The sequence below is a fragment of the Methylobacterium adhaesivum genome, assembly GCF_022179065.1.
In the GTDB taxonomy this organism is placed as follows: Bacteria; Pseudomonadota; Alphaproteobacteria; order Rhizobiales; family Beijerinckiaceae; genus Methylobacterium; species Methylobacterium adhaesivum.
The window spans coordinates 1-54,437 of record NZ_BPQD01000039.1; the positions used below are offsets into that span (position 1 = coordinate 1).

58 protein-coding genes (1 of these 58 running past the window's edge) are annotated in these 54,437 nt (G+C 69.7%); 20 read left to right on the forward strand and 38 right to left on the reverse strand.

The features are described from left to right. Positions 1-558, reverse strand: a 558-nt coding sequence (locus tag MFF01_RS19495; protein WP_238227891.1) for a polysaccharide biosynthesis/export family protein, incomplete at its 3' end; no start/stop codon positions are given. 238 nt (positions 559-796) lie between these two features. On the opposite strand from MFF01_RS19495, the gene MFF01_RS19500 reads away from it, so the two are divergent. From MFF01_RS19500 to MFF01_RS19535, 8 genes are all read left to right on the forward strand, one after another. Then, positions 797-2,089, forward strand: a complete 1,293-nt coding sequence (locus MFF01_RS19500) for an alpha/beta fold hydrolase (RefSeq protein WP_238227892.1) — start codon at positions 797-799, stop codon at positions 2,087-2,089. 140 nt (positions 2,090-2,229) lie between these two features. Continuing rightward, the gene (locus MFF01_RS19505; RefSeq protein WP_238227893.1) at positions 2,230-2,754 is read left to right on the forward strand and encodes a gluconokinase; all 525 of its coding nucleotides are present in this window, start codon (positions 2,230-2,232) and stop codon (positions 2,752-2,754) included. Between the two features lie 13 nt (positions 2,755-2,767). Beyond that, positions 2,768-3,592: a Cof-type HAD-IIB family hydrolase gene (locus MFF01_RS19510; RefSeq protein ID WP_238227894.1), complete on the forward strand. Its 825-nt coding sequence runs from the start codon at positions 2,768-2,770 to the stop codon at positions 3,590-3,592. Between the two features lie 213 nt (positions 3,593-3,805). Further along, positions 3,806-4,699, forward strand: a complete 894-nt coding sequence (locus MFF01_RS19515; protein WP_238227895.1) for a lytic transglycosylase domain-containing protein — start codon at positions 3,806-3,808, stop codon at positions 4,697-4,699. Positions 4,700-5,119: 420 nt separating this feature from the next. Continuing rightward, positions 5,120-6,010 carry a helix-turn-helix transcriptional regulator gene (locus MFF01_RS19520; protein WP_238227897.1) on the forward strand — a complete coding sequence of 297 codons (891 nt, stop codon included), beginning with the start codon at positions 5,120-5,122 and terminating at the stop codon, positions 6,008-6,010. Between the two features lie 196 nt (positions 6,011-6,206). After that, a complete protein-coding gene (gene cysE, locus MFF01_RS19525; RefSeq protein WP_238227899.1) occupies positions 6,207-7,064 on the forward strand; it encodes a serine O-acetyltransferase in 858 nt (285 codons plus the stop codon). A gap of 119 nt (positions 7,065-7,183) precedes the next feature. After that, the gene (locus tag MFF01_RS19530; RefSeq protein WP_091973479.1) at positions 7,184-7,396 is read left to right on the forward strand and encodes a DUF3126 family protein; all 213 of its coding nucleotides are present in this window, start codon (positions 7,184-7,186) and stop codon (positions 7,394-7,396) included. A 220-nt stretch (positions 7,397-7,616) separates the two neighbouring features. Then, positions 7,617-7,946 carry a DUF6949 family protein gene (locus MFF01_RS19535; protein ID WP_238228098.1) on the forward strand — a complete coding sequence of 110 codons (330 nt, stop codon included), beginning with the start codon at positions 7,617-7,619 and terminating at the stop codon, positions 7,944-7,946. A gap of 29 nt (positions 7,947-7,975) precedes the next feature. Here the strand turns inward: MFF01_RS19535 and MFF01_RS19540 are convergent, their stop codons facing one another. The 4 genes from MFF01_RS19540 to MFF01_RS19555 all read right to left on the reverse strand — a co-directional run bounded on the left by MFF01_RS19540 (position 7,976) and on the right by MFF01_RS19555 (position 11,161). Continuing rightward, complete coding sequence (locus tag MFF01_RS19540) at positions 7,976-8,662, reverse strand: transglutaminase-like cysteine peptidase (RefSeq protein ID WP_238227901.1); 687 nt, start codon at positions 8,660-8,662, stop codon at positions 7,976-7,978. A gap of 151 nt (positions 8,663-8,813) precedes the next feature. Further along, complete coding sequence (locus tag MFF01_RS19545; protein ID WP_238227903.1) at positions 8,814-9,443, reverse strand: transglutaminase-like cysteine peptidase; 630 nt, start codon at positions 9,441-9,443, stop codon at positions 8,814-8,816. 342 nt (positions 9,444-9,785) lie between these two features. Next, positions 9,786-10,412, reverse strand: coding sequence for a PilZ domain-containing protein (locus tag MFF01_RS19550; protein WP_238227904.1), 627 nt, complete (start codon positions 10,410-10,412; stop codon positions 9,786-9,788). Positions 10,413-10,555: 143 nt separating this feature from the next. Further along, positions 10,556-11,161 carry a PAS domain-containing protein gene (locus tag MFF01_RS19555; protein ID WP_238227906.1) on the reverse strand — a complete coding sequence of 202 codons (606 nt, stop codon included), beginning with the start codon at positions 11,159-11,161 and terminating at the stop codon, positions 10,556-10,558. A 248-nt stretch (positions 11,162-11,409) separates the two neighbouring features. Between MFF01_RS19555 and MFF01_RS19560 the strand changes: the two genes are divergently transcribed. Continuing rightward, complete coding sequence (locus tag MFF01_RS19560) at positions 11,410-12,222, forward strand: rhomboid family intramembrane serine protease (protein ID WP_238227908.1); 813 nt, start codon at positions 11,410-11,412, stop codon at positions 12,220-12,222. A gap of 182 nt (positions 12,223-12,404) precedes the next feature. Next, entirely contained in the window at positions 12,405-12,836 is a 432-nt protein-coding gene (locus MFF01_RS19565) for a CBS domain-containing protein (protein WP_238227910.1), read from the forward strand. Positions 12,837-12,866: 30 nt separating this feature from the next. On the opposite strand, the gene MFF01_RS19570 is transcribed toward MFF01_RS19565, so the two are convergent. The 3 genes from MFF01_RS19570 to folE are packed head-to-tail and all read right to left on the reverse strand — an operon-like array spanning position 12,867 to position 15,069. Then, positions 12,867-13,862 (reverse strand): patatin-like phospholipase family protein, encoded by a 996-nt coding sequence (locus MFF01_RS19570; RefSeq protein WP_238227912.1) that lies wholly within the window; start codon positions 13,860-13,862, stop codon positions 12,867-12,869. Continuing rightward, positions 13,859-14,293, reverse strand: a complete 435-nt coding sequence (hisI, locus tag MFF01_RS19575) for a phosphoribosyl-AMP cyclohydrolase (protein WP_238227915.1) — start codon at positions 14,291-14,293, stop codon at positions 13,859-13,861. Before hisI ends, MFF01_RS19570 begins: the two co-directional genes overlap by 4 nt. Before the next feature lie 5 nt (positions 14,294-14,298). Then, complete coding sequence (gene folE / locus MFF01_RS19580) at positions 14,299-15,069, reverse strand: GTP cyclohydrolase I FolE (protein ID WP_494337864.1); 771 nt, start codon at positions 15,067-15,069, stop codon at positions 14,299-14,301. Between the two features lie 289 nt (positions 15,070-15,358). On the opposite strand from folE, the gene MFF01_RS19585 reads away from it, so the two are divergent. The 3 genes from MFF01_RS19585 to MFF01_RS19595 all read left to right on the forward strand — a co-directional run bounded on the left by MFF01_RS19585 (position 15,359) and on the right by MFF01_RS19595 (position 18,583). Next, complete coding sequence (locus MFF01_RS19585; protein ID WP_238227919.1) at positions 15,359-15,802, forward strand: iron-sulfur cluster assembly scaffold protein; 444 nt, start codon at positions 15,359-15,361, stop codon at positions 15,800-15,802. Between the two features lie 4 nt (positions 15,803-15,806). After that, positions 15,807-16,145, forward strand: coding sequence for a membrane protein insertion efficiency factor YidD (gene yidD, locus MFF01_RS19590; protein ID WP_238227921.1), 339 nt, complete (start codon positions 15,807-15,809; stop codon positions 16,143-16,145). A 236-nt stretch (positions 16,146-16,381) separates the two neighbouring features. Beyond that, positions 16,382-18,583 (forward strand): TonB-dependent siderophore receptor, encoded by a 2,202-nt coding sequence (locus tag MFF01_RS19595; RefSeq protein ID WP_238227923.1) that lies wholly within the window; start codon positions 16,382-16,384, stop codon positions 18,581-18,583. Positions 18,584-18,657: 74 nt separating this feature from the next. Here MFF01_RS19595 and MFF01_RS19600 read toward each other — a convergent pair whose 3' ends face one another. After that, a complete protein-coding gene (locus MFF01_RS19600; RefSeq protein WP_494337862.1) occupies positions 18,658-20,046 on the reverse strand; it encodes a 2-hydroxycarboxylate transporter family protein in 1,389 nt (462 codons plus the stop codon). A gap of 385 nt (positions 20,047-20,431) precedes the next feature. On the opposite strand from MFF01_RS19600, the gene thrS reads away from it, so the two are divergent. Continuing rightward, positions 20,432-22,459, forward strand: a complete 2,028-nt coding sequence (gene thrS / locus MFF01_RS19605; RefSeq protein ID WP_238227925.1) for a threonine--tRNA ligase — start codon at positions 20,432-20,434, stop codon at positions 22,457-22,459. Positions 22,460-22,507: 48 nt separating this feature from the next. Here thrS and cysC read toward each other — a convergent pair whose 3' ends face one another. Genes cysC through MFF01_RS19620 form a run of 3 tightly spaced genes read right to left on the reverse strand, consistent with a single transcriptional unit; the run spans position 22,508 to position 24,412 of the window. After that, the gene (cysC, locus tag MFF01_RS19610) at positions 22,508-23,056 is read right to left on the reverse strand and encodes an adenylyl-sulfate kinase (RefSeq protein ID WP_238227927.1); all 549 of its coding nucleotides are present in this window, start codon (positions 23,054-23,056) and stop codon (positions 22,508-22,510) included. A 25-nt stretch (positions 23,057-23,081) separates the two neighbouring features. Then, positions 23,082-23,489 (reverse strand): hypothetical protein, encoded by a 408-nt coding sequence (locus MFF01_RS19615; RefSeq protein ID WP_238227928.1) that lies wholly within the window; start codon positions 23,487-23,489, stop codon positions 23,082-23,084. Between the two features lie 11 nt (positions 23,490-23,500). Next, positions 23,501-24,412, reverse strand: a complete 912-nt coding sequence (locus MFF01_RS19620; protein ID WP_373319818.1) for an RgsD C-terminal domain-containing protein — start codon at positions 24,410-24,412, stop codon at positions 23,501-23,503. Positions 24,413-24,564: 152 nt separating this feature from the next. Between MFF01_RS19620 and MFF01_RS19625 the strand changes: the two genes are divergently transcribed. Further along, entirely contained in the window at positions 24,565-25,128 is a 564-nt protein-coding gene (locus MFF01_RS19625) for a nitroreductase family protein (protein ID WP_238227930.1), read from the forward strand. Between the two features lie 5 nt (positions 25,129-25,133). Then, positions 25,134-25,745 carry a flavin reductase family protein gene (locus MFF01_RS19630; RefSeq protein ID WP_238227932.1) on the forward strand — a complete coding sequence of 204 codons (612 nt, stop codon included), beginning with the start codon at positions 25,134-25,136 and terminating at the stop codon, positions 25,743-25,745. 12 nt (positions 25,746-25,757) lie between these two features. Here the strand turns inward: MFF01_RS19630 and MFF01_RS19635 are convergent, their stop codons facing one another. The 14 genes from MFF01_RS19635 to MFF01_RS19700 all read right to left on the reverse strand — a co-directional run bounded on the left by MFF01_RS19635 (position 25,758) and on the right by MFF01_RS19700 (position 38,361). Next, positions 25,758-26,399 (reverse strand): response regulator, encoded by a 642-nt coding sequence (locus MFF01_RS19635; RefSeq protein ID WP_238227933.1) that lies wholly within the window; start codon positions 26,397-26,399, stop codon positions 25,758-25,760. Next, positions 26,396-26,980 carry a hypothetical protein gene (locus tag MFF01_RS19640; RefSeq protein WP_238227934.1) on the reverse strand — a complete coding sequence of 195 codons (585 nt, stop codon included), beginning with the start codon at positions 26,978-26,980 and terminating at the stop codon, positions 26,396-26,398. Before MFF01_RS19640 ends, MFF01_RS19635 begins: the two co-directional genes overlap by 4 nt. Continuing rightward, positions 26,977-27,918 (reverse strand): YncE family protein, encoded by a 942-nt coding sequence (locus MFF01_RS19645; protein WP_238227935.1) that lies wholly within the window; start codon positions 27,916-27,918, stop codon positions 26,977-26,979. Before MFF01_RS19645 ends, MFF01_RS19640 begins: the two co-directional genes overlap by 4 nt. Next, on the reverse strand, positions 27,915-28,463 hold the full coding sequence (locus tag MFF01_RS19650; RefSeq protein ID WP_373319819.1) for an SRPBCC family protein: 549 nt from the start codon (positions 28,461-28,463) through the stop codon (positions 27,915-27,917). The genes MFF01_RS19645 and MFF01_RS19650 overlap by 4 nt, the downstream gene beginning before the upstream one ends. A 5-nt stretch (positions 28,464-28,468) precedes the next feature. Then, the gene (locus tag MFF01_RS19655) at positions 28,469-29,461 is read right to left on the reverse strand and encodes a VWA domain-containing protein (protein WP_238227936.1); all 993 of its coding nucleotides are present in this window, start codon (positions 29,459-29,461) and stop codon (positions 28,469-28,471) included. Continuing rightward, a complete protein-coding gene (locus MFF01_RS19660; RefSeq protein ID WP_238227937.1) occupies positions 29,458-30,078 on the reverse strand; it encodes an MxaK protein in 621 nt (206 codons plus the stop codon). The genes MFF01_RS19655 and MFF01_RS19660 overlap by 4 nt, the downstream gene beginning before the upstream one ends. Positions 30,079-30,112: 34 nt before the next feature. Beyond that, the gene (locus MFF01_RS19665) at positions 30,113-31,162 is read right to left on the reverse strand and encodes a vWA domain-containing protein (RefSeq protein ID WP_373319826.1); all 1,050 of its coding nucleotides are present in this window, start codon (positions 31,160-31,162) and stop codon (positions 30,113-30,115) included. Between the two features lie 14 nt (positions 31,163-31,176). Next, positions 31,177-32,118: a nonribosomal peptide synthetase MxaA gene (locus MFF01_RS19670; protein ID WP_238227939.1), complete on the reverse strand. Its 942-nt coding sequence runs from the start codon at positions 32,116-32,118 to the stop codon at positions 31,177-31,179. Continuing rightward, positions 32,118-33,011: a DUF58 domain-containing protein gene (locus MFF01_RS19675; protein WP_238228107.1), complete on the reverse strand. Its 894-nt coding sequence runs from the start codon at positions 33,009-33,011 to the stop codon at positions 32,118-32,120. Before MFF01_RS19675 ends, MFF01_RS19670 begins: the two co-directional genes overlap by 1 nt. Beyond that, positions 33,011-34,042 (reverse strand): AAA family ATPase, encoded by a 1,032-nt coding sequence (locus tag MFF01_RS19680; RefSeq protein WP_238227940.1) that lies wholly within the window; start codon positions 34,040-34,042, stop codon positions 33,011-33,013. Before MFF01_RS19680 ends, MFF01_RS19675 begins: the two co-directional genes overlap by 1 nt. A 361-nt stretch (positions 34,043-34,403) precedes the next feature. Further along, on the reverse strand, positions 34,404-34,694 hold the full coding sequence (locus tag MFF01_RS19685; protein ID WP_238227942.1) for a methanol dehydrogenase [cytochrome c] subunit: 291 nt from the start codon (positions 34,692-34,694) through the stop codon (positions 34,404-34,406). An 87-nt stretch (positions 34,695-34,781) separates the two neighbouring features. After that, a complete protein-coding gene (gene moxG, locus MFF01_RS19690) occupies positions 34,782-35,375 on the reverse strand; it encodes a cytochrome c(L), periplasmic (RefSeq protein ID WP_238227944.1) in 594 nt (197 codons plus the stop codon). An 85-nt stretch (positions 35,376-35,460) separates the two neighbouring features. Further along, positions 35,461-36,336 carry a methanol oxidation system protein MoxJ gene (moxJ, locus tag MFF01_RS19695; protein ID WP_238227945.1) on the reverse strand — a complete coding sequence of 292 codons (876 nt, stop codon included), beginning with the start codon at positions 36,334-36,336 and terminating at the stop codon, positions 35,461-35,463. A gap of 141 nt (positions 36,337-36,477) precedes the next feature. Beyond that, entirely contained in the window at positions 36,478-38,361 is a 1,884-nt protein-coding gene (locus MFF01_RS19700) for a methanol/ethanol family PQQ-dependent dehydrogenase (RefSeq protein WP_238227946.1), read from the reverse strand. A gap of 477 nt (positions 38,362-38,838) precedes the next feature. Here MFF01_RS19700 and MFF01_RS19705 point away from each other — a divergent pair, with 477 nt between their 5' ends. Then, entirely contained in the window at positions 38,839-39,627 is a 789-nt protein-coding gene (locus tag MFF01_RS19705; protein ID WP_238228109.1) for a trypsin-like peptidase domain-containing protein, read from the forward strand. 19 nt (positions 39,628-39,646) lie between these two features. Here MFF01_RS19705 and MFF01_RS19710 read toward each other — a convergent pair whose 3' ends face one another. Together MFF01_RS19710 and ada are read right to left on the reverse strand one after the other, a co-directional pair. Next, entirely contained in the window at positions 39,647-40,495 is an 849-nt protein-coding gene (locus MFF01_RS19710) for a DMT family transporter (protein WP_238228110.1), read from the reverse strand. 181 nt (positions 40,496-40,676) lie between these two features. Then, positions 40,677-41,768: a bifunctional DNA-binding transcriptional regulator/O6-methylguanine-DNA methyltransferase Ada gene (gene ada, locus MFF01_RS19715; RefSeq protein ID WP_238227947.1), complete on the reverse strand. Its 1,092-nt coding sequence runs from the start codon at positions 41,766-41,768 to the stop codon at positions 40,677-40,679. 233 nt (positions 41,769-42,001) lie between these two features. Here ada and MFF01_RS19720 point away from each other — a divergent pair, with 233 nt between their 5' ends. Then, complete coding sequence (locus MFF01_RS19720) at positions 42,002-42,241, forward strand: hypothetical protein (RefSeq protein ID WP_238227948.1); 240 nt, start codon at positions 42,002-42,004, stop codon at positions 42,239-42,241. A 396-nt stretch (positions 42,242-42,637) separates the two neighbouring features. Next, complete coding sequence (locus tag MFF01_RS19725) at positions 42,638-43,462, forward strand: SGNH/GDSL hydrolase family protein (RefSeq protein ID WP_238227949.1); 825 nt, start codon at positions 42,638-42,640, stop codon at positions 43,460-43,462. A 34-nt stretch (positions 43,463-43,496) separates the two neighbouring features. Here MFF01_RS19725 and MFF01_RS19730 read toward each other — a convergent pair whose 3' ends face one another. From MFF01_RS19730 to MFF01_RS19770, 9 genes are all read right to left on the reverse strand, one after another. Then, on the reverse strand, positions 43,497-44,300 hold the full coding sequence (locus MFF01_RS19730) for an MBL fold metallo-hydrolase (protein ID WP_238227950.1): 804 nt from the start codon (positions 44,298-44,300) through the stop codon (positions 43,497-43,499). A gap of 88 nt (positions 44,301-44,388) precedes the next feature. Further along, the gene (locus tag MFF01_RS19735; RefSeq protein WP_238227951.1) at positions 44,389-45,168 is read right to left on the reverse strand and encodes a TatD family hydrolase; all 780 of its coding nucleotides are present in this window, start codon (positions 45,166-45,168) and stop codon (positions 44,389-44,391) included. A gap of 45 nt (positions 45,169-45,213) precedes the next feature. After that, on the reverse strand, positions 45,214-46,782 hold the full coding sequence (gene metG, locus MFF01_RS19740; protein ID WP_238227952.1) for a methionine--tRNA ligase: 1,569 nt from the start codon (positions 46,780-46,782) through the stop codon (positions 45,214-45,216). A gap of 68 nt (positions 46,783-46,850) precedes the next feature. Then, positions 46,851-47,912, reverse strand: coding sequence for a DNA polymerase III subunit delta' (locus MFF01_RS19745; protein WP_238227954.1), 1,062 nt, complete (start codon positions 47,910-47,912; stop codon positions 46,851-46,853). Further along, positions 47,902-48,576, reverse strand: coding sequence for a dTMP kinase (tmk, locus tag MFF01_RS19750; RefSeq protein WP_238227956.1), 675 nt, complete (start codon positions 48,574-48,576; stop codon positions 47,902-47,904). The genes MFF01_RS19745 and tmk overlap by 11 nt, the downstream gene beginning before the upstream one ends. Beyond that, positions 48,573-49,772 carry a D-alanyl-D-alanine carboxypeptidase family protein gene (locus MFF01_RS19755; RefSeq protein ID WP_238227957.1) on the reverse strand — a complete coding sequence of 400 codons (1,200 nt, stop codon included), beginning with the start codon at positions 49,770-49,772 and terminating at the stop codon, positions 48,573-48,575. The genes tmk and MFF01_RS19755 overlap by 4 nt, the downstream gene beginning before the upstream one ends. A 140-nt stretch (positions 49,773-49,912) precedes the next feature. Continuing rightward, positions 49,913-51,337, reverse strand: coding sequence for a septal ring lytic transglycosylase RlpA family protein (locus MFF01_RS19760; RefSeq protein WP_238227959.1), 1,425 nt, complete (start codon positions 51,335-51,337; stop codon positions 49,913-49,915). A gap of 256 nt (positions 51,338-51,593) precedes the next feature. Further along, positions 51,594-51,920: a ribbon-helix-helix domain-containing protein gene (locus tag MFF01_RS19765; RefSeq protein WP_238227960.1), complete on the reverse strand. Its 327-nt coding sequence runs from the start codon at positions 51,918-51,920 to the stop codon at positions 51,594-51,596. Beyond that, a complete protein-coding gene (locus MFF01_RS19770; protein WP_091973379.1) occupies positions 51,904-52,542 on the reverse strand; it encodes a division plane positioning ATPase MipZ in 639 nt (212 codons plus the stop codon). Before MFF01_RS19770 ends, MFF01_RS19765 begins: the two co-directional genes overlap by 17 nt. A 340-nt stretch (positions 52,543-52,882) precedes the next feature. On the opposite strand from MFF01_RS19770, the gene MFF01_RS19775 reads away from it, so the two are divergent. Further along, the gene (locus MFF01_RS19775) at positions 52,883-53,449 is read left to right on the forward strand and encodes a hypothetical protein (RefSeq protein WP_238227961.1); all 567 of its coding nucleotides are present in this window, start codon (positions 52,883-52,885) and stop codon (positions 53,447-53,449) included. Between the two features lie 9 nt (positions 53,450-53,458). Here the strand turns inward: MFF01_RS19775 and MFF01_RS19780 are convergent, their stop codons facing one another. After that, on the reverse strand, positions 53,459-54,437 hold the 3' portion of the coding sequence (locus MFF01_RS19780) for a hypothetical protein (RefSeq protein WP_238227962.1). The gene runs 293 nt beyond the window's last position; only the last 979 of its 1,272 coding nucleotides appear in the window; the start codon falls outside the window, past its right edge; its stop codon occupies positions 53,459-53,461.

The window sequence follows — 54,437 nt, forward strand, 5'->3', positions numbered from 1 at the left end:
GGTGACGGCCTCGCCCGAGACCGTGACGCTCTGCGAAATCGGCTTCGTCACGGAGACGAGGACCTGGGGCTGGATCGCCTTGCCGGCGAGCTCGGTCTCGATAAGGGCCTGCACGTCCTGGGGCCGGCGGCCGGCGACCTGGATGCGCCCGGCATACGGCACCGAGATGGCGCCGTCGCGCGCGACGACCTGCTCGGGGATGGTGGCGGACTTGGAGCCGGCGGAGAAGCGGTCGGCGGAGAGCGGCCCGGAGAACAGGCCGCCCGAACCCGCCTCCCACACGGAGACGGCGACGTAGTCGCCGACCCCGATGACGGGCTCCACGGAGGGGCGGTGATCGCCGAAGGAGGCCAGCAGGCTGTCGAGCGCCCGTCCGCGCAGGGCCTCGACGGTGGCCGCGCTCAGGTCGACGATCTCGTAGCGCGCGAAGGTGCCCTCGCTCGTCGACACGTCAGCCCCATCGACGATGGCACCCGTCGTCGGACCCGAACCCGGAAGGATCGAGGAGCAGCCCGACACCGCCAGGGCGGTGCAGAGGGCCAGGGGTAGAACGCGCATGCAGGATCGCCTGTCGGTTTCTCTCACCCCGCTGCCTAGACCATCGCCATCGCCCTGTCCGTGGCGAGGGGGTCACAGTCCCGTCGGGACGGGACGGGCCACGCAGTCGTCCCCGCTGTGCACCGGCGGCGCGGCGCGCCGCCCGGACATCGACGACTCTTGTAGTGGCGTGCGCGATATGCCCTCCTATGCCCGGCCCTACAGACCTCGATCCCCCGAGGCCACGGACCCGTGCGCCATGCCCCCTCTTGATTACACCCCTCCCGGCCTCGCCGACGCGACGCCGGGCGCGGTCCACCGGCGCCAAGTCTTCTACATACCGGGGTACGATCCGGAAGGGCGATCCCGCTACCGGATGCTGTTCGTGCGCGAGCTCTCACGCTGCGCCAAGCGCTTCGGCCTGCCCAAGCCCCGGATCGGCCCCGCCACGCTCCGTCCGGATGGCCTGGTGCAGAGCTGGAGCGTCGCAGCGGAGCCCGCCTGGGGGCGTGCGCACACCGAATACGATGTTCTCCTGTGGGACGACATCGTGGCCCGCGACTTCGGCCGCTCGCGTTTTCTCAGTGCCGGGCTCCTCGTGCTCGGCACCCTGCACGTGATCCTGGCCGGCCTCATCGTACGGTTCTACCGGCTCAACTGGAAATACGGCAACGTCATCCTCTATCCGTTCGTCCTCCTGCTGGCCCTCGGCCTCGGCACGACGATCATCGCGGGCGTCGTGCACGCGCATCTCGGCGACGGGTTCGGGCACAGCCTGGGCTGGCCGCTCTGGGCAACGGTGCCGCTGGGCCTCCTCGTGGGCCTCGGCTGGATCAAGGCCATCGAAGCCCTGCTCAACCGCGCCTTCTTCTGGCAGCTCCTCAACGACTGGGTGTTCAACTGGCAGTACGGCCAGGGCTGGCGGCCGGACTATGCGATACGCCTCGATGCCTTCGCCGACCATGTGCTCGCCCGCCTCGCCGCCCGCACGGCCGAGGAGCCCCCCATAGACGAGGTGATGCTCGTAGGGCATTCCTCGGGCGCCATGACGGCCGTCGAGGTCGCCGCGCGGGTGCTGGCGCGCGATCCGAACCTGGGCACGGGAGCGACGAACTTCGCCCTCGTCACCCTCGGTTCGGGCATGCCCCTCGTCGCGCTCCAGCCGCGTGCGACCCGCCTGCGCGGCGAGATCGCCGGGCTCTGCTCCAGCCGGCGTCTCGTCTGGGTCGATTACCAGGCCCCGCAGGACTGGATGAATTTTCCGGGCTTCAATCCCGTGCGCGACCTGAACCTCGACCTCGGGGACCGGCCCGTCGCCAATCCCTTGGTGCGTTCGGCACGGTTTCGGGACATCATCAGCCCGGAAACCTACCGCCGGGTCCGCTGGCGGCCGTTCAGGATGCATTTCCAGTTCCTGATGGCGAACGACCGGCACGGTGCCTACGATTTTTTCGCCATGACCCTCGGGCCCCAGCGCCTGCGCGAACGTGTGCTGCACCCCGACCTCGCGCCCGGTGCGCCGGCCTTGTCGGCCCCAGAGGCCACCGCGTGAACGGCCCCCTCGGGGAGGGGCCGAGATGGGTCGCCACGACCGAACCGGAGACGACCATGCAGGCAGGCCCACTTTCCTCGCCCCGTGGAGCCGGCACGTGCGAATCCGAATGGCTTGAACCCGATCTGAGCGCCGCTCGCATGGGCAGGCCCACGGTGATCGTGGTGATGGGCGTGTCGGGCTCCGGCAAGAGCACCGTGGCGGCCTGTCTCGCCGAACGCCTCGGCTGGGCCTTCGTCGACGGGGATAGTTTCCACAGCGCCGCGCACGTCGCGAAGATGCATGCGGGGCATCCCCTGGACGACGACGACCGCGCCCCCTGGCTCGCCGCCATCGGGGCCTGGATCGACACCCGACTGCAGGAGCGCGAGCCGGGAATCGTCGTCTGCTCGGCCCTGCGGCGAGCCTATCGCGACGTGCTCGTGCGCGGGCGCCCCGAGGTTCGGATCGCCTATCTCGCCGGCGACCGCGACCTGATCGAGGGGCGGCTCGCCGCGCGCCGGGGACACTTCATGCCCGCCTCCCTCCTCGACACCCAGTTCGCCATCCTCGAGCCACCCGCCCCGGAGGAGCGGGCCGTCACCGTGTCCGTCGACGCCCCCGCCGAGGCGGTGGCCGCAACGATCGCGGCCCGTTTCGGATTGAAGCAGGGCAACCGAGAATAAAGTCAGATCGATTATGGATGCATCCGCCCCGTCCATCGCCCTCGTCATCTCCGACGTGGACGGTACCCTGGTCACCACGGACAAGCACCTGACGGCGGCGACCCGCGCGGCGGTGCGGCGTTTGAGCGAGGCCGGCATCGGCTTCTCCATCGCCTCGAGCCGCCCGCCCATGGGACTCGGCGCCCTCGTGGCGGCGCTCGACCTGCGCCTGCCCCTGGGCGCCTTCAACGGCAGCACCCTCGTGGCCCCCGATCTCACGATTCTGTCGGAGACCCTGATCCCGGCCGCCGTCGCACGGGACGCGGCGGCCCGCCTGACGCGGGCCGGCCTCGACATCTGGGTGTTCGCCGACGGTGCCTGGAACCTGCGCGACCCGCGCGCGCCCTACACCGACCTCGAACGGCGGACCCTCGGGGCCGACCCCAACGTCGTGTCCAGCCTCGATCCGCTCCTCGACCGGGCGGCCAAGATCGTCGGAGTCAGCGCCGATGCCGACCATCTCGCCGCCTGCGAGACAAGCCTCTCGGCCGCCCTGGGGGAGGGGGCCGACGTCCATCGGTCGCAGGCCTATTACCTCGACGTGACTCCGGCCGGCGCCGGCAAGGGCCGTTTCGTCGAGACCATGAGCCGCCGCCTCGGGATCGACCGGAGCCGGATCGCCACCCTGGGGGACGGGGGCAACGACGTCCCCATGTTCTCGGGGGTCGGCTTGTCCATCGCCATGGGCAACGCGAGCCCAGCCGTGAAGGCGGCGGCCCAAGTCACGACGGCGGGCAACGACGCGGACGGCTTCGCCCGGGCCATCGACGAATTTGTTTTGCACCGCGCTGCGACCTGACGGTTCATCCACGGCCGCGCCGACCCAGAGCCTTGCACCGGCTTACGAATCCCTCACGGGCGCGGCATCTGTGTTTCCAGATTGTGTATCCTGTGCGCCACAGCACATGGGGAAAGCGAAGCCGTATCGCCTCAATCGAGGCGGCGGGTCGCTTTCCAGCCTCATTTGACCCCGACCTTGACCGCTCAGAACAAGAACGATCCGGGTCACTGCATGCACCAGCGCCTCTTGCTCCTCGCCGTCGCCGCGTTGGCCATCCCGGCTCAGATCCTGCCCACCCCGGCCTCCGCCCAGGGCAAGACCGCACGGGACAACATCGATGCGCTGATCGAGGATCAGGCTCGTGCCGCCGGCGTGCCCGCAAGCTTCGTCCATGCGGTGGTGAAGCGCGAAAGCAACTACAACCCCAACGCCAAGGGTGGCAGCGCCCTCGGGCTCATGCAGATCAAGCCCGCCACGGCCCGCGGCCTCGGCTATCAGGGCGACGCGGCAGGCCTGTTCGATCCGGCGGTGAACCTGCGCTACGGCATCGCCTACCTCGCAGGGGCCTACAAGACCGCCAAGGGCGACCTCGCCCGCGCCTACGGCTACTACAATCGCGGCTATTATTATGCCGCCAAGCGCCTGGGTATCGAGACCGAGGTGCCCGAAGGCGTGACCACCGTCGCGTCGGGGGCGAAGTCCGGCGCCGCCTTCGCCAGTGCCTTCGACCGCTCCGCGCCCGTCGATCCCAACATCGCCGCCGCCAACACCGCCCTGGCCTATGCTCCGAGCCCGGCGGCCAACGCGGTCCCGACGGAACGCGTCGAGGTTCCGCTGCCGCCGCGCCGTCCGGCCTCGCTCTCGGGCGCAGGCGTGCCGACGGCGATGGCCAGCCTCGATCCGGCCCCCGTCGCCATGGCGCCCCTCGCGCCAGCCCCGTCCACCCCCGTCTCCCTGACGACCCCCGGATCCATCGACCCCGCCCCGAGCGAGAGCGTGGCCGTGCCGCTGCCGCCACGTCGGCCCTCGGCCGTCCTGCTCGCTTCTGTGGGTCGACCGATCATCGCGAAGAAGGCCGGCGGCGCGCCGATCCTCGAAGCCTCGGCGCTTCCGGCCGGCCAGTAGCGCCCTCGACACCGTCGTCCCTCGGACAAGCCCCGGCGGACAGTCGTCTCCCGCGCGCCTCCCATACTTCGCTGCTACCCATCCCGACCTGCGCAAAATCCAGGCAGAGTCACCTTTTTTCCCATCACCTATGTGAGAATCGCTTGCGCTCGCCCGCACGCAACCTCACATGCCGCACTGCACAGTGACGCGTGGTGGAGCGATCCCCAAAAGATAAGCCTGCGCCCATCAATTCGGTTGGGCTATAGGGCGGCCGACGCGGTAGGATGTTTGCGTTCCGATCGACAGGATCGATCGATTCGCCATCTTCATTTGTGGACGGCATTGTCGTTGCGAGACAATCGCGAGCAACGGCAGATTTGAAATCAAGGGTTGTGCAGGTCTGTTGCCTGCCTGCATATCAGGAAGACGGACGACGGCATGGCCGGCGCGGTAGAAGAAGAATCGATCTTTCTGACGGAGCTCGGCCGGCGTGTCCGGCATGCGCGCACCCTGCGCGGACTCTCGCGCAAGCTCCTGTCTCAGACGTCCGGGCTGTCGGAGCGCTATATCGCGCAGCTCGAGAGCGGTCAGGGCAACGTCTCGATCATACTCCTGCGCCGGGTCGCCAACGCCATGGGCGTGCGTCTCGACGACCTCATCGCCGGCGAGAGCACGGCACCCGATTGGCCCGTGATCCGCGACCTCCTGGGGCAGGCCTCGGCCGAGCAGATCGCCCTGGCCAAGGGCATCCTGTCCGGTCAGGCGCCGGCCAGGGGTGACGCGCCGCAGCCGCGGGTTGCCGTCATTGGACTGCGCGGGGCCGGCAAATCGACCCTCGGGCGACGGGTGGCCGAGCGCCTCGGCTGGACCTTCGTCGAGCTGAATGCCGAGATCGAGCGGGAGAATGCCCTCTCGGTCAAGGAGATCTTCGCGATCTATGGGCAGGAGGGCTACCGGCGCCTGGAGCAGGTGGCCCTGCGCCGTCTCACGGAACATCCTGGGCCCCTCATCCTCGCGACCAGCGGCGGCATCGTCGCCGAACCTCTGACCTACGACCTCCTGCTGCAGGCGTTCTTCACGATCTGGCTCAGGGCGCGGCCGGAGGAGCACATGCAGCGCGTGCGCGAGCAAGGAGACCTCGCCACTACCGGCGACCACCCATCCGCCATGCAGGAATTGCGGGCGGTCCTGGCCAGCCGCGAGCCCCTGTACGCACGGGCCTCCTCCGTGGTCGATACCTCCGACGTTCCCGTCGAAACGATGGTGGACCGTCTCGCTGCGGCGATCGAGGCGCGCTTCGGCGCCCTGCCGGCGATGCATCACGCCTGATCTGTCGCGGGCCGGAAGGGCCGGTCACCCTTGATCGGCGCGCCGTCACACCACACCCTAAGACCAGACGGAGAATGCACATTCTCCGTCTGGTCCGTCGCATGCGGATCCTCATCTCCGGGCGGTTCTCCGGAGAGTGTCGTCCCTGCGGCGACCGCGCCACCGGACCACGTCCCTAAGCCCGAAGGAGAAGCTCTTGCCCGTCCGTTCTTCCCTGGACCGGCCCGCCGATCGGGAAACGGTCGCGACCTTCGATCCGATCTGGACCCGCGTGCGGGCGGAGGCCGAGGCGCTCGTGCGCCAGGAGCCTCAGCTCGCCTCCTTCATCGTGGCGACCCTCCTCAATCACCCGACCCTCGAGGCGGCAGTGGCGCACCGGGTCGCGGCGCGCCTCGGCCATCCCTCCCTGCAAGCCGAACTCATCGCCCATGGCTTTCACGAGGCCATCGCCGACGATCCGCGTCTGGGCGAGATCTTCCGCGCCGATATCGGGGCCGTCCTCGACCGGGACCCGGCCACCACCCGGGCGATCGAACCGGTGCTCTACTTCAAGGGATTCCACGCGCTCCAGGCGCATCGCCTCGCGCACTGGTACTGGACTCACGACCGCCGCGACCTCGCCCTCTACCTGCAGAGCCGCTCGTCGGAGGTGTTCCAGACGGACATCCATCCGGCGGCACAGATCGGGCGGGGCGTGTTCCTCGATCATGCCACCGGCCTCGTGGTCGGCTCTACGGCGGTGATCGACGACGACGTGTCGATCCTGCATGCGGTGACCCTCGGCGGCACGGGCAAGCAGGGGGGCGACCGCCACCCGAAGATCCGCCGCGGCGTGATGATCGGCGCCGGCGCCAAGATCCTTGGCAACATCGAGGTGGGCGAATGCGCCCGCGTCGCCGCTGGTTCGGTGGTGCTGCGCGCCGTCCCGCCGCACACCACGGTGGTGGGGGTGCCCGCGCGCGTCGTCGGCACCGCCGGCTGCGCCGAGCCGTCCCGCGCCATGGACCAGCTGCTCGGTCTGGACGCATTCATTCACATGGCCGAGGGCATCTGAAGCGAGGCCGCACGCGCGCTTGCTCATGCCCCGGCGGCATGGCAAGCGGTCCCGGACTCGAGCCAGCGACCGCCACCGCGCGCAGGCCGATCCGACCCCGAACGCGAGAGGCGATCAGCGTGACCAAGACCGACATCACCAAGGTGCAGGACTACCTTCGCCGGACCTTCGCGAACACCAACATCCGCCTCGTACCCCGCCCCAAGAAGGACGATTCGGCCGAAGTCTACATCGGCGAGGAGTTCCTGGGCGTGGTCTCCGTGGACGACGAGGACGGCGACCGCTCGTTCAATTTCGCCATGGCGATCCTCGACATCGACCTCGAGGACTGAGAGAGCCTCACACGACTCCCGACCACGGCCGGTTCTCGCCTTCAGCGACACGGGAGTTTTGTGAGAGGCGCTCGGCCCGCCGCAATCAACCTTCACGGCACGGGCGATCGGCCGATGGCCCGTGCACAGGCTTAACCCTAACGGCGGGAAAGCCTTAACGTTTCGTAAACGACAGGGCAGAGTGGTCTTCACGGTTTCTTAAGCGTGGAGCGTTCGCATGATGACCCTCAGCCCATCGGCCCTCGACTCTCTCCAGACCCTGTGCATCGGCCTCGCCCTGTCGGGCCTGCTCGCCAGCGCGTTCGAGCTCTTCACCGAGCGGCGCGCGAGCTTCAGCCTGCTCGAGCGCGGCGGCGTCACTGCCGTGGCGGCCTTGCCGATGCTCGCCTTCGGTGCGCCCTTCATCATCCTGCGCAACACGGTGCGCGGCCGCCGCTTCGAGCGGCGTCCGATCCCCTTCGTGATGATCGCCACGATGATCGCCTGCGGCTGGAGCCTGATGTCGGGCCGCGTCGCCCTCGATCTTGCCCACATGATCGCAGGTGTTTGATCCGCCTCGCCGGCTCGACCGGCGGGGATTCAGCGGTTGGCCGTGGCGACCGGGGAGGCGCCCCCATTGAGGGTCACCCAAGCGAGGCCGTCCTGGCCCTCGCGCTTGATGAAGGTGTAGCCCGTACCCGGGGCGGACAGGATCGCAGAGGTCTTGTTGTCGAGGATGAGGTCGCCGTGATCCGTGCGGACCATGAGGACCGCATGCCCCTCGCCGATGTCATCGATCACCACGGTCATCCGCAGGGCACGCCGGGGCAGGCCGCGCTGCACCAGCATCCGCCGCTTGAGGAGCTGAAAATCCTCGCAGTCGCCCGAACCGTCGTCGGGAAAATCCCAGCGGTCGACCACGCCCCAATGGGCCATGTCGGTGACCGGCCGGATGCGGGCGTTGACCCGACGGTTGACGCTGTCCAACATCGCACGGATGGCCGGAGTCAGGGTGATGCGGACCGGTTCGCGGACATTGACGGCGCATTCGGCAGGATGGCGCGCGCAGAAGTCGGTCCATGCGGCCACCGGCCGGGCCTCGGCGCCCGCACCGAGGGAAGGTGCGTCGGGCAACGCCGCCACCGTCTGGGCCTGCGCGCCGGCGCCACCGAAAAGGAGGGTCGCCCCCGTGAGGGCGAGGCGGGCGGCGCGGGCCACGCGCGCCCGGAAGGCGTCCTTCTCGCCCACCGCCGGTTCGCCGAGGCTATGCAGAATCGCGTGCCGCATCCGGTTCGCCCTGCCGTCCATTGCTGACACGGCAAAGTTGGCACGACGGCGCCCGGCGCTCAAGCAGAAGTTAAACTCTTATTAACCACCCCGGCAGCATTCGGTTCCACGTCGATGGGCGGCTTTCCAGGTCGTCTGTTCTCGTCCCGCCTCAGCGGTTGGCCGTCGTGATGGGCGATGTGACACCCCCGAGGGACACCCAGGCCACGGCATCCGTGCCCTCGCGCTTGATGAAGGTGTAGCCGGTCCGGTGCCAGGGCAGGACGGTGTTGGTCTTGTTGTCGAGGATGAAGTCGCCCCGGTCGGTGATGAGGGTGAGCACCGCGTGGCCCTCGCCCTTCTCGTCGATGACCACGGTCATCCGCATGGCCCGACGCGGCAGGCCGGCCTCGGCCAGGAGCTTGCGCTTGAGGAGCTGGAAATCCTCGCAATCGCCCGAGCCGTCCTCGGCCAGATCCCAGCGATCCGCCGATCCCCAATGATCGAGGTCGGTGACCGGCTTGATCCGGGTGTTCACCCGGCCGTTCACCGTGGTGATGAGGTTCCAGGTGGCGGGGGTGAGGGCGATCCGTGTCGGCTCGTTGGCGTTGATGGCACATTCGGCCGCGTAGCGCTCGCAGAAGGTGACCCAGGCGGCGATGGGTCGGGCGGCTCCCACGGGCGCCGCGAGGGTCGCGGGGGCGGGCAGGGCCGGAAGGCTCGCCACCGTCTGGGCATTGGGAAGCGTCGAACTGAACGCCGTCGCCAGAACCGTCAGGGCCGCCACAGCAACCGATTTCATCCCACGCATCGCAGCCCCCGCGTCATTCAACGCTGTCACGTTGACGTGCCGGCCACTGCGCGGCGCTGAAGCCGATGCGCGCAATTTTATCGAATGGGGCCCTGCATCCGGTTCATCCGCGACAGGCCCAATTCACCGCTTCCTCGATCGTTCATAATTGCGCATCGCGATTCACAAAGTGGATACCATCGCGCCCGGCCGGCCCGTTCGGCGCCGCCGAGACTCGGGGAAACAAGAAAAAGGCCCGATGCGATGTCCGCGACCGCAAGGATCGGGGACATCGCATCGGGCCTGTGGGGTCACGTCCTTCGCCCAGACCGCTGGGGTCTCGGCGCGAGGGCCTTAAAGCCGGATACCCTCATGGAACAGGTCGGCGGAGATCGGCAGCAGAAAGCGTACGCCGATGCCGCCCTCGAAATGGCGCACCACCCGCCCAGGGGTCCGACCGACGACGACGCTGCTGTCCAGGGCGGGAGAGAGACTGCAGGCGATGGCCGCCCCCGACAGGGACACGTCGATGATCTGAGCCGGAATCTCACGTCCGGCCTCGAGGCGCAGGATCACGGCCGGCTGGGTGGGCTTGAGGCGCTCATGGGTTCGCCCCTCGGGCAGGCCGAGGCTCTTATGGTTGGCGAGCCACGTGAGCTGCGAGGCGATCTTCTCGCGCTTGCGCGAGGTCGAGCCCAGGCGCGCGGCGAACCCGTCGGGTAGGAGGCGCACGATGACGCCTTCCAGGCGCCCGATCTGTTCGAGATAGACCACCACGCGTTCGCCGGGCTGTCCCGCTTCGACGCAGGTCAGGCGTACGCCGCCCGGTGACATGTCCACGGTCTGACACGGGAATTCCCGGCGGTCCGACAACATGTAACGCCCGAGCAGCGCGACTTTGACGCGCTGATGCCGGCGCCTGTCCGACGCACGGATGCCACGCGTCAGCTTTGCCTCGGGGTGCACGAGATCCTCAAGCATGTTCGGTCAAGGTCCGGCTCTCCGAAAGGCCGGGGAACCTTAGTCGGCCGCCGGTTACGAAAACCTTCCGCGTCCCGAGCCGGGATGACACCGCACACGCATCTGTCGTTGGCCCGGCGCAAGGGATGCGACGGAAACCGACCTCACCCCCGGCCGCCGGGATGGACGAGGAGATGCCCGCGTCGGAACGGCAGGGCGTCGTTGGCGGGAATCGGCAGGTTGCGCAGGGTATCCTCGGCATCACCGAGCGTTCTGGGCTGCGTGCCGAGCACGCGCAGGCTGGTGGTGCGCAGGTGCGTGACTGGGCGCAGGCCGAGCCAGTGCGGCACGAAATGCGGACTCAGGGCACCGAGGATGCGCGTCTGGGTCTGGCCACGGTGGCGCAGGGGAAGGAGAATGAGCTCGAGATCGATGGTCTCGTTCCGGGCCGTCGTCCCCGTCAGCCCGGCCACCATGCCGAGGGTGTCCACCGCCACGGTCTCCACGAGGCGCCAGGGATCGGCATCGGGCGCTCCCCACAGGTCTGCGAAGGCGTTGGTGCGCAGTTCGCGTCCGAAGAGGGCGCAAACGCGGGTGCCCGCCAGCCGGATCGCCGCGCCGCTGCCGGGCACGTCGACCTCAAGAATCAGGCTGTCTGCGAGAACATTGCGGATCGCACCAGGCTCGATCTCACTGCGTTCGGGAGCGGCCCGCTCCCGGCGAAGGCCGTCCCAATAGGTGTGGAGCAGGCGACTCGTCGGATGCTTCATGGTGTCCTGCGGTGGCATGGCCCTGGAGGGTCTGGCGAGAGGAGTTCCATTTCGGGACACGGATGCCCGTGCGACGAAGGAATTTCGTAAGCCTGCGCACACCCTATGCCGCCGCCGGAACGGCCGCGCGCTTAACCTTTTCGTAAGGTTAACAGAATTGGGGCTCGGTGTGGGTTCAGGTCGCCGAACGGAGCCTTTCGCGCGCATGGGGCTTGCCGCATCCCTGAAAGCCCCGACATGGTGACGCCATGGATGCCATGCCCGACCTGCCGCGCCAGAACCGCGTTCCGATGTTCAACATGCCGGGCGTCGTCACCGCCTCCATCGCGGTGCTGCTGGCGATCCACGCCCTGCGCGTCTTCGTCCTGCCCGATGCCTGGGACATCTGGGCCCTCATCCATCTCGCCCTGATCCCCGGCCGCTGGACCGTAGCCATCGACCCGTCACGGATCGAGGATCTCCTGAAGGCGGCAGGTGCCGTCGGCGACCCCGATATCGTGGGTGCGCGCGAAGTCTTTGCCCGTTACATCGTCGCCGAACCGTCGGCCAGCCCATGGACCTTCGCGACCTATGCACTCCTGCACGGCTCGTGGACGCATGTGATCTTCAACACCGTATGGCTCGCCGCCTTCGGCTCGCCTGTGGCACGCCGTTACGGCCCCTTGCGTTACGGCGTCATCGCCCTTGTGGGCGCCGTGGCGGGAGGGGTGCTGCACGTGCTGATCGATCCGCTGAGTACGGCGCCGCTCATCGGCGCATCGGCGGGGGTCTCGGCCCTGATGGCGGCCGCGGCCCGCTTCGTGTTCCAACCGCCGCCGGCCTACCGCGTGGCGCAGCCTTGGCAGTTGCCGCCGCCCCAGCGCCTCCAGACGATCGCGGAGCTCCTGCGCAACCGCACGGCGGTGATCTTCCTCGCCGTCTGGCTCGTGACCAACTTCCTGTTCGGCGTCATCAGCCTGCCCCTCGATGCCGAGGCGACGGCGGTGGCCTGGGACGCGCATCTCGGCGGCTTCCTCGTCGGGTTCTTCCTGCTGCCGCTCCTCGACCGGCACAGGGGCTGAAGGACGCGAAAACACCCGCCCCATCAGGGTTTTAAGCATTCGCGCTTGCCAGGACGGCGCGCCAGCCACACAATCGCCACAGATGGGATCGGCGCCGAGGGGGCGCGAATCGTCCGATCGAAAATCCGTGAGCCGGGGTCAACCAGGCCGCAACGTCGCTCGTACCAGGAAGGGAATCGCCTATGACCGTCGCCCGTATCCTTGCCGAGAAAGGCCGCTCCGTCGTCACGGTGGAGCCGCAGCGCACCCTCGACGAGGCCATCCATCTGCTCGCCGAGAAGCGCATCGGCGCCGTCGTCGTCAGCGATGCCGAGGGCGCGGTTCTGGGCATCCTGTCCGAGCGCGACATCATGCGCGCCCTGGCTCAACAGGGCGCGGGCGCCCTCGACGCCCTGGTCTCCGCGCACATGACCGCCGCCGTCGTCACCTGCACCCGCGACACGAGCGTCGAGGACGTGATGCACCTCATGACCGACGGCCGCTTCCGCCACGTTCCCGTCCTAGAGGCGGGCCGGCTCGCCGGCCTCATCTCCATCGGCGACGTGGTCAAGCGCCGGATCGCGGCGGTGGAGGCCGAGCATCAGGCCATGCGCGACTACATCACCATGGCGTGATCGGTCGGCTGGGATTCCCGGAGTCGACACTCAGCCCCTGGCCGCCGCCGACGCCACGGTGGCGCGGATGGCCGGCAGGGCGGCGCGGGCCGCTGCGCGCCCGAGGGCGATCCCCTCCGCCGCGCGGTGAAACTCGAACAGGCCCATCCCGTCGAGACACGGCGAGATCGTCGCGTCCGGCGGATCACCCGCGAGGCGCGCCCGCGAGATCTTGTCCTGCGTGATGTTGAAGGCATCGAGCATCACCCGGGCGAGGCCGGGGCTCGGCGCGCCCGGCAGGGGGCGGCTCGGGGGCGGGGGACTGGACCGCAGGAGGTTCCACGGCCGGCGTCGGCGCGGCCTCGGCGCAACCGATGCCTCCGTCGCCGGCTCGGTAGGGTCGAGGACGACCGGTCCCCCGGCCGCGCGGGGATCACCGTTGAGGTTGATGCAGATCACCACGTCCGCCCCGAGGGCACGGGCGAGAGTGACGGGCACGGGATTGACCAGGGTTCCGTCCATAAGAAGGCGGTCGCCGAGGCGCACGGGCGGGAACACGCCCGGTAGGGCGTAGGAGGCCCGCAGGGCGTCGACGAGGTTGCCCCGGGTGAGCCAGACCTCCTCGCCGGTGCCGAGGCACGTGGCGACGCTCGCGAAGCGGACCGGAAGGCCCTCGATGCGGCGGTCGGCGAGGTCGCGCTCCAGGCGTCGGCGCAGGCGGGCGCCCGCGATGAGGCCGGACCCGAGGCGAAGATCCAGGAGGCCGACGACGCGGCGCTTGGTCAGGGACAGGGCGAAGGCCTTGAGCAGACCGAGCTGGCCCGCTGCGTAGCAGCCGCCGACGACGGCGCCGATGGAGCAGCCGGTGACCACCTCCGGATGAAGGCCCGCTTCTTCCAAGACTTCGATGGCCCCGATATGCGACCAGCCCCGGGCCGAGCCGCCGCCGAGGGCAAGGCCGATGCGGGGGCCGCGCGGGGCGGCCTCCGTCACGGGCTCGACGGCGCCGGCCTCGATGCGGACCGCGCCGGACCCGTCCCAGGTCATGCTGGGCCGGGCGCCCGGGACACGGCGGGGTGGAGGCGCACCGGCCCCGTCGCTCCCCCGAGTTCGACGCCGCGGTAGAAGCAATCGCGCCGGCCCGTATGGCAGCAGCCCCCGTCGCCGCCGACCGTAACGCGGATGAGCACGGCGTCCTGATCGCAATCCACCCGCATCTCGACGATGCGCTGGATCTGCCCGGACGTGGCGCCCTTGTGCCAGAGTTCGCCGCGTGAGCGCGACCAGTACCAGGCCTCGCCCGTCTCCAGGGTGCGGGCGAGGGACTCGGCGTTCATGTGGGCGAGCATGAGCACCTGCCCGTCCATTGCGTCGACGGCGATGCAGGCGATGAGGCCGTTCGCGTCGAAGCGAGGGGTGAAGACGGCTCCCTCCTCGACCTCGGACTTCGAACCCGGGGCGTCGAAAGAGATCGTCATCGGCGTCAGGGCTTGTTGCGCACGAGGGTGAGGAAGCGCACCTGCTCGTTCGGATCGCTCTTGAAGGCGCCTCGGAACTGGGTGGTGATGGTGGAAACGCCGGCCTTCTGGACTCCGCGCATGGCCATGCACAGGTGCTCGGCCTCAACCATCACGGCGATGCCGCGGGGTTTGAGAATGCTCTCGATCACGTCGGCGATCTGCGCCGTCATGGTCTCCTGCGTCTGCAGGCGGCGGGCGAAGGTGTCGACCACGCGGGCAAGCTTCGACAAACCGACGACGCCCTTGACCGGATAGTAGGCGATGTGGGCGAGCCCCATGAACGGCACCATGTGGTGCTCGCAATGCGAGTAGAACGGGATGTCGCGCACGAGGACGATGTCCGAATAGCCTTCGACCTCCTCGAACACGCGCTCGAGGAGCGCGTCGGCATCCTGCTCGTAGCCGCCGAACAGCTGGCCGTAGGCCTTGGCCACGCGAGCGGGGGTGTCGCGCAGGCCCTCGCGGTTCGGGTCGTCCCCGGCCCAGCGCAGGAGGGTGCGCACGGCGGCCTCGGCCTCCTCGCGGCTCGGGCGACCCGTGGCGACGGCATCGGGCACGCGCTTGGCGGAGGACGGCAAGGGGGCGATCTCCACGGCGGGAATCGGCACAGGCGCATTGTCGTTGCGCAGGCCGTTCAGGGACGCGGCATGTGCCGCGTCGGGAATCTTCTCAGCCATCCGCGAATCCTCCGTCTCGGTCAGGCGGTAGGAAAGGGACTTGAGCGCGGCATCCATGGCATCTTCCGCCCGAGCGATCCGGGTCGTCATCGTGTTGCTGTCGGGCTTGGCATACATCGTCGAACCATTGCCGTTTGGGGCTTCGGCCGGCGGGGACACCCTGGCCGCAGGCGCGATCCCGGCCGTGGGCACAGCCCGGATCGACGATCCGCCTCCTCGCGAAACGGTGCGTGGGCGCCTATATCGTCGTAATCGCGCCGCCGCGCAATGCAGGCGGCGCGGATCAGACAACCGGGACCGGACGCCGGCTTCACGCGAGGCCGTCCCCGCCGTGAGGACGCCGCCCATGCTCGACGACATCTACAACCGTCGCATCCTCGAACTCGCCGCCGACATTCCCCATCTCGGGCGCCTGCCCACGCCCGACGCCAGCGCGACCGTCCACTCGAAGCTGTGCGGCTCCACCGTCACCGTCGACCTCTGCGTCGCGGACGGGGTCGTCACGGATTTCGCCCACGCGGTGAAGGCGTGTGCCCTCGGACAGGCCTCGTCCTCGATCATGGCCCGTCACGTGATCGGCGCCACGACGCAGGACCTCCGGGCAGTCCGCGAGGCCGTGCGGTCGATGCTGAAGGAAAACGGCCCGGCGCCGGAAGGCCCCTGGTCGGATCTCGCCGTGCTGGAGCCCGTCCGGGACTACAAGGCCCGCCACGCCTCGACGCTCCTGACCTTCGACGCCGTGGTCGACGCGCTGGATCAGGTCGCCGCCAGGGCCCAGGCTGCTGAATAAGGCCATGGTCCGCCGCGCGGCCCATTGGGCGATCCGGGGCTACCAGCTCACGCTGTCGGGCCTAATCGGGCGGCAATGCCGACACTGGCCCTCCTGCTCGGACTACACCGACGAGGCGATCCGCCGGCATGGACTCTGGCCCGGCGGCTGGATTGGGTTCTCGCGCATCTGCCGGTGCGGACCTCTCGGCACTCACGGCATCGACCTCGTGCCCGAGACATTGCCCAAGGGGGCAGGGTGGGCCACGCCCTGGCGCTACGGCCGCTGGCGGAGCGTCAACGCACCGCCCGCACCCTTGGCGCGCGAGACGGCGGAAGACCTACCGGTTGCCCTCACAGACTAGCGCGACACCTTATGGACGATCCGCGAGCCACGGCGTCAGGATTCTCCGAACTCTTCAAATACCGCAACATAAACAATCCGAAAACAAATATTCCCAGCGTTTAGAGCTAGAATTATTTCAATTCAGCACTCATAGAATCATAATATTCCTTGAAATTTTGCCCATTGGGACTTGAGAAACGATCCGCTTTGGTATTTTGACCGATCTCCGCCCTTCGGCATTCCAGGGAGTCTGTCATGCCATCCCGTCGACGCCTCGCCCGTCTCAGCGCCCTGCTGCTGGCCTCCACGGCCCTGGCCGGCACCGCCCGGGCGCAGGGAGCGAGCGTCCAACTCGATCAGCTCTCGGTGGAGGGAACAGGGATCGCTCCGGCGCTGGGCAACGTCGCGACCGGACAGGACAGCGCCGCGACCAGCGGCGGCGGCGGCGGGCCCTCCGGCGTCACCGGCTACACCGCGCGGATCAGCCCGACGGCAACGAAGACCAACACGCCCCTGATCGAGACACCGCAATCGGTCTCCGTGGTCACCCGCGAGCAGCTGAACGACCGCAACGTGCAGGATCTGGCCCAGGCCATCGCCTATGCGCCCGGCGTCTCAAGCAGCGTGTTCGGGTTCGATCCGCGCTACGATGCCTTCTATATCCGGGGCTTCTCCGCCACCTACAACGGCATCTTCCGCGATGGACTCCGCCTGAACGCCGTCGGTCTGACGATCCCGCGCAGCGAGCCCTACGGCCTTGAAGCCGTGACGATCCTGCGCGGGCCGGCCTCGGGCCTCTACGGCCTCGGCTCCCCCGGCGGCATCGTCGACTCGACGTCGAAGCGGCCCGTCTTCGTGCCCTTCGGCGAGGTCCAGTTCCAGGCGGGCAACTACGACCGCTTCCAGGGCAATTTCGACATCGGCGGCCCCGTCGAGGGCACGGACGGAACGCTCGCCTACCGCCTCACCGGAGTGAAGCGCCAATCCAACACCTACCTGCCCGGCGGCGACGACGACCGCAGCTTCATCGCGCCCTCCTTCACCTGGCGTCCGTCCTCCGACACCAGCTTCACGTTCCTGTCGGAGTATTACGAATCCCGCCTGCCGGGCACGTCGTTCTTCTACAACGACCCTGGATTCAAGGTGACGAACTTCTACTCCGGAGATCCGGCCTTCAATCACTACAAGCAGCAGCAATACCGCATCGGGTACGCCTTCGAGCATAAATTCTCGCCCGACCTGATCGTCCGGCAGAACGTCCGCTATTACGACGTCAATGCTGATTACGAATACGCCTATATCGCCGGCCTGAACGCCGATCGGACCCGGGCCTCACGGGGCGTCGGATATTACCGCGACGCTTTGAGTCAGATCTCCGTCGACACGCAGTTGGAAAGCCGTTTCGACACCGGCCCGATCCGGCACACGATGGTCGGCGGCATCGATTACGCACATTACGACTACACGCGGGCCTTTGGGTTCGGTTCAGCGCCCGATTTGAACCTCGTCACACTCAACTACGGACAGCAGGCGATCACCCGGCCGGCCCTGACGACGTTTCAAGCGCAGGCTCAGGATCAGGTCGGACTCTACCTGCAGGATCAGGCCAGGCTCGGCCGCTTCATCCTGACGCTCACCGGGCGGCACGATTGGGTGTTCCAGAGCACCGTCGCCGACCGGACCACGGGCACCGCGCAGAACAGCACCGACCGCGCCTTCTCGGGCCGGGTCGGGCTCAACTACCTGCTGACCGACGCGGTGGTGCCTTATGCCAGCTACGCCACCACGTTCACGCCGCAGGTCGGCGTGGACGCCGCCGGCAATCCCTTCAAGGCCGCGACGGGCGACCAGCTCGAAGGCGGCGTGAAATACGCGATTCCCGGCACCAACATCACCGCCGCCATCGCCGGGTTCGACATCAACCAGTCCAGCATCCTGCGGCAGGACCCCACCAACACCGCCAACCAGGTGGCCACCGGCGCGGTCAGGTCCCGCGGATACGAGATGGAGGCGACGGCCAATTTCGCCCCGGGCACCAACCTCACCCTGTCCTACACGCATCTCGACGTCCGCCTCGCCCGCCAGACCTCCCTGGTGACCGGCGAGGCCATCGACGGCAACCGGCTCTCGGGCATCCCCGGCGACAGCTTTTCAGCCTTCACGACCTATCAGTTCGCGCCCTCGTCGTTCCTCGCCGGCCTGCAGATCGGTGGCGGCCTTCGCTACGCCGGGACCAGCTTCGCCGACGACGAGAACACTGTGCGCAACCCCACCGTGACCCTCTGGGATGCCCTGATCGCATACGACTTCTCGGCCCTCGACCCGAAGTACAAAGGCTTCCGCGCCCAAGTGAACGCCTTCAACATCTTCGATCGGAGCTACACCAACTGCCAGGCCGGATTCTGCTATCGCGGCGCCCCGGCTACCGTGATAGGGAGCCTGATCTACCGCTGGTAGCCGCCCGGCGCGCCAACGTCGCCCATACCCGCCCCCATCGATCCCCCCGTCGGCTCGGAGCGATGAGGCCGGGATCAGCCAGCCCCGCTCAGCCACCGCATCACCACAAGCGTCCCCGTCACCGTGAGGGCGCCTCCGATGCGCGTGGCGATCTGGGCGAAGGGCATCAGCGACATGCGGTTGGCGGCCGTCAGGATGGCGACGTCGCCGGTGCCGCCCTGGCCGCTGTGGCAGGCGTTCACGATGGCCGTCTCGATGGGATACATGCCGAGTTTGCGGCCCACCAGGAACCCCGTCGCCATGAGCGTCACCACGGTGGCCACGATGGTAATGAGGTTCGGGATCGTGAAGGCGGCGACGAGCTTCTCCCACGGCGTCATCGCCACGCCGACGGCGAAGAGCAGCGGGTAGGTCATGCTGATCTGCACGAACTTGTAGGCGACGAAGCCGCCGGCCTGGAGGCGCGGCGACACCGCGCTGGCGAGCTTGGCCATCACCGCCAGGAACAGCATCGCCACGGGGGCGGGCAGGCCGGTAACGTGATGCATCATCACGCCGAGCAGGTAGAGCGTCACCGCCGTGAGCGCCGCCGCGCCCACGGTGGCGGCGTCGACGGGGATGTCCTCCGCCTTCATGGCGGCGACGTCGTTGTCCCGGTCGGGTTGCAGCCGGCCCTCGCCGGTGAGGTGGGGCAGGCGCTTGCCCACCGCGTTGAGGGTGCCGGCCAGGACGATCGCCGTCAGGCTGCCGAGCATCACCGGCGGCAGCACCTGGGCGAACACGTCGCCCTGGCCCTGGCCGAGGATCGCCGCGTAGCCGATGGAGAGCGGGATCGCGCCCTCTCCGACGCCGCCCGCCATGATCGGCACCACGAGGAAGAAGAAGGTGTGGTAGGCGCCCAGGCCCAGCAGGGTGCCGACCAGGGTGCCGACGATGCCCGCCGCCACCGAACCCGCGGCCAGGGGCACGAAGATCTTCAGGAAGCCCTTGATCAGGACCTCGCGGTCCATGCCTAAGATGCTGCCGACGATGATGGTGGCGATGTAGAGGTAGAGGAAGTTGGTGAACTTGGTGAAATCCACGATCGCCTTGAAGACCTGTGGCGGGATCAGCCCGTAGAAGACCAGGGCCGAGGGGATGAAGGTCGCAAAGATCGCCCCCGCCCCGATGCTGCGCAGGACCGGCAGGCGCTTGCCGATCTCGGCACAGGTGAAGCCGCCCAGCACCAGCACGGCGATCATCGTCGGCGCATCCGGCCGGATTTCGCCCTCCTGCGTGAGGATCGCCAGGAGAATCACAAGGATCGCGTAGACCGGCAGCGGAATGATGCCGATCTTGAAGTCCACGAACCGCCACCAGCCTTGAGGCCAGAACCGCCGCATCGGAACCTGTGCCCCCGGAAGCTGGGCCGTCGACGTGATGGCGATTCCCTCGGGATGGGCCGTCTGTATGGGGCTCGGCATGGCGTGTCTCCCGGCTGAGCCCTGTGCCCCCCCGGCCCGGACCCATGCTTATTTCTCGTGACGTGGATTTTTTCTTGGCCTCAACCGTAGTGGCCATGGCCTTTCACCAGCATCAGTCGCTTCGCGCCCGCGTTGTCAATTCATCGGACGCCACCGTGGGACGCAGCGAAGTGAAGGTTGGGCGAGATTGTCAGTTCGGCTCCTGACCGCGTGTCGCCGCGGCGCGGCAGGTTTCACGTTCCTTCGGGCTGCGAATGGAGCTAAACGGCACGGCGCGCCCCGGCGCCCGCCCACGACCAAGACCCCTGACCGCAAGACCCGCTGACCTCAAGACCCGCTTACCTGCCGCGTACGCAGGAGTGAGCCTCCAAGGAGCCCCTCGGCCATGCCGATCCTGACCTTTCCCGACGGCAACACCCGCAGCTACGACGGCGCGATCACCGGCCGCGCCATCGTCGAGGGCATCGCCAAGAGCCTTGCCAAGCGCACCGTCGCCATGGCCCTCGACGGCACCGTGCGCGACCTGTCCGATCTCGTCGAGCACGACGCCCGCATCGAGTTCCTCGACCGCACGGACCCACGCAGTCTTGAGCTGATCCGGCACGATTGCGCCCACGTCCTGGCCGAAGCCGTGCAGGCCCTGTGGCCGGAGACGCAGGTCACCATCGGCCCGGTGATCGAGAACGGCTTCTATTACGACTTCGCCCGCGACCAGCCGTTCACGCCCGACGACTTCCCCGCCATCGAGGCCAAGATGCGCGAGATTCTTTCGCGCGACGCCCCGTTCACGAAGGAAGTCTGGAAGCGGGACGACGTGCGCCAGCTTTTCTCGGAGAAGGGCGAAGCCTACAAGGTCGAGCTCGTCGACGCGATTCCGCCGGGCGAGGACCTCAACATCTACCGCCAGGGCGACTGGTTCGACCTGTGCCGCGGTCCGCACATGACCTCCACGGGCAAGGTGGGCACCGCCTTCAAGCTCATGAAGGTGGCCGGCGCCTATTGGCGGGGCGATTCCAACAATCCGATGCTGACCCGCATCTACGGCACCGCCTGGGCCACGAAGGAGGATCTCGACGCCTACCTCCACCGCCTGGAGGAAGCCGAGCGCCGCGACCACCGGCGCCTGGGCCGCGAGATGGACCTGTTCCACTTCCAGGAGGAGGGGCCGGGCGTCGTGTTCTGGCACGCCAAGGGCTGGACGGTGTTCCAGGAGATCATCGCCTACATGCGCCGGCGCCTGAAGGGCGACTACCAGGAGGTGAACGCCCCTCAGATCCTCGACAAGGCCCTGTGGGAGACGTCGGGCCACTGGGAATGGTATCGCGAGAACATGTTCGCGGCGCAAAGCGCCGGGGACGAGGCCGAGGACAAGCGCTGGTTCGCCCTGAAGCCGATGAACTGTCCCGGCCACGTGATGATCTTCAAGCACGGGCTGAAGTCCTATCGCGACCTTCCCCTGCGCATGGCCGAGTTCGGCGTGGTCCACCGCTACGAGCCGTCGGGCGCGATGCACGGCCTGATGCGCGTGCGCGGCTTCACCCAGGATGACGCGCATATCTTCTGCACCGAGGACCAGCTCGCCGACGAGTGCCTGAAGATCAACGACCTGATCCTCTCCACCTACGCCGATTTCGGCTTCGGCGAGATCGTGGTGAAGCTCTCGACGCGCCCCGAAAAGCGCGTCGGCTCGGACGCCCTGTGGGACCACGCCGAAGCGGTGATGACCCGCGTCCTGGCGCAGATCGAGGAGGCGTCGGGCGGCCGGATCAAGACGGCGATCAACCCCGGCGAAGGCGCGTTCTACGGTCCGAAATTCGAGTATGTGCTCCGCGACGCCATCGGCCGCGACTGGCAGTGCGGCACGACGCAGGTGGACTTCAACCTGCCCGAACGCTTCGGCGCCTTCTACGTCGATGCCGAGAGCGGAAAGAAGCCGCCCGTCATGGTCCACCGCGCCATCTGCGGCTCGCTGGAGCGGTTCACCGGCATCCTCATCGAGCATTTCGCCGGGCATTTCCCGCTCTGGCTGGCGCCTGTGCAAGTGGTGGTCGCCACCATCACGGGCGATGCCGACCCGTATGCGCGGGAGGTGGTCGCCGCGGCGAGCCGCCTCGGGCTGCGGGTCGAGGCCGATCTTCGCAACGAGAAGATCAACTACAAGGTTCGCGAGCATTCGCTGGCCAAGGTGCCGGTGATGCTCGTGGTCGGCCGCAAGGAGGGCGAGGAACGCACGGTCTCGGTCCGGCGCCTCGGGAGCCAGCACACCCGGACCGGAGGCCTCGACGAAACCTTGGCCGCCCTCGTGGCCGAGGCGACGGCCCCCGACCGCATCCGCGCCGACAGCATCGCGGCGAGCGTGCCGAGTGCAGAGGTCAGCCTCGACACCCATCACGGCGAGGCGCCGACGCCCTGATCCGAAGTTCTGCTTTGAGGCCCCCTCCGACCCCGTGATTGGAGGGGGCTACAGATTCCCGAGGGCGGCAGCCACCCGTGCGGCGCCGTCCTGCGGCGTGCCCGCATCCGTATGCAGGTGCAGATCCGGCTCGAGGGGGGCCTCGTAGGCCGAGTCGATACCGGTGAAGTTCGGGATGAGGCCGGCGCGGGCGCGGCGGTAGAGACCCTTGGGGTCGCGCTCCTCGCACACGGCCAGCGGCGCGTCGACGTAGACTTCGAGGAACGGGATCTCCCCCGCGATGGCGCGGGCTTGGGCGCGCTCCTTGCGGAACGGCGAGATCAGCGAGACGATGGTGACGATGTCGGCGCGTGCGAGGATGCGGGCGACCTCGGCCGCCCGGCGGATGTTCTCGATGCGGGCGGCGTCGCCGAAGCCGAGATCGCGGCTCAGGCCCTGGCGCAGCTCGTCGCCGTCGAGGATCGTCGCCCGATGTCCCCGCGCGGCCAGCAGGTCCCGCAGGGCCTCGGCCGTTGCCGACTTGCCGGCACCCGACAGGCCCGTGAGCCAGATGATGGCGGGTTTCATCCGGCAAGGGTCCATGCGGGCATCGTCCATGCGGGCATCCTTCGTGCGGGCGCGGTCAGACCGCGCAATTGGCGGAAAACAGCGCGAGGGTCCGCTGCATCGCCGCGTAATGGGCCGTCCCGGTCGGGTTGCGGAGTTCGGCCCCGTCCGGGACGATGGCGGCGAAGCCCGCTCCCAGATCGGCGACGAAGCCGCGCGGGCCGACGTGTTGGCCCATCCGGTTCGTCGTGTCCACCTCGCCGCAGACGGCCCCGGCCCGGCCCATGCGCAGCCGGCCGTAACGCGCCGTTTCCGGGGCCTTCAGGCCCCGGCCGAGGAGCCCGATGACGGCGGGCGCCGTCCCGGCCGGCAGGGCGGCCGCCGAGTCGTCCACGACGGTCTGCGCCTGCGCGACCGTGCCCGCCAGAAGCGCTGCGGCCACAAGCGCGGCGGCCGGGCGATGGGTCAGGGGACGATTCCGCATAAGGGCTCCGATCACGTGGGTTTGGCCTCGACCTCGATGTCCCGGTCCATCCCGCTCTCGACCTTGAACTCGCGGGTGTAGACCTGCCCGTCATGGCGGGCGATGAGCACGTAGTCGCCCTCCGCCAGGACCACCTGCGGGAACGCCCCGATGGCCTCGCGGATGGTGTCGCCGCCCGGCGTCAGCACGCTGAACGCCGTGCCGGCAAAGGCCTCGGCTCCCGGAGCAGCCACGAGTTTCAGGGTCACGGTGGCGGCGTGGTGGCTCAGGGTCGCGTCCGTGACCTTGCCGTTCTCGACCTTGAGGTCGGCGCGTTGGATGGCGTTCGACTCCCCGTAGGTGGAGACCACGTGATAGGTGCCCTCGGGCAGGCGCAGCAATTCGCCGGACTTCACGCCGCTGCGCACGAGGCGTCCCTCCGAATTGGTCCCGATGGGAACGAAGACCGAGAACGCAACCTGAGCGGCGGGAATCCGCGCGTCGCCGATGGCGCCCGAGAGCTTGAGCGCCCCGGCATTGACCTTCAGCGTCTCCGCGACCGGCGCTCCCGCCATGGCGATGCGCTTCGAGGCGCTGGCGAAGCCATAGGTCACGGTGGCGACGTAGGCGCCGGGGGCCAGGGTGAAGCTCGGGTCGGGCGCGTCCGAACGCGCGACGATGGGGGGCTTCACGCCGTCCGTCCGGTCCTCGTAGATCCGCCAGGCGAGCCCCGAGCGCAGGGGCTTGTCGCTGCCCGCGAACACCGCGGCGAGGCTCAGGGTCGCGGCGGTCCGGGACGCGGGCGCGGGCGGTTCAGGCTCGGTGAGGGATGGGGTCGGCAGGTTCGGCCCGATCCGGTTGTGAAGGCCGCCCTCCTGCGCCCGGGCCGGCGTCGCCAGTCCCAAAGCCATCATTGCGGCGGCGACCGTCAGGCCCCTTGTCATGCGCCCTCTCCCTGCGGGCCGTCCCGTCCGAGCCCCCGAGCGGTCCGCTCTGGAACCGGACCATGGCGACGGCATGACCGACGGCATCGGCCGCCATCTATGCTAGATCCGCCGGAACGCCGCCATCCCCGATCGGATTCCACAAGGTTTCGATGAACGCCACCCTCGATCTTCTGCGCACCCGCCGTTCCGTTCCGCCGCTGCGCCTCGACGGCCCCGGGCCGAGCGCGGCCGAACTCGACACGCTCCTGACGCTGGCCGCCCGGGTGCCGGATCACGGCAAGCTCGCGCCCTGGCGCTTCCTCGTCATCGAAGGCGAGGCGCGGACCCGCATCGGTGCCACCATCGCGGCGGCCTACGGCGCCGATCACCCGGAGGCGGACGCCGCCCGCCTCGACCTTGAGGCCGGGCGCCTCGCCCACGCCCCCGTGGTCGTGGCGGTGGTGTCCCGCGCCGGGCCGCACACGAAGATTCCCGAATGGGAGCAGGTGCTGTCGGCGGGGGCCGTGTGCATGAACCTCGTGGTGGCCGCCAATGCCGCGGGCTACGCGACCTCCTGGCTCACGGAATGGTTCGCCTACGACCGCCGCGTCCTCGACGCCCTCGGCCTGAGCCCTGCTGAGAAGCTCGCCGGCTTCATCCATCTCGGCCGTCCCCAGGAGGTGCCGGGCGACCGGCCCCGGCCGGATCTCGCCGACATCGTCACCCGGATCTGAACCCCATGCATTACGACTCCGAGACCCGGGGCCTGCCGCACAACCCCTTCAAGGCCCTCGTCGCGCCACGCCCCATCGGCTGGATCAGCGCCATGAACCGGGCGGGCCAGGTCAACCTCGCCCCCTATTCCTACTTCAACGCCGTGGCGGCGGACCCCGACATGGTGATGTTCTCCTCCTCGGGCCGCAAGGACGCCATGACCTTCGCGGAGGAGGGCGGCGAGTTCGTGTGCAATCTCGCCACCTTCGCCCTCCGGGATGCCATGAACGCCACCTCGGCGCCTCTGCCGCGAGGACAGAGCGAGTTCGAGGTCGCCGGCCTCACCCCGGTGCCGTCGCGAAAGGTCCGGCCGCCGCGGGTGGGCGAATCGCCCGCCGCCATCGAGTGCAAGTGGGTGCGGACGGTGCCGCTGACGCCACTGGACGGGGGGGACGCCACCCATTTCCTGGTGATCGGGCAGGTGGTGTCGATCTACATCGACGACGCCTTCATCAAGGACGGCCTCGTGGAGACCGGGGCCATGCGGCCGATCCTGCGCGGCGGCTATTTCGACTACTTCACCGCCGAGCCGGAGACGCGCTTCTCCCTCAAGCGGCCGAAGGGCGCCGGGCAGTAGGGTCGTCCCGGATCAGCGCGCGGGGCCGTCCTCGCCCTGCGAGACGGCGACGTGGATGAGTTCGGCGAGCGTCCGGACCCCGAGCTTGCGCCGGAGGCTGGCGCAGGAGCCGATCACCGTGCGGTAGCTCACCGCCAGGGTGTCGGCGATGGCCCCGTAGGACTGCCCCCGGCCGAGGAGGGACAGGATCTGGAGTTCGCGGGCCGTGAGGTCGGCGAGCGGCGCCGGCTGGCCGGCGAGGCCGAGGACGGCCACGCGGGTCGCGAGGGCATGGTCGAGGTAGCTCCGCCCCGCCCGGACCGTCTCGAACGCCTCCTGGAATCGCGCCGCCGGGACGTCCTTGAGGACGTAACCGGTCGCGCCGCTCTCCAGGGCACGCGAGACGATGATCGGGTCGTCGTGCATGCTGAAAGCGAGGATGCGGGTGTTGCGCGCCAGGGCGCGGATCTGGCGGATCAGGGACAGGCCCGCCAGGGCGCCGGTGCGGAACGTGAGATCGACCACCACCATCCCGGGGCGCAGGCGGTTGAACAGCCGGTAGCCCCCGGCGACGTCGGTGGCCTCGTGGACGGTCTCGACCCCGGCATCCTCCATGATGCGGCGAAAGCCGCGCAGGATCACCGGGTGGTCGTCCACGATGAGGACGCTCGTCATCGTGCGCTCCCGGCGGATGGGGCAGGGGCGGCCTTGTCGTCACCGCTCCCTTGCGCGGCGTAGCGCTCCGACAGCCGCGCCAGGGTGGCGGCCCGGTCCACGCCCTGCCGGCGGGTGTTGTAGTATTGCTGGCAGAGTTCGCCGTAGAGCTGCTTGCGGGTGGTGACCGACGCCACGGCTTCCAGGCCGTCGAGAAGGTCGGCGTAGGGCTCCGGCATTCCGGCCTCGGCGAGCATCTGCCCGAGCTGCACCGTGCGGTTGGCCACCATCCGCGGATCCTCGATGAACGAGTCCTTGGCGCGGGCGAGGCTGTGGCGAAGGTGATCGGCCTGCGAACCGACCTCGGGCGCCGGGCGGCCGAGCTCGCGGCTGGCGAGCCAGCGGGCCGGCTCCATGGGATCCGTCGGCGAGAGCCAGGACGGGATGTCCGCGTCGGATTTTGTCGCGACCACCGTGTGCTCCTCGCTACCGCGCGCCGCCTCGCCGGGCTCCTCCGCCCGGTCGCAGGCCGCCAGTCCTGCAACAAGTCCGGCGGCGAGGGCGAGCCACCGGGCCGGTGTGCGCGGTCGCATCGAGGTCATGGAGCCTCCTTGGATGGGCTCAGGATGGCGAGGCCACGCGGCCCTTCGCCGACGGGAAGGCGGCCCGTCTCCGTGAGGGTGGCCAGATCGACCACCGACACCGAGTCCGAGAACCAGTTCGCGACGTAGGCCCGATCGTGCGACACCGCCACACCCTCCGGATAGCGACCGACGGGAATCGTCGCCACGGGGGAAAGGGCGGCGTCGAGGACCACGAGCGTCCCGGCCTGCTGGTTGGTGACGAGAATGCGCGCTCCGTCGTCGCTCACGGCGACACCGTACGGCATGCCGCCGAGGACCGCGCGGGCGACAACCGCGAGGGTTGCGGTGTCGACGGCGTGCAGGTCACCGCTGCGGACGTTGGCGACGTAGAGCCTGTCTTGCGCCGGATTCAACGCGAGGGCGAACGGCCCCTCGCCCACGGGGACGGCGCCGACCCGGGTCATGGTCGCGGTGTCGACCACGCTGACCTGTCGGCTCTCGCGATCGGCCACGTAGATCCGTCCGCGACCGTCGAGGACGAGGCCCGCCGGATCGCGTCCCACCGCGACGCTGCCCTCCACCGCGCCGGTGGCGCTGGAGAGGCGCACCACGCGGTGGCCCGACCAGTCGCCGACGAACAGGCTTCGCCCATCCCGGGCAACCGCAATGCCGAAGGGCTGGCCGGCGAAGGGCAACCGGGCGACCACCCGTCCGGGGGAGCCCTCCACCACCGAAATGGTGTGGGTGTCCGGATGGGCGAGGTAGAGCCGCCCGTCCGGCCCCGCCGCCGCCTGCGCCGGTCCCTTTCCCACGGGGATCGCCGCCCCCGGCGGCGCCACCGGGGTCAGGGTGCCGCCTTCCTGGCTCACCACATAGACGGCCTGCGCCAGCACCGGCCCGGAGATCGAGCCGGTCAGGAACGCCGCGAGGGCGAGACGGGCAAATCCGTGAATCACTTGCCCTTGCTGCCCTCGACCTTGGCCTTCAGCCCCTTCAGACCATTGGCGAAGTAGGCGTTCATCGCCTTGCGGCCGGCTTCGTCGCTCAGCTCCTCCGGCGGCTCGTTGCCGGTGTCGCCCCGGTAGAATCGGGCGAGCCACTCGACCTTCGAGCCGTCGCCGTCCGGCGTCACCGTGAGGGTGGACGAGTAGGACGAGACCGGCAGGGCCTTCAGGTCGGGGTCCGACAGGCGATACGAGTAGGAGAAGCCCTTGTCGTTCATCTCGTCGAGGCCCTCGTCGAGGGTGCCACCGTTCTTGAGGGTGATCTTGCGCCGGCCGCCGGCGGCGTTGCCGTCGACGGCCTCGCTCTTGGCGACATCGGGATGCCAGGTGTTGATGCCGGCGAAATTGCCGACCACCTTCCACACCGCCTCGGGCTTGGCCGCGATGGTGACGGTCTGATCGATCTTCTGCGGCGTCGGCCCATGCGCCGAAGCCGGCATGACGAGGACGGCGGCGGCGAGCGACGCAAGGAACGCGGTGGAGGCGATGAAACGCATACGGATCAGGCTTTCTTCAGGGTGAGCGCACGCGGGACGGACAACGCACGCGCGATGGGAAGCAGGAACACGGCGAGGACGAGCGCCAGGGCGGCTCCGCCGAGGAAGGGCCGCAGGTCGAGGCGACCGGGCAGGGGGCGTGGGGTCGCCGCCGCGAGGAGCCGGGGGCCGAGGCCGCCCGGCCCGTCGAGGTGGGCGTAGGTGAGGCCGGTCTGGCTCGCGAGCGTCTTGAGGTAGGGCTCGCGCACGGAAGAAAGATGCTCGCTTCCCGTGGCGGCGGCTCCCCCGAAGGGGGCATTGCGCGGGTTGTAGCCCTCGCGGCTCTCGGCATCGGCTGGAGGCGGGCCGAAGCGGTTCTCCTGCTGGACGTCGCCGGCCCCGTAGAAGCCGATCTCGCGGCCCCGGTCGTTGTAGCGCGGGATCGGCGACAGGGCGTAGGCGCCCGCTCCGACGATGAGACCGCGCACGGCGCCGGGCTTGCCATCGAAGGTCGGTCCGCCGGTACTGGGAAGCGGCGGCGCCTCCTGCCCGTCGGTGATGAAAAGGAGGTCCGTGCCGAGGTCTCGCGCCATCTCCACGGCGCGGAACAGGCCGGCGGAAATGCGGCTGTCGCCCTCCCAGGCCATGCGCCAGTCGAGGACGGCCAGGGCCCCGTCGAGGGGCGCGAAATCGGCGCAGACCTCGATGGGCGTGAACAGCAGGAACGGCCGGCGCTCGGTGAACAGGCCCAGCGCCACCCGCGAGCCGCAGGGCAGGGCGGCGACGAGGTCGCGCAGGGCGCCGCGCGCCGTCTCGAGGCGGCTCACGGGCTTGCCGTCGGGCCCGGTGTAGTCACGCACGTTCATGCTTCCGGTGATGTCGACCACCGCGAGCACCGAGACCCCGTTGCGGGTCAGGGGCAGGGCCGGGAGTACGAAAGTCAGGACGGTGAGAACCGTCGCTCCGGCCAAGGCCTGGAACCGACCGTCGCGAAGGTTGCGGGCGAGCGGAATCTTCATGGCTCACCTCGCGGCTGGCCGGGAATGTCAGTCCAGATCTGCTTCGGCTCGGCCTTCAGCTCGTCGCCGGTCTTGCGATCGAACTCGGGAAAATCGCGCACCAGGCGCGAGGCGACGTCGAGGTTGAACTTGGCGTCCCAGAAATCGGGGTTGTTCTGAAGGGCGCGGCGATAATCCTGACGCGCCAGGGTGATGAGGGGACCGGCAGGGTCGAGATCGCTGCGCTCGAGATGCGAAAAAGCCTGCCGCAGGCGGGTGTTGGCCAGGGCGTAGCGCGCGCGCGCGACTCGGTCGGTGTCGCCGGTGCGCGCGAGGGCGTCGACGAGGGGCTCGATCCCCTCGGGTTGTCCCCGCCGGGCGAGATACTGGATCCGAGCAAGCAGCAGGGGCGCCGACGCGTCGGTCCCCACTGGCACGTCGCGCCCGGCCTGGAGGGCGGCGATGGCGGCGTTGTCACGCCCCACCCGCCACGCCGCCACGCCGAACCCGAGGGTTGCGAGGAGGAGTAGGATCGGCAGGGCGACGAGGAGGCGGGGCCGGCCACGCCGCAGGGCTTGGGCGAGGCGGGCGCGGAGGGCGGGGCCGGTCCGCCCGGCGGCAAGGGCCAGGACGGTCATCGAGCGGCCTGCGCCGGAGCGACTGAAACCCGTGTCATGCGGCGATCCTTTCGGATGGAGCCTCGGCCACCAGCCGGTTGGCCCCGCGTGCCCGGCGCAGATCGGCTTCGGCGAGCTTGCCCGCCACGAGGACGAGAAGGCCGAACAACGCCGCCCCGAAGGCCACCCAGGAGAGATCCCGTCGCGGGCGCTGCTCGGTGTAGGGGATGGGATCGCGCTCCAGGGCCTCGATCTGGCGGATGGCGGCGGCCACCGCCTCTGGCCCTTCCGCCTCGAAGGCGCGGTAGGGCACGCCGAGGCTCTTGAAGAACAGATCGAGATGGCGCTCGGGCGCGGCCTGGGGCGTGTCCTCGCCGGCCGGCTTGTCGGAGATGGACGGCGAGCCCTTGGTGCGCAGGAACAGCCAGTACAGGTTCGGCCGGACGCGGGCGAACTCGGCGCGCAGGGTGCCCTGGACGCGCGGATCGATCACCGCCGCACCGTCGGAGACCATGAGGAGCGCCCGCGAGACGTTGGCGGCCTGCGGTCCGAACTGGGCGAGGCCCATGGCGAGGCCGCGCGCCACGTTGGTGTAGTCGAGGCCCGGCCGGTCGATGGCCTGGATGGCGGCGCGCACGGCCGCGTGCCGGTCGGTCATCGGCACCACCAGCATGGGAGCCGTGGAGAAGGCGGTGACGGCGAACTGATCGTGGGCGCGGCTACCGACGAAGTCGCCGAGGAGGCGCCGGGAGGCCGCGGCCTTCGATTCCTCCGCGCCCGAAGGCTGACGTCCGGCGAAGGTCTCGTTCATGCTGCCGGAGCGATCGACGAGGATCGAGATCTGGGCGCCGATGCCCGTGCGCGTGATGGTCTCGCCCCGGCGATACGGGCCGGCGATGCCGACGACGAGTCCCGCCAGAGTGAGGCATCCGGCGAACCGGAGGGTCCAGCCGACGGCCTGCGACAACGCATCGGCCGGGCCGGCATCGACGGCCGCCACGGGCACGACGCGCTGGGCCGAACGCCGGAGCGGCAGCAGGGCGAGGGGCAGCAGCCAGAGAACCAGGGGGGCATCGACGGCGAACCGGGCCAGGGCCCCTCCCATGCTGTCGCTCGCCATCACGCTGCCCGCTCGGCGGCGGCCAGACGCCGCGCCAGGGCTTCGAGAGCCGGCCAGGGCAGGGCGAGGCGGGCAGCGGTTGGGCCGGGGCCGAAGAAGGCGAGCCGGGAGGCGCCGAGGAGGTCGCCCAGGGCCGCCGCGTCGGGGCGGTAGGCGGGATGGCGGGCGAGGAAACCGGGCAGATCATCGGCGAGCACCCGGCGGCCATCGGTGGCGTCGAGACCACGATGGAGCACGAGTAGGGCCTCCCCGTAGGCGGCCTCCGCGTCGGGGGCGCGACGAAGCCGACGCAGGCGCGCCAAGGCGGCGCCGAACGGGCGAGCCCGCCGGGCGCGGAAGGGCCCCCAGGCCCGGTCGCGGGCGAGCGCCCCGAAGGCGAGGAGGGCGAGGGCCGCGAAGCCGCCCGTCCGCCACCACAGGGGGCTCGCGTCCACGGCCGCGACACGCCCGTCCGGCCGCATGTAGTCGGCCGGGTTCTCCCGCGCGGGCGGCACCACTTCCCGCAGGGGCGAGATATTGAACTGCCAAGCCGGCACTTGTGCCGTCGCGGTGGTGCTGCCGTGGGCGCTCGCATTCTCGAAGGTCACGGAGAAACCCGGAATCTCCAGGGCGCGGGCGTCGAGGGCGGCGTAGAAGTTCTGGTAGGTGAGGAAGAGGCGCACCCGCCGGGCCTCGCCCTCGGCGGTCTTCTCGAGGCCGAGATCCTCGGCGCGCAGGTCGCGCAGGTCGAGCCAGTAGGCCATTGGGCCGGGCTGCGGCAGGGAGGCCGCCTGCAGGGCGAAGCCCGCATCCACGACGATGTCGGCCTGGGCTCGTACGAGGTCGCCGAGGAAGTAGCCGAAGGCGCGCGGCGCGCGGACCTCGACGGACCGCACCTGGGCCTGCGCCGCGCCGGCGCACAGCAGAGCGAGGGCGGCGAGGATATGGGAGCGGACGCGCATCAGGTCCCGATGAGGTGGCGGGTGAGGGCTTCGGCCTCGAACCGCTCGACGAGGCGGAACGGCGGCCGGCCATAGGTCGTGGCGATGCGGCGCAGGGTGTCGGAGCGGGCCTGCTCGTGGGCGAGCCAGCGCCGGCGCAGGGCCGGGCGCATGAACACCGTCCGGCGCCCGGCCCCTTCGAGGTCGTCGAGTTCCATGAGGCCCCAGGCCGGCAGGCCCTCGTCCTCGGACGGATCGGCCAGCACCACGGATACGATGTCGTGGCGGGCGAGGCTCGCGAAGACCTCCGTCACGAGGGCCTCGGGCCAGCGAAAGTCCGAGACCACGAACACGATCTTCGGGCGCCCGACGAGGCGACGGCCCGCCTCGCGCATCCCGTCGGCCCGCGCGGCCGTGCAGGGCGCGGCGAGCAGGCGCTCCCGGACGGCCGCGCCGATGCCGCGCCGGCGGGTCGCCGGCATCGACACGTCTTCGCGCACGGCGCCATCACAGCCCAGCAGTCCGAAGCTGTCGCCGATACGGGTGGCGGAGGCCGCGAGGCCCGCGCACAGGGCGGCGACGAGTTCCATCCGGTCGGCCTCGCCGCGGTAGCGCATGGAGGCGGAGAGATCGACGAGCGCCCAGACCTCGATCGCCGTGCGGCTCTCGAACCGGCGCACATGCGTGCCCTCGAACGGATCGCGTAAGGTAGCGCGCACGTCGATGCGACGCGCATCGGGCATGCGCCGGAACGGCACCTGATCGCGGAACGTGCCGAGGCCTCCGGCGTCCCGCCCGCGATGGGCGCCGACGGCGGTCCCCGGCACCCGCCCGCGCGGACGGTAGACGATGTCGGCCTGCGCGGTCTCGACCGGTCCGGCTCCGGCCGGCGTCGTTCCGATTCCGGACGACATCATGGCGCCGGCACCGTGTCGAACACGGCGCGGCAGAGTTCGGGCATGATGGCGGCGCGGCGCATCTCGTAGACGGGTTCGAGGAACACGCGGTGGGCCATCACCTCGGGGAACACGGCGCGGATATCCTCGGGCACCAGGAAGGAGCGGTTCTCCAGCCAGGCCCGGACCTTGGCGGCGCGCACGAGGAAGGCGACGCCGCGCGGCGAGGCCCCGCCCTGCACGAGGGCGTCCATGTCGATGCCGGACAGACGGATGCCGGCCCTCCCCGGACGGACCAGGGCTTCCCACAGGCCGACGACGTAGGTCTCGATGGCCGGGCTCGCCCCGATGCCGTGCTGGATCGCCCGGCCGATGCCCGGAATGGCGGCGTGGTCAAGGACATCGGCCGCGATGCCGGCGATGAGCGCGTCCGTGTCGTGGAAACGCGGATCGAACACGAGGGCGCGACGGCTCTCGACATCGCGCGGGGCTTCCAGGCCGATTTCCATGAGGAAGCGGTCGCGGGCGGCCGCCGGCAGCTCGAAGGTCTCCTCGCGCTCGACGCGGTTGCGGTCGGCGAAGACCTGAAGATTCGGGAAGTGGTACTCGCGGTTGAACGCCGTCAGGCTGCGCTCGGCCATGAGGCGCAGGAGAAGGGAATGCACCTGGGGCCGGGCGCGGTTGATCTCGTTGAAGAAGAAGATCGACAGATCCTCGGCGCGGCGCAGCACCGGGCCGGGCTCGACGCGGGGGCGGCCGTCCTCGGCGAGATAGGTGTGGTAGACGAGATCCGTCGGCATCATGTCGACGGTGCCCTCGACGCGCTCGTAGGCGCCCCCAAGCGCCCGGGCGACGGCGCGCAGCAGGGTGGTCTTGCCCACACCCACGTCGCCCTCGAGGAGAACGTGGCCGCGCGCGAAGATCGCGATGGTGAGAAGGCGGATCGCCCGATCCTGACCGACGACCGCACCGGACACGGCCTGCTCGAAGCGGCCGGCGGCCTGGCGCCAGTCGGTGAGCATCGCATCGCCGGGGCGGGTCTCGTTCATCACGGGGGCCTTGGATCTTCTACGGGATGGGACACGCAGGCGCGGCGCCCCGGGGCCGGGACGTGGTCCGGCGGATCGAGGACATCGCGGCGGCAAGGCTCGGCGCGCGGGCCCGTCTTCCGGACTGACGACCAGGGTGACGGGCGCAGCTCCTCCGGAGGGAACTCGCACCTCACCCCGCCCCCTCCGTGAGGAGAGGGCGCTCCGTTCCGCTGCCGCGCGCCGAAATCGTCGAACGATCGCGGGGGGAGACGCCCGGCCCTCGCCGGGCCGGGAGAGCCGGTCGGGTCTCCGACATCCCCCCTCCCCGGTGGCGGGAAGAGGGAACGCCGCGCGCGGACCGAAAGCGAAGGCCGTGGGCTCAGTTCGCCGAGAGCTTGGTGACGTCGTACTCGAACTTGCCGGACTTCTTGGCTGCCTCGATGCGCTTGGCGTTGCGCTCTTCCATGGCCTTGATCGCGTCGGCCTGCTTGTTCAGCTCCTTCGGATCATGCTTGGGATCGTACTTCGAGCCAGCGATCTTCTCGGGGAAGCCGGGCTTGGGCTCCCAGCAATTGCCGGCGGCCTTGCACTTGGTGCCGTCGTACGCCATGGCCGGAGCCGCCAGCACCGCGCCCGCACCGAGCGCCACCGCAAAAATGAACGTCCGCATGTCTGTCTCCTCCGTTTGTGGTTGGCGCGGCGCGTGCCGCTCATCGTTCACCGCGCGCACGTCACGCGGCGTGACTTCCCAGGGACGCTAGTTCTCCAGCGGCTTGCACTGGCCCTTGACGTCCGTGGGGAAGGTCTCGCCCTGCTTGTAGGGCGTGTAATTCTTCTTCTGCTCGGCGTTGAGCCAGACCGCATCCTTGACCGGACCGGTATAGAGATGCCGGATCCAGGCGATGGTCTGCAGCATCTCGTCGGGCGTCAGGTTCTCGTTGTGCGGCCCCATCATGCCGTTGGCACCGCCGAAGATGGTGGCGAACAGGCCCGTATCCTCGGTGTTGGCCGGATAGGTCCAATAATTGTCGTTGAGGCCGGGTCCAAGCTTGCCCTCGGCCAGGTGGCCATGACACCCCGAGCAGGACGTCGCGAACAGGGACTCGCCGTTGCGCAGGCAGGACTTGTCATCGATGTAGATGTTCTTGCCGGTCTGGAAGAATTCCTTCACGGCAGGCGTGTCGCGGCCGCCCTCCTTGCCCTGCGAAACGTCGAGCTGTTCGCCCGTGACGGTGTTGCGGAAAACGATCCCGGTCTGCGGCCCGCCCGCCGGTTGCGCGAGGGCCGGGACTCCGGCGGTGACGAGGCCGAGGCCGACGAATCCGGCCAGAAGGCCTTTGATATGACGCATGACATCGCTCTGATGGAGTTTTCCGACCGTCCGGTCGGGTTCTGGGCGGGCCGCCCCTTTTCGAGCGGCCCGGGGCTGGCACGGATCAGTTGGAGGCAACGGAGAGGGGCACGCCCTCCTGCTTCAGGATCGCGTCGATCCCGGGCTTGGCCTTGGCGATGCCCGCGTCGAGGGCGGCCTTCAGAGCGGTGTCGTCCCGGCGTACGCCCATGGACTGGTCGAAGCTCTGGGGCATCTTCTGGCCGTCGCTGCGCACGGTGTCGTCGGGCACGGGCGTCACCCGGAGCGGGGTGCTCGATTCCTTGACGTAGCGGGCGACGTCGGGGCCGAAGGCCACGGCGACATCGGCCTTGCCGCTGGCGACTTCGCTGACCATCCGCGCCGGATCGATCTGGGTGTACTGGTTGCGGGGTGCGCGGAAGTTCACCAGCGAGTAGAGGTAGGCCATGTCCTCCTCGTAGCGGCCGATATCCTTCAGCATCGCCTCGCCGGGGGTGCCGAAGCCCACCACCATGTGGTCGACGCTCTTCAGGCGCGGATCGGTCCAGGACTTGATGTCGAGGTCGCGGTCGGCCCGGGTGATGAAGACGTAGCCGCTGCGGTAGTATGGCTTGGTCGCGAGGACGCGCGGATCGTCGCTGTCGAGGCCCACCACCACGTCGCAGAGTTTCTTCTCGAGGCCGTCGCGCACGAGGTAGATCGCCGGCTTCTCCAGCCAGACGAACTGGGCCTTGCGCCCCATGGCCTTGGCCACCGTCGTGGCGATCCGGTTCTCGAGACCCGACCCGTCCTTCATCGAGAGGGGCGGCTGCACGGCCGCGCAGATGCGCAGGGTGGTGTCGTCGGCGGGGCCTGAGGCTTTCGCCGCATCCTCGGCGGCGTGAGCGGGGGACAGGCAGGCCAACGCCAGGAGCGAGGCGGCCGAGATCGCCGCGCGGCGACGTCCGGTGACGAGCGACATGAGGGAGATCCGTTGTTCGGTTGTTTCTTGAGCTGCGCGACGGCGGGACATGGCGTGTCCTTGCGTGGCCTTCGCGCGCGGGATCGTCGCGGGGGTCCCCGCCGGCCAGGGCCGGCGGGGAGGTCGTGTCGGGCGCGAGCCTTACTTCTTGGCGGCCGTCTGGTACTCGCCGACGTTCGGATCGTCGTACGGACCCTTGCCGTTCAGCGAGAACACCATCACGCCACCACCCATCTGGGTGTAGTTGGCGAGCTTCTTGAAGGCGCCCACGGCACCGAGGCCGGCGGTCGGATCCTGGAGATCGAACACGAGGCCAACGCCCGGCCAGCCGCCGACGCCGTAGTAGATGGCGACGTACTGATCACCCTTGTGGCTGTAGGTCATCGGGTAACCGATGGCGCCCGACGGCAGCTTGAACTTCCAGAGAAGGTCGCCGTTGTCGGAGTTACGCGCCTTGATGTAACCGTCCAGGGTTCCGTAGAACACGAGGTCGCCGGCGGTGGCCATCGTTCCGCCCCACACGGCGAAACGCTCCATCTTGTCCCACTTATACTCGCCCGTGATGGCGTTGTAGGCCTTGATCTGGCCGAGACCCTCGTAGTTCTGCCGGTCACCCTTCGGGCCGGGGTACATGTTCAGCGTCGCACCGACGAAGAACTGGCCCGCACGGTACGGAAGCATGAAGGGCTCCCAATCCATGCAGATGTGGTTGATGCCCATGTAGAAGAGCTTGCGCTCCGGATCATAGGAATCGTGGCCCTGGTTGTGATAGCCCATGGCCGAGGGACAGACGTCCTTGGCGAGATGGTCCATCCGGGTGCCGTACTCGGGATCGCGCACCGGCTGGCCGGTCTTCAGATCGACGGACTTGAAGACGTTGACGGTGTCGTCGATCTTGTTGGCCGAGACGAGCGAGCCGTCGGTCCGGTCCAGGGTGTAGACGATGCCGTTGCGGTCCGGATGGGTGAGGAGCTTGCGGTCCTTGCCGTCCTTGTCCTTCTGGTTCGACAGCATCATCACGTTGACGCCGGCGTAATCCCACTCGTCGTGGGGGGTCTTCTGGTAGCCGAACTTGGCTTCACCCGTATCGGCGTCGCGGCCGAAGATCGTCATCGTCCACTTGTTGTCGCCGGGACGCATGGTCTCGTTCCACGGCGCCGGGTTGCCGGTGCCGAAGTAGATCAGGTTGGTGCCGGGATCGTAGGCGTACCAGCCCCAATTGGTGCCGCCGCCGATCTTCCAGGCATCGCCCTCCCAGGTGGAGGTGCCCAGTCCCTTCTGGCCGTAATGGGCGTTCTTGACGTTGAAGTCGGGCCCAAGCAGCAGATCCTTGTCGGGACCCGTGGCGTAGGCGCGCCACACCTGGGCACCGGTCTTCACGTCGTAGGCGGTGAGGTAGCCGCGCACGCCGAGCTCGGCGCCGGACGAGCCGATGATCACCTTGTCCTTGACCACGTAGGGGGCGATGGTGAGCGTGGAGCCGACCTTGATGTCGGAGTTCTCGACCTTCCACACCGTCTCGCCGGTCTCGGCGTTGAGCGCCGCGACGTTGCCGTCGAGCTGCGTCTTGAGGATGAGGGACGGCGTCTTGCCGTCGCCCGGCCAGTAGGCGAGGCCGCGGTTCACGAGATCGCAGCAGGCGACCGCGCGGGCGGCCGGGTTCTGCTTGGGCTTGTCCTGCCACAGGATGTGGCCCGGATCGTCGAGGCCGAGGGCGAACGTGTTGTTCGGGAACGAAGTGTGGATGTACATCTTGCCGTCGACGACGAGGGGCGCGCCCTCATGGCCGTTGAGCAGGCCGGTCGAGAAGCTCCAGGAGACCTTCAGGTCCTTCACGTTGCCGGCGTTGATCTGCTTGAGCTTGCTGTAGTTGTCCGAGTCGTAGTTCTTGCCCGGCATGACCCAGTTTTCGTCGCTCTTCGACAGCTCGACGAGCTTGTCGTTGGCGGACGCTTGGCTGGCCATCCCGATGGGCGCCAGGGCCATCACGGCCAGCACCGATACGGAACTCAGGTACCTCATCATCGTGCGTCTCCTCAGCTGCCGCCCCGTCTACAGACCTTGCGGTCCCGCGTGGCTGTTTCTCCCGCCGCTTCGGAACATTGACACCGCGTCCTCGAGAGAAGAACCGCTGCGCTCTTAAGCTTTTATTAGACTAAATCTGTCTTATAAGAAGCTTATTACTGTTCCGTCAGCCCCTATTTCTAGACATCTTCAAGGCGCGAAGTCTCTAGACGGTCCGACATTTCTAACCGGGACACTTTGGCAAATAGATCATGAGGATCGCGCAGCGGCACCCCGTCGCTTGACCGTCCTCCGGGGTCGTCGCACCACTATCGCAACGGCACGGGCGAACGGGCCGGCAGAAGGGAGCGGGGACCGATGGCGCCAAGGATCGGGCGGGGGTTCGGACGCAGGCGCGGAATCGGTCGGGACGCCTTGCCGGAGTCCTTGGCGAAGACCTCGGCGAGGTCCGTCGGGGCGGTCCACGCCGCCGCCCTCATGGCCCTGCTCTGCGCCGCCGGACCGGCCTCGGCCCGGGACCTTCCGGCCCGCGACATCCCGGGCTGGGACCTCGCCGCCCTCTATCCCCGGGACGGCCGCCGGGACCTCACGGGGGCGGATATCGAACGTTATCCGGGGGCGGGCGTGCTGTTCTGCCACGGGGCGGACGGCATTCCGAGGAAAGCCGCCGCCGCCTGGCTCATCGGCGATCCGTCCGTGGTCGTGCTCAACGCGCACAACTTCCGCAACCGCCGCCTCGAGACCACGCGGGAGGTGAGCGACTGCTTCTTCCAGATCGGCGGGCGCAATTACGATTTCGTGCCCGACAGCATCGAACTCGGGGCGGTGCCGGGCTCGCAGGCCCTCCACATCACCGACGACTGGGCGATCCTGCGCCTCGCACACCCCGTGGAGGGCGCGCGGCCCCAGCCCATACCGACCGCGCCGACCCTGGGGGAGGGCCCCCTGCGACTGCCCGTCGTGATGGTGTCACCGGGCGGGCACGAGAACTATCGCGGGCCGGCGAGCCTCGAAGCCTGTGCCATCCGTCAAGTCGATCCGCCGAGCGAAGGCGGCATCCGGCGGCTGCGCCACGATTGCAACGACGGCTTCGGCGGATCGGGCTCTGGCCTGTTCGACGAGGCCGGCCGACTCGTGGCCATGCAGAGCGCCTCGCTTTCCATGAACGCGCGCAAGCCCTTCGACATCGACTTCCACTACGGCTCGGCCCTGGCCTTCGAGGGCGACCTCCTGACCGCCCTGCGCAAGGCGGTGGCGGCGCGGTGAGGGCGCCGGGACGCGGGCCTCACCGCCGCCGGCCGAGACGCTCGGCGATGGCGATGCCGCCGATGACGAGGGCGAGCGCCAGGGCGTCGTTCCAGCGGAACGGCTCGCCGAGGAAGAGAACGGCGAGGCCCGCCCCGAAGATCGGCACGAGGTTGACGAACAGGCCGGCCCGGTTCGGGCCGATGAGTTCGACCCCGCGCATGAAACCGAGCTGGGCCGCGAGACTCGGGCCCAAGGCCACGAACGCGACGACGAGCCAGCCCCGGGGCGTCGGCCAGATCGTGTGGCCGAGCGTCCACTCGGCGGCCAGCGGCGGCAGGGAGGTGAGGAAGGCGGCCAGCGCCATGGCGGTGAAGAAGGTCAGGCCCGAGACCTTCGGCCGCGCGGTGAGCGCCACGGCGTAGCCGGCATAGAGCAGGCAGGCGACGAGCATGAGAACGTCGCCGCGGTTGAAGCCGAAATGCGTGAGCACCCGCCAGTCGCCGTGGGTGGCCGCCACCACGGCACCGGCCAGGGTCACGACGACGCCCAGAGCCTGCGCTCCGCTCACGGCAACCCGGTGGACGGCATAGTTGATGAGGATGACGAGAACGGGGATCGCCCCTTGGAACAGGGCGATGTTGATCCCCGTCGTGTAGAGACCGGCCGCGTAGAACAGACTGGCATAGAGGGTGTAGCCGCACGCTCCCATGAGCAGCACGTAGAGCCAATGGGCCTTGAGGCGCCCCCACTCGGCGACGAGGCCGGCGCGGGCCGGCAGGGCGAGGACGAGACAGGCGATGGCCCAGCGCAGGCAGGTGAGGACTTGCGGCGAGACTTCGCCCACCGCCCATTTGCTGGCCACCACGTTGCCGCCCCACAGCAGCATGGTGCCGGCGAGGAGCGGGTAGGCGGAAAGCGCCGTCGGTCGGCCCTGCGGCGGCCGGGCGGGGGAGGGCGGTGTCACGCTCAATGGGACGAAGCCTTTCGCGCGGCGGGGGCCCCTCTTCCCCCGTCCGGACCCGCCGGGCAAGCGCAAGGGAAAGGGCGCGGGACACATGGCGATCCGGTCACTCCGGATCCCGCCCGGCCTTCTCCCGCGCCTGGAGTTCCGCCTTGCGGGCCATCCCCCAGCGGTAGCCGGAGGGCGACCCGTCCGCGCGCACCACCCGGTGGCAGGGGATCGCCACCGCATGGGCGTTGGCGGCGCAGGCGAGGGCCACGGCCCGCACGGCGGCGGGCTGGCCAATGGCGTTCGCGATGTCCGTGTAGGTCGCCGTCCGTCCCGCCGGGATCGCCCGCAGGGCCGCCCAGACACGCTGCTGGAACGCGGTGCCGCCGATGTCGAGGGGCAGGGCGAGTCCGTTGCGTGGGGCCGCCACGAAAGCCACGACCTCGGCGAGCCATGCGGCGAAGTCCACCCCTGCCCCGGCGATGTCGGCGCGGGGAAAGCGGGCCCGCAGGTCTTGCGCCAGGGCCTCTGGATCGTCACCCAGCAGAATGGCGCAAAGGCCCCGTTCGGTGGCCGCCGCCAGGACGAAGCCCAGCGCACAGGCCGCCACGGCGAAGCGGATGGCGATGCCCGCCCCGCCCCTGCGGTAGGCGCCGGGCGTCATGCCGAGATGCCGGCCGGCCGCGGCGTAGAATCGGCTCGCCGTGCCGTAACCCGCCGCGTAGGCCGCCTCCGTCACCGATCCCGCACGCGGCAATCCGGCAGCGAGGCGCTCCGCCCGCACGGCCTCGGCATAGGCCTTCGGCGTCACCCCGGTGACGTCGCGAAACACCCGGTGGAAATGAAACGGGCTCAGGCCCGCGGTCCGGGCCAGATCCGCCAGGGCAGGGGGCTCCTCGGCCGTCCCGATGAGGCGGCAGGCCCGGGCGACGGCCGCGGCATGACGGGCGGACCGGGGCGGATCGTCCGGGCGGCAGCGCAGGCAGGGACGAAAGCCCGCCTCCCGCGCCGCCGCCGGGGTGGCGTGGAAGCGCACGTTCTCCCGGCGCGGGGTGCGGGCGCCGCAGCCCGGACGGCAATACACCCCGGTGGTGCGCACAGCATAGACGAACCGCCCATCGGCCGCCGGATCGCGGGCGGCAACGGCGGCCCAACAGGTGTCGGCATGGAGCGCCGGAGGATCGAGGGTGGCGGGGAGGGCGGTCGACATGGCCCTATCCTGGCCTCTTCCAACGGCACGCGCATCCCGTTCCTTGCGGTCGAAACCGCCCTCGCCCGAAGGTTTCGTCCGGCCGCCACCTCGGACGGCCTACGGACGGGCCCGTCCGCGTTCCTGATGGCTTCCTTACGTCGGCGCATCCGGCTCCGCCTCGAACCCTTATGCGCGCAGGAGCAGGTTGCAGGGGCGGTCCGATACGGGATCGCGCGAACCCCGGCCGATCCATGTCCGCCACGATCCTCTCGTCCAGCCCCCTCGCCCCGGCCACGACGCACCCAACCTCCGCCCAAAGGTTCGTGGTCGGCCAGGATCCGCAGGGACGTTGGGTCGCCGCGGAGATCCACGGTCTCGCCGGCGGCCTGTTCCGGACCCAACAGGACGCGATGCACTACGCCATCGAGGCCACGGATCGCCGCCCCGACGCGGTGACGGTCACTCCGAATCGGGTAGAGCTCAGGATCTGAGCCGGACGCCCGGTCGCCCCGGCGCAGTCTTCGTGGTGGGCGAGGGCGCCCAAACGAGGCTGTCCCGACACCCGCGCCGGACGCGGGGCTGAAACAGCCCCGGACCGCTGCGGAGTGCCGCTTCTGCTCCAACGAATTCCGTTCGCATAAGATATATTATGGAACCAACCTTCGAAGAATCAGGGGCAGGGGGCTTATCGAGGTCGTCCGGCATGCACCCCGGATTCATCCTGAGCGTGGGGTTCGGGGCATAACCCGTACAAATCGGGCCGGTTGTGGCATGCCAATCCGTCGACGCCCTCGCCTTCGTCATAATCTCGGCTCAAGAAATGAATTACGCGGTCGCATCGCCTCGCGGGGCGTGCACCGTCCGGACAATTCCACCAAGCGAACGTGATGCCGATCTCAGCGCGCTTTGCCCTCGCCCCGATCCTCGCCCTAGCGACCCTGTGCGGCCCGGTGGCGTCCGAGCCGGCTCCGGCCATCGAGCGGCATGCCGGGCTGGACGTGCCCCCGGCGGCGCTTTCTTCGGGGCGCCCCGCCCTTCACGCCCGGACCCTGGCCCGCCTGCCGCGTCTGGCCGGCCTCGTCGCCGAGGGCAGGGACATCCGCATCGTGGCGTTCGGCTCCTCGTCGACGGAAGGCATCGGTGCCTCCTCGCCGGCCTCCGCCTACCCGGCGCAACTGCAGCAGGACCTCGAGGCGCGCCTGGGCAAGGCCGGACATCAATCCGTCACCGTGGTCAACCGTGGCAAGGGCGGCGACGATTCCGAGGCCATGGCACGGCGTCTCGAGACCGACGTGCTGGCGGAGAAGCCCGATCTCGTCGTGTGGCAGACGGGCAGCAACGACCCGATGACCGGCGTCAGCGTCGAGCGTTTCGCCGAACTCACCCGGGCCGGCATCCTGGCGATCCGTGCCACGGGGGCGGACGTGATTCTCATGGATCAGCAATGGTGTAAGCGCCTGTCCGGGACCGCCGGTTCGGAACGCTACGGCACGGCCCTACACGAGGTCGCGACGGAACTCGGCGTGCCGGTGATCCGCCGCAACGCCCTCATGCGTGCCTGGGTGGCCAAGGGCCTGCTCACGCCGACCCAGATGATCGGCCCCGACGGACTCCACATGACGGATGCGGGCTACGACCGCCTCGCCAAGGCGGCCACGGCCCAGATCCTCGCCAATGCCGGCCTGCCCGAAGAGGCCCCGGCCCGGAACTGAGAGACGCTCCGGGTCGGACCGCCCTCCTCCCGGATCACCCATCCACCGTCAGGCTCAGGCCATCGTAGGCCGGCACCACGTGGGCCGGGAGTTTGCGCGCCAGGGTGGCGTAGTCGAGATCGGTATGGAGGTTGGTCAGCACCGCGCGACGGGGCCGCACCGTCTCGATGAGGGCCAAGGCGTCCGAGACCGAATAATGCGTCGGATGCGGCGTCTCCCGCAGGGCGTCGATGATGAGCAGATCGAGATCATGGAGATGCGCCTGGGCCGCCTCCGGCATCAGGCTGACGTCGGGCGCATAGGCGGCCGGACCGAACCGGAATCCCAGCGCCGCCTCGTTGCCGTGCTCCATGGCGAAGGGCAGGGCCGTCACGGCGCCCCCCGCGCCCCCCACCGCCACGGTCTCCCCCGCCATGAGGCTGTTCATGTCGAGGATGGGCGGATACTCGCTGCCCGGCGGCGTCGCGAAGCAGTAGCCGAAGCGCCGCTCCAGGAGCGCACGGGTGTGGGCGTCGGCATAGACCGGAATGCGCCGACGCATTTGAAGGACGAGGGGGCGGACATCGTCGATGCCGTGGGTGTGGTCGGCATGCGCGTGGGTGAACAGCACCGCATCGAGGCTGCGCACGCCGGCACCGATGAGCTGCTCGCGCAGGTCAGGGGACGTGTCGACGAGAACGCCGGTATCGCCCTCCGGCCCGGTGCGCTCCACGAGGAGCGAGCAGCGCCGCCGCCGGTTCTTCGGTTCGGCCGGATCGCAGGCCCCCCAGCCGTAGGCGACCCGGGGCACGCCGCCGGACGAGCCGCAGCCGAGGATCGTCAACGTCAAGGAACCCATCGTACCCTCCGGCCCCGTTGGTATCGGAGGGGGCAGGGGCGTGTCACGCCCCCTCCTCCGCTTCCCGTTCCCGTCTGCCCCGCCCGTGTCAGGCGGCGGCCTTGTGGAACAGGCGGTGGAAGTTGGCGGTGGTGAGGGCGGCGAAATCCTCGAACGTCATCGCGAACGTCTTGGCGAGGGCGCGGGCGGTATCGGCGGTGTAGGCGGGTTCGTTGGTGCGGCCCCGATGGGGTTCGGGCGCCAGGAACGGCGCGTCGGTCTCCACCAGCAGGCGGTCGTGGGGCACTTTCAGGGCGATGGCGCGCAGATCCTGCGAACGCCGGAAGGTGACGATCCCGGAGAACGAGATGGAGAGCCCGAGTTCGATGCCGACCTCGGCGAGACGGGCGCCGGAGGAGAAGCAGTGCAGCACCGCCGTGAAGGCCCCCTGCCCCATCTCGTCGACGAGGATCGCCTCCATCTCGGCATCGGCGTCGCGCGAATGGATGACGAGGGGCAGACCGGTCTCGCGCGCCGCCGCGATGTGGCGGCGAAAGACCCGCTCCTGCACCGCCTCCGGCGCGGCATTGTCGTAGTGGAAGTCGAGGCCGGATTCACCGATGCCGACGCAGCGCGGATGCCGGCTGAGCGCCACGATCGTCTCGGTCGGCACGTCGGGCTCGTCTCCGGCGCCGTCCGGATGGGTGCCGATGGTGTGCCAGATCTCGGGATGCGCCTCCGACAGGGCCTCGTAGGCTTTCGCCTTGGCGACCCGCGTCGCGATGGTGACCATGCGGGTCACGCCCGCCTGTCTGGCGCGGGCGATGACGCCGGGCAGGTCCTCGGCGAAGTTCGGGAAATCGAGGTGGCAGTGACTATCGACCAGCATCTTTGACTCGACGTTTCTTGATTGCGTGCGGATCCAACCACGCCCTCAATCCGCTGCGGCCTCCGGCTCGACGAAGCGGGGGAACAGCCCGGCGGGGGCGGGGAGCGGCGTGCCCGGCACGAGGCGCCCCCCCTCCCCCACATCGGCGAGGCGGCGCTTGTCCTCCGGCACGGCCAGGAGATCGAGGAGCTTGGAGCCTGAGCCCGGCATGAACGGCTGCACCAGAATGGCGATGGCCCGCAGGGTCTCGGCCACCACGTAGAGGGAGGCGGCCATGCGGGCCGGATCGGTCTTGCGCAACACCCAGGGCTTCTGGGCGTCGAAGTAGCGGTCGGAGGCCGTCACCACGGCCCAGATTTCGGCCAGCGCCGTGTGGGGGGCCAGCCGGTCCATGGCCTCGCGGACGGTGCCCGGCAGGGCATCGGCGAGACTCAGCAGGGCGCGATCCTCCTCCGTGAAGGCGCCGTGCTCGGGAACCAATCCCGAAAGATTCTTGGCGATCATCGAGAGCGAGCGCTGGGCGAGGTTGCCGAGGCCGTTCGACAGGTCCGCCGTGTAGCGGGTGATGATCGCTTCATGGCTGTAGTTGCCGTCGCCGCCGAACGGCACCTCGCGCAGGACGAAATGGCGCAACGCATCGACGCCGTAGGTCGCGATGAGGTCCATGGGATCGACGACGTTGCCGAGGGATTTCGACATCTTCTCGCCCTTGGAGAGCAGGAAGCCGTGGCCGAACACACGCTTTGGAAGCGGCAGCCCGGCCGACATGAGGAAAGCCGGCCAGTACACCGCGTGGAAGCGGACGATGTCCTTGCCGATGACGTGGAGATCCATCGGCCAGAATTTTTTTCTCGGATCGGCGTCGTCGGGAAAGCCCGTGACGGTCAGGTAGTTGGTGAGCGCATCGACCCACACGTACATGACGTGGTCCGGGTGCCCCGGCACCGGCACGCCCCAGTCGAAATTGGTGCGGCTGACGGAAAAGTCCTTGAGGCCGGAGCGCACGAAGCTCGCCACCTCGTTGCGGCGGCTCTCGGGGCCGATGAAGTCGGGCTGGGAGTCGTAGAGCGCCAGCAGCCGGTCCCCGTAGGCCGAGAGGCGGAACAGGAAGTTCTCCTCCTCCATCCAGGTCACGGCCGTGCCGGTCTCGCGGGAGCGGCGCTCCCCGTCGGGGCCGAGTTCGGTCTCGTCCTCGTTGTAGTAGGCCTCGTCGCGCACGGAGTACCAGCCGGCGTATTTCGACAGGTAGATGTCGCCGTTCGCTTCCATCCGGCGCCAGAGTTCCTGGGCGGCGAGGTAATGCTCCGGCTCCGTGGTGCGGATGAAACGGTCGTGGCTGCAATCGAGCGCCTCGACCATGGCGCGGAAGCGCGCGGCCATGTCGTCGACAAGTTCGCGCGGGGAAATCCCGGCCTTGGCGGCGGTCTGCTGGATCTTGAGGCCGTGCTCGTCGGTGCCGGTGGAGAACAGCACGTCGTAGCCGTCGATCCGCTTGAAGCGCGCGAGGGCGTCCGTGGCGATCGCCTCGTAGGCGTGGCCGATATGCGGCGCGCCGTTGGGATAGGAGATCGCGGTGGTGAGGCCGAAGGTCTTTTCGGAAGCCGGGTCGGTCACGTCTGAAGTTCCCCGGAGGCAGGGTTCGAAGGGATGACGGGACGGATCGTCGTGAGGGTCCGTCCGGTTCAGGCCGCGCGCACGGCGCCGGCGAGGTCTCCGAACAGGGACAGGACCAGCGGCCGGCGGTCGAGATTGTAGGTCGCGGCCTCCCGCGCGGCACGGGCGATCTTGTCACATACCTCGACCAGGGCCGCAAGGCGGGCCGGATCCTCGTGGGCCCGCCGGTCGAGTTCGGCCGAGACGAACCGGAACACCGTGTCGAGGCTGGCAGCGAACAGCTCGTCGGCGTCGCGGCCCGAGAGTTTCTCCGCGAGCGCCAGGATGCGGCGCCAGTCCGGGTGGTCGAGGCGGGCGAGCAGAGTCTCGACCTCCGCGACCAAGTTAGCGGTGGCGGGCTCGAGCATCGCCAGCGCCTGCGCCACGGAGCCCTCCGCCAGGGCGGCGGCCCGGGCCAGGGCCTCGGCCTCGGGCTGGACGAAGGGCGGAGGGAAGCCCGTCACCACGCGGGCGACCTCGGCCTCGGAGAGCGGCCGCAGGGTCAGCGCCCGGCAGCGCGAGCGGATCGTCGGCAGCAGCCGCCCCGGCGCGTGGCTGACGATGAGGAACAGGCAGCGGGGCGGGGGCTCCTCCACCATCTTCAGGAGGGCGTTGGCGCTGTTGGCGTTGAGGTCCTCGGCGCTGTCGACGATGCAGATGCGGTAGCCGGCCGCGCCCCCGGTGGAGCCGAACAGCGCGAGGGCACCGCGGGCGGCGTCCACGGAGATCTTCGTCGCCAGGGTTTTCGCGGTGGGCGGCCGGGTGCGGCGCAGGGCGACGAGGTTCGGGTGCGACAGGGCCGCGACCTGGCGCGCCGCCGGATGCCCCGGATCGACGGCGAGGGTATTCGGCGAGGGGCCGAGCTCGGGATTGGCGATGAGCCAGCGGGCCATGCGGTAGGCCAGCGTCGCCTTGCCGATGCCGCGCGGGCCGCCGATGAGCCAGGCGTGATGCAGGCGCCCCGACGCGATCCCGTCCAGGAAAGCAGCCTCGGCCTGCGCGTGGCCGACGAGGCCCGCCTGCTCGCGGGGGCGGGGGATGTGGGGCAGGTCGCCCGCTTCGACGTCCTCGGGCAGGCGTTCAGGCCGCATCGCCGGACGCCTCCCCGAGAAGGGCCGGCAACCGCGCCGCGACGGCGGCGCGGATCGCCGCCTCCACGGCGTCCGGTTCGGCGCTCGCATCGATGAGGGCGCACCGCTCCGGCTCGGCAGCCGCGATGGCGCGAAAGGCATCGCGCAGGCGCGTGTGGAACGCGAGGGCCTCGGCCTCGAAGCGGTCGGGGCCCGCATCCCCACGCCCCGCGGCGCGGGCGAGGCCCAAGGAAGGGTCGAGGTCGAGGATGAGGGTGAGGTCGGGGCGCGTCTCGCCGACGACGACCCGCTCCAGGCTCGTCACGAGGGCGGGATCGAGGCCGCCGGCCGCGCCCTGGTAGGCCCGGGTCGAATCCGCGAACCGGTCGCACAACACCGTCTCGCCCCGGGCGAGGGCCGGACGGATGAGGGTATCGAGGTGGTCGATGCGGGCGGCGGAGAACAGCAGGGCCTCGGCGAAGGCGCCGTGCGGCTTGGCGACGCCCGAGAGCAGGGCGGCGCGGATCGCCTCGGCCTTCGGCGAGCCGCCGGGCTCGCGCGTCACCACCACGGGGCGGCCGCTGCCGGTCCGCAGGCGCGCGGCGAGGCGCTGGACCTGGGTGGATTTCCCAGCCCCCTCCCCGCCCTCGAAGGTGATGAACGCCCCGGCCGCCGGCTCCCTCACGATTTGGCGCCGACCTTCTCGAAGGCGCGGCGGAACAGGCCGGTGCCGACTTCCAGGGCCGCGTCGAGGGCGCGCTGGGTGATCGAACCCGCCGGTACGGACGCCCCGGCGTAGAGCGGCTGATCCAGGGCCTGGGTGTCGCCCCGCATGATCCGCAGGCGGCCAACGGCCTGCCCTTCCTCCACGGGCGCCACCAGCGGGCCATCATAGACCGCCTTGGCGGTGATCCGGTCGCCGGTGCCGCGCGGCAGGAGTACCCGCACGGGCTTCTTCGCCACGAGGGGCACGCTCCCTTGCGCGCCGCCGTAGACCGAGGCCTCCGCCACCGTCTCGCCGGCCGTGAACACCTGGCGCGCCTCGAAGGCCCGGAACCCCCATTCCACGAGCTTGCGGGATTCCGACGCCCGGTCGCGCGCGGTCTTCAGGCCGCTCACCACCATGATGAGGCGCTGGCCGTTCTGCACGGCCGAGCCCGTGAGGCCATAGCCGGATTCCTCGAGGTATCCGGTCTTCAGGCCGTCGGCACCGATGTCGAGGCCGAGGAGCGGATTGCGATTCTGCTGCTTGATCTTGTTCCAGGTGAATTCACGCTCGGAGAAGATCTTGTACAGGTCAGGATAGGTCTCGATGAGGTGGAGCGCGAGCTTGGCGAGATCGCGGGCGGTCACCTTCTGGTCGGGCGCCGCGTAGCCGGTGGCATTGCGGAAGGTCGAGCGCGTGAGGCCGATCTCCTTGGCCCTCGCCGTCATCATCCGGCCGAAATTCTCCTCCGAGCCGGCGATGCCCTCCCCGATGGCGATGGCGGCGTCGTTGCCCGACTGGACGATGAGCCCGCGCAGGAGATCGGACAGCTTGATGCGGCTGTTGAGCTGGGCGAACATCGACGAGCCGCCGCCCCCCGCCCCGCCCCGGCGCCAGGCGTCCTCGGTGATTTGAAATTCCGAGTCCATGGTGAGCCGGCCCTGCCGGATCTCGTTGAACACGATCTCGGTGGTCATCAGCTTGGCCATGCTGGCCGGGGAAAACAGGTCGTCGGCGCCCTTCTCGAACAGCACCGAGCCGGAATCGGCGTCGATGAGGATCGCGTGCGGGGCCGCCGTCTGGAAGCTCTGGGCACGGGCCCCGCCCCAGGCGGACAGGACGAGAACCCCGCAGACCAGGGCCGTCCGGGTCGCGTCGAGAATCGTCGCGCGCATCACTCGCCTCACACCAATCCGACCGGGATCGCCCGGCTCCCGCCGCCGCTCAAGCGTGACGATACAGGGATTTCGGGGGGAGATCGAACCCAAATACGCTGCGCTGCACCGTATCGCGTCGCGCGGGCGGCTTCAGGCTCTCACCGCGCTTCTGCGACCCGCGCACGGGTCGGCTTGGCCGTGCCGGCGACGGCCTTGCCGGCGCCGACCTTGCCGGATGGGACCTTCTCGACGGCGACCTTGCCGACCGGGGCCTTCGCAGCGGCGAGTTTCACGGGCGGCGCGGGTGCCCGAGCGGTCACGACGGCTTTGACGGGCGCCGTCGGCCGGGCGGCGACAGGTGCTGCGGCGAGCCCCTTGGGAACCGCCCCCTTGCCGGGACCGGCCGTCCCGGCGGATGCCACGGCCCGCGCGGCAACCGCGACGGGCACCGGGGCGCCGGCCTTGCCGTGTCCCTTGTTGGAGTCCTTGCCCTGGTCCCTGCCGGGCATCGCGGGGGGCGCCCAGGCGGCCGCCGTGCGGGTCAGGGGTTGCGCCGTGGCCCGCATCCGGCCGCCGGTCCGCTGGGCGCCGTCCGATTCGTGGGTCGTCGGCCGCGCGGGCACGGAGCTGGCGGATGCGACGCGGATCGGCGCGACGGGCTTGAAGGCGGTCTCGCGCGCGGCGGTGGGCTGCAGGGCGGCGGGCACGGCGACGCCGGCGGCCCGCGCCATGAGGACCGGGGCGGGTCGCGCCGGGCGGACGGTCTCGGCCTCCTCCCGCGCCTCCTCGCTGGCCGGCTTGAACGCCAGGGCCGAGCGGCCTCGGGTCAGGCGCTCGCCAGCCGAAGGCTCGGGGGTCGCGGATTCGCGCGCAGCGGGTTCGGCGGCGTCGGGACCGAGATCGGCAAGCATCACCGGGGATCGGGTCCCGATGGCGGCGGGCAGGCCGTCCGTGCGCAGGGTGGCGAGGAGCTTGCTGTCGTCGCTGCCGGCGGTGGAGGCCTTGCCGACATACTCGACCCGCACGCGGGAGGTGCCGCTGCGGTGGAATTCGAGGGCCTGGGCCACCTCCTCCGACACGTCCATGACGCGGTCGGCGTGATACGGCCCGCGATCGTTCACCCGCACGATCATGGAGCGGTGATTGGCCAGATTCGTGACGCGGGCGTAGCTCGGCAGGGGCAGGGTCGGGTGCGCGGCGGCGATGGAGTGGCGGTCGAACACCTCGCCGTTGGCCGTCATGCGGCCGTGGAAGGCCGCACCGTACCAGGAGGCCAGGCCCTCGCGGACGTAGCCCTTCGCGTTCTCGCGCGGCACGTAGGTGCGCCCGGCCACCACGTAGGGCTTGCCCGAGAAGCGCCGGCCGCCGCCCTTCGGGATCACGTCGCCCTCGTTGTAGAGGCGCGGACTCGCCTTGACCCCGTATTTCGGATCGACGCCCGAGCCAGACGGTCCGGCGAGGGTCTGCTGCGGGTTCTGGGCACAGTTGGCGGTGACGAGGGCCACGGCGCAGATTCCGAGGACCCGCCACGCCGTGCCGGCCTGCAAACCGGGCATCAGGCCGGCCTTCGTCGAACGCGTCATCCGGATGATCCGCCCCGCCGCCTCCCGCACGCACACACACCCGCGACCGAGGACGGCGAGGTCCGCCGGGTGCCCGGAACGGCGCAGATCGGCGCCGCCTCGGGACACTCAGGTTTGTCGCGTCTGCGTAAACGAAGGCTGAATGAGATGGACGGGACCGTTCGTGAGCGCGGCCCAATCGGGGGCTACGGAACCGCCCCGCAGGCCGCGCGCGCCGGAGCCCCGGACGGCCGAACGACGCGCGGTGCGTCCGGCGTCAGCGGGAATCGTCGTCCGTCAGCTGCCGGATGGAGCGGGCGCCGCGCTGCTTGAACAGCAGATCGAGGGCTTCGAGCATGAGGCCGTGCATCTTGGCCCGCTCGGTATGGGCGAGGTCGCGCAGCTGATCGTAGACCGGCGGCTCGAGATAGACCGACATCTGACGCGCCCGCTCCTTGAGGGTGGCGCTCGGCCGGGGGCGGGGGGTTCCGACGTCGAGCTGGACGATCTCGGCGGTGGGGAGGGGGCGCCCCGTGGTGGCCGAGGCCGCGACGATGGAGGCCAGGCTCGGCCTGGAAAGACCCGGTTTAGGCGGCTTTGACATGCTTGGAGACCTGCATCCGCTTCTCGATCCAGGTCCAGAGCTTGCGCACCTCGCCCGCCGCCTGCCCCTTCGGATTGAACTCGGTGACGCCCTGGCCGACGCCGATGGCGTCCTGATGGTCCGTGCGGGCGACGATGTTGACGTCGGGCAGGATGCCGAGCACCGCGAGACCATCCGCGGCGTCGCGGATGCGGTAGGACCGGGGCGGAGTCTGGTTCAGGACGAAGGCGAACTTCTTCTCGAGCCGATAGACGGCGGCCAGCGTCGGCTTGAAGGCGCGCAGGTCAGCGGGCGTCGGCCGGCACGGAATGATGCAGAGGTCCGCCGCGCGGATCGCCGAGAGGGTGCCGGCGGAATCGACGCCCGGCGTGTCGATGAACACGTAATCGTAGGACGACTCGCGCAGCTGGGCCATCACCGCGTCGATCTGCGTGGCGTCGATCTGGGCGACCTCGGGGCCGTCGGCGGTGCGGTGGTCGAGCCAGTCCGAGATCGTGGCCTGACGGTCCATCTCGAGGATGCAGACGGAGAGGCCGCGCTCCTGGGCGGCGACGGCGAGCGAGATGCACAGGGTGCTCTTGCCGCTGCCCCCCTTCTGCGTGACGAACGTGATGGCCTTCATCCTGACGCCCCTTCCCGGCTCGCGATTCGTCCTGGCTTCCAAGGCACCGGCGGCGCCGGGCTGTCCTGTGACGCAAGGATGACCTGCTTGGTTTCGCCGATCGTGGTTAATCAACCGTTAAGCGACCGGATCCCGCGCCTTCCTCCAGGGGCAAAAGGCGCCTGCGCCAACATAATCTGAGGTTGCCTTTTGAAAGGAAAAACGCAACCGCCCCCTTCTCCAGGCGCCGCTTTCGCCCTAGCCTGGGACCAGACCGAGAAGATGCCCCCGATGGCATGCCAACCTCAGGTAATCACACCCCTCGACGGCCGGTCCCGGTCCGTCCCGCCCCAGGAGGATCATGTCCCGGCTCACGCTCGCGGCGGATGGCGACGACATGCAGGCGGCCCTGGCCGCCTCCGGGGTGGTCGGCCTGTGGACCTACGACATCCGGGCCGACCGTGTCGTACTTTCGGGGGAGCTCGCGCAAGAGTTGGGTCTGGATCCGGCACGCACGGCGTCCGGCCTGCCCCTGGAGGGCCTCCTCGACGGGATCCACTGCGAGGATCGCGCCCGGGTGGAGAACGTTCTCCACGCCGCCATCGTGGGCGCCACCCCGTTGGACGTGGCCTTCCGCACGGCGCGGGGAGGACGCACCCTGTCCCTGCGCGGCCGGATCGAGTGCGACGGGACGGGACAGCCCCGACACGGGCGCGGCATCGCCCTCGACCTCACTCATGAGGGGGGCCTCGACCGGCCGGCCCAGCACGCGGTGAACCGCATGGCCGAGCACGCCATCGCTCTGCACGGCCTCGTCGGCCACCTGCATCACCCCGCCCTCGCCCGCCTCCTCGACGGCCTCATGCGGGAGATCGGCCACGAACTCGCCCGTCACCTCCAGGGGACGACGGGCGAGCGGCGGCATTAGACATTTGCCTCAGGGCAGGGCGGAGGCCGCGTGGACGGGGGGCGCCGCCCGTTGCACCAGGGCCCGGACGGACAGGGCCGCCTCCGCCGAGGGTTTGGCCAGGGCGCGCGCATAGGCATGGATCTCGGCCTGGCAGCCGCGCCCGTGCACCGGCCCGGGGGTGAGCTCGCCCACGCTGAACGACCCGGCCCGCGCCGCAAGGGCCGTCGCTGCGTCGCCCAGCGCCTCCGAGGCCTCGACGAGGTCGGCCCCCGCCCCGATCCGCCCGCAGAGGGCGCGATCCGAATCGCGGACCGTCAGCATGGCCCGCAGGAGGACGCGCCCGGCGGCCAGAGCCGTGGCGTCGTTGGCCCGGCTCAGGGTCCTGGCGATCTCCATGGCGGCACGGCGGCGCAAGCCATCGACGTTCTCGGCCTCCGAGCGGCCGGCGCGGTAGGCCTGCGCGTACCAGGCCGCCAGGTCCTCGATCGGAGGGGCGCTCCCCGCGACGGCGGAGGTCTCCAGGATCGGCAGGATACGCAGAACCGCCGCCCGCGCTCCGGCCGGGCTCGGGTCGTCGTCGAGGGTCGAATCGGGCAACTGCCCGGTATCGACGGTCTCGGTCACGGCGCGGGCGGCGACAAGCCGGTGCGCGTCGGGCACCCACAAATCGTCCGAGGCCGTCGCCAGGGCCTGCGTCACGAAGGCTGGATCGAGGCCGGCCGCGAGGTAGGCCGCCCGCTCGGGCACGCCGTCCACCTGTACGACCCGACCCGATGGACCGACCTCGTAGGGAGCGTGGAAGCCGAGGCGCCCGCCTTCCACGAGGAAGCGCCGGGTGCCACGCACGAAGGCCAGGGTGCAGGCCGAGACGCAGTAATCGGGCACGTAGGTGGCGAGCCCCCGGGCCACGACGAGGTCGCCGATGGCCTGCCCCTCCTCCACGAGGCCGCCTTCGCTGGTGAGGTGAAGGCGCTCCACCTGGGGGTTGGCGGCGAGGAGGCGCCGC

What these genes read in the sequence shown, in the direction of transcription:
- MFF01_RS19500 (WP_238227892.1), top strand. Translation starts at nt 797, where the DNA reads ATGCCCCCTCTTGATTACACCCCTCCCGGCCTCGCCGACGCGACGCCG.
- MFF01_RS19505 (WP_238227893.1), top strand. Translation starts at nt 2,230, where the DNA reads ATGGGCAGGCCCACGGTGATCGTGGTGATGGGCGTGTCGGGCTCCGGC.
- MFF01_RS19510 (WP_238227894.1), top strand. Translation starts at nt 2,768, where the DNA reads ATGGATGCATCCGCCCCGTCCATCGCCCTCGTCATCTCCGACGTGGAC.
- MFF01_RS19515 (WP_238227895.1), top strand. Translation starts at nt 3,806, where the DNA reads ATGCACCAGCGCCTCTTGCTCCTCGCCGTCGCCGCGTTGGCCATCCCG.
- MFF01_RS19520 (WP_238227897.1), top strand. Translation starts at nt 5,120, where the DNA reads ATGGCCGGCGCGGTAGAAGAAGAATCGATCTTTCTGACGGAGCTCGGC.
- MFF01_RS19535 (WP_238228098.1), top strand. Translation starts at nt 7,617, where the DNA reads ATGACCCTCAGCCCATCGGCCCTCGACTCTCTCCAGACCCTGTGCATC.
- MFF01_RS19540 (WP_238227901.1), bottom strand. Translation starts at nt 8,662, where the DNA reads ATGCGGCACGCGATTCTGCATAGCCTCGGCGAACCGGCGGTGGGCGAG.
- MFF01_RS19545 (WP_238227903.1), bottom strand. Translation starts at nt 9,443, where the DNA reads ATGAAATCGGTTGCTGTGGCGGCCCTGACGGTTCTGGCGACGGCGTTC.
- MFF01_RS19550 (WP_238227904.1), bottom strand. Translation starts at nt 10,412, where the DNA reads ATGCTTGAGGATCTCGTGCACCCCGAGGCAAAGCTGACGCGTGGCATC.
- MFF01_RS19555 (WP_238227906.1), bottom strand. Translation starts at nt 11,161, where the DNA reads ATGAAGCATCCGACGAGTCGCCTGCTCCACACCTATTGGGACGGCCTT.
- MFF01_RS19560 (WP_238227908.1), top strand. Translation starts at nt 11,410, where the DNA reads ATGGATGCCATGCCCGACCTGCCGCGCCAGAACCGCGTTCCGATGTTC.
- MFF01_RS19565 (WP_238227910.1), top strand. Translation starts at nt 12,405, where the DNA reads ATGACCGTCGCCCGTATCCTTGCCGAGAAAGGCCGCTCCGTCGTCACG.
- MFF01_RS19570 (WP_238227912.1), bottom strand. Translation starts at nt 13,862, where the DNA reads ATGACCTGGGACGGGTCCGGCGCGGTCCGCATCGAGGCCGGCGCCGTC.
- hisI (WP_238227915.1), bottom strand. Translation starts at nt 14,293, where the DNA reads ATGACGATCTCTTTCGACGCCCCGGGTTCGAAGTCCGAGGTCGAGGAG.
- folE (WP_494337864.1), bottom strand. Translation starts at nt 15,069, where the DNA reads ATGGATGCCGCGCTCAAGTCCCTTTCCTACCGCCTGACCGAGACGGAG.
- MFF01_RS19585 (WP_238227919.1), top strand. Translation starts at nt 15,359, where the DNA reads ATGCTCGACGACATCTACAACCGTCGCATCCTCGAACTCGCCGCCGAC.
- yidD (WP_238227921.1), top strand. Translation starts at nt 15,807, where the DNA reads ATGGTCCGCCGCGCGGCCCATTGGGCGATCCGGGGCTACCAGCTCACG.
- MFF01_RS19595 (WP_238227923.1), top strand. Translation starts at nt 16,382, where the DNA reads ATGCCATCCCGTCGACGCCTCGCCCGTCTCAGCGCCCTGCTGCTGGCC.
- MFF01_RS19600 (WP_494337862.1), bottom strand. Translation starts at nt 20,046, where the DNA reads ATGCCGAGCCCCATACAGACGGCCCATCCCGAGGGAATCGCCATCACG.
- thrS (WP_238227925.1), top strand. Translation starts at nt 20,432, where the DNA reads ATGCCGATCCTGACCTTTCCCGACGGCAACACCCGCAGCTACGACGGC.
- cysC (WP_238227927.1), bottom strand. Translation starts at nt 23,056, where the DNA reads ATGGACGATGCCCGCATGGACCCTTGCCGGATGAAACCCGCCATCATC.
- MFF01_RS19615 (WP_238227928.1), bottom strand. Translation starts at nt 23,489, where the DNA reads ATGCGGAATCGTCCCCTGACCCATCGCCCGGCCGCCGCGCTTGTGGCC.
- MFF01_RS19620 (WP_373319818.1), bottom strand. Translation starts at nt 24,412, where the DNA reads ATGACAAGGGGCCTGACGGTCGCCGCCGCAATGATGGCTTTGGGACTG.
- MFF01_RS19625 (WP_238227930.1), top strand. Translation starts at nt 24,565, where the DNA reads ATGAACGCCACCCTCGATCTTCTGCGCACCCGCCGTTCCGTTCCGCCG.
- MFF01_RS19630 (WP_238227932.1), top strand. Translation starts at nt 25,134, where the DNA reads ATGCATTACGACTCCGAGACCCGGGGCCTGCCGCACAACCCCTTCAAG.
- MFF01_RS19635 (WP_238227933.1), bottom strand. Translation starts at nt 26,399, where the DNA reads ATGACGAGCGTCCTCATCGTGGACGACCACCCGGTGATCCTGCGCGGC.
- MFF01_RS19640 (WP_238227934.1), bottom strand. Translation starts at nt 26,980, where the DNA reads ATGACCTCGATGCGACCGCGCACACCGGCCCGGTGGCTCGCCCTCGCC.
- MFF01_RS19650 (WP_373319819.1), bottom strand. Translation starts at nt 28,463, where the DNA reads ATGCGTTTCATCGCCTCCACCGCGTTCCTTGCGTCGCTCGCCGCCGCC.
- MFF01_RS19655 (WP_238227936.1), bottom strand. Translation starts at nt 29,461, where the DNA reads ATGAAGATTCCGCTCGCCCGCAACCTTCGCGACGGTCGGTTCCAGGCC.
- MFF01_RS19660 (WP_238227937.1), bottom strand. Translation starts at nt 30,078, where the DNA reads ATGACCGTCCTGGCCCTTGCCGCCGGGCGGACCGGCCCCGCCCTCCGC.
- MFF01_RS19665 (WP_373319826.1), bottom strand. Translation starts at nt 31,162, where the DNA reads ATGGGAGGGGCCCTGGCCCGGTTCGCCGTCGATGCCCCCCTGGTTCTC.
- MFF01_RS19670 (WP_238227939.1), bottom strand. Translation starts at nt 32,118, where the DNA reads ATGCGCGTCCGCTCCCATATCCTCGCCGCCCTCGCTCTGCTGTGCGCC.
- MFF01_RS19675 (WP_238228107.1), bottom strand. Translation starts at nt 33,011, where the DNA reads ATGTCGTCCGGAATCGGAACGACGCCGGCCGGAGCCGGACCGGTCGAG.
- MFF01_RS19680 (WP_238227940.1), bottom strand. Translation starts at nt 34,042, where the DNA reads ATGAACGAGACCCGCCCCGGCGATGCGATGCTCACCGACTGGCGCCAG.
- MFF01_RS19685 (WP_238227942.1), bottom strand. Translation starts at nt 34,694, where the DNA reads ATGCGGACGTTCATTTTTGCGGTGGCGCTCGGTGCGGGCGCGGTGCTG.
- moxG (WP_238227944.1), bottom strand. Translation starts at nt 35,375, where the DNA reads ATGCGTCATATCAAAGGCCTTCTGGCCGGATTCGTCGGCCTCGGCCTC.
- moxJ (WP_238227945.1), bottom strand. Translation starts at nt 36,336, where the DNA reads ATGTCGCTCGTCACCGGACGTCGCCGCGCGGCGATCTCGGCCGCCTCG.
- MFF01_RS19700 (WP_238227946.1), bottom strand. Translation starts at nt 38,361, where the DNA reads ATGATGAGGTACCTGAGTTCCGTATCGGTGCTGGCCGTGATGGCCCTG.
- MFF01_RS19705 (WP_238228109.1), top strand. Translation starts at nt 38,839, where the DNA reads ATGGCCCTGCTCTGCGCCGCCGGACCGGCCTCGGCCCGGGACCTTCCG.
- MFF01_RS19710 (WP_238228110.1), bottom strand. Translation starts at nt 40,495, where the DNA reads ATGCTGCTGTGGGGCGGCAACGTGGTGGCCAGCAAATGGGCGGTGGGC.
- ada (WP_238227947.1), bottom strand. Translation starts at nt 41,768, where the DNA reads ATGTCGACCGCCCTCCCCGCCACCCTCGATCCTCCGGCGCTCCATGCC.
- MFF01_RS19720 (WP_238227948.1), top strand. Translation starts at nt 42,002, where the DNA reads ATGTCCGCCACGATCCTCTCGTCCAGCCCCCTCGCCCCGGCCACGACG.
- MFF01_RS19725 (WP_238227949.1), top strand. Translation starts at nt 42,638, where the DNA reads ATGCCGATCTCAGCGCGCTTTGCCCTCGCCCCGATCCTCGCCCTAGCG.
- MFF01_RS19730 (WP_238227950.1), bottom strand. Translation starts at nt 44,300, where the DNA reads ATGGGTTCCTTGACGTTGACGATCCTCGGCTGCGGCTCGTCCGGCGGC.
- MFF01_RS19735 (WP_238227951.1), bottom strand. Translation starts at nt 45,168, where the DNA reads ATGCTGGTCGATAGTCACTGCCACCTCGATTTCCCGAACTTCGCCGAG.
- MFF01_RS19745 (WP_238227954.1), bottom strand. Translation starts at nt 47,912, where the DNA reads ATGCGGCCTGAACGCCTGCCCGAGGACGTCGAAGCGGGCGACCTGCCC.
- MFF01_RS19755 (WP_238227957.1), bottom strand. Translation starts at nt 49,772, where the DNA reads ATGCGCGCGACGATTCTCGACGCGACCCGGACGGCCCTGGTCTGCGGG.
- MFF01_RS19760 (WP_238227959.1), bottom strand. Translation starts at nt 51,337, where the DNA reads ATGACGCGTTCGACGAAGGCCGGCCTGATGCCCGGTTTGCAGGCCGGC.
- MFF01_RS19765 (WP_238227960.1), bottom strand. Translation starts at nt 51,920, where the DNA reads ATGTCAAAGCCGCCTAAACCGGGTCTTTCCAGGCCGAGCCTGGCCTCC.
- MFF01_RS19770 (WP_091973379.1), bottom strand. Translation starts at nt 52,542, where the DNA reads ATGAAGGCCATCACGTTCGTCACGCAGAAGGGGGGCAGCGGCAAGAGC.
- MFF01_RS19775 (WP_238227961.1), top strand. Translation starts at nt 52,883, where the DNA reads ATGTCCCGGCTCACGCTCGCGGCGGATGGCGACGACATGCAGGCGGCC.